Raw genomic sequence first — 49,189 nt, 5'->3', positions numbered from 1 at the left:
GAAACGTTATTCCTTCAACAGCAGCTTTAGTTCCTGGTGTTTATTTTGCAACATTACAAAATGCTGCTTGTGAAAGCGAAACGAGATTGGCCATTACAGTTACAATCAGTACGCCTTCTACTCCAACAACTTTAGATACAACTCAAGATTTCTGCCAAAGTACGAATCCAACGGTTGCTAATTTACAAGTCAACGAAGCTAATGTGGTGTTCTATACTTCAGCGACTGGAGGAACTGCTTTAGCTCCAACAACTGCCTTGACAAACGGAGTGTATTATGCTTCAATTGTTGACGGAACTTGCGAAAGCACAACACGATTAGCGATTACAGTAACAATAACAAATCTTGCAACGCCGACTACAACTGACACGACGCAAGATTTCTGTCAAGCAGAAAGCCCTACGGTTGCTGATTTGCAACTAAATGAAACCAATACCGTAATTTATAACGTAGCAACTGGAGGTACATCGCTTCCGTTGACAACGGCTTTGACTGCAGGAACTTATTATGTTGCGTTAAGCGATGGAAATTGCGAAAGCACTGTTCGTCTAGCCATTACAGTTACTTTCCTAGCTGATGATTTAGCAGAGATTACCGGTGGTGGAACCGAATCTTGTTTCTCTCAACCAGCAACTTACACTACTCTTGCAGGAATGACGGATTATATTTGGGACGTAACTGGCGGTACCATTACAGCAGGCGGTCAATTAACAGACAATACTGTGACTGTAAACTGGGATACTATTGGAACAGGAAATATCAGTGTTTCCTTCACAAATGCAACGGGTTGTTCAGATGCTAATTTTGCAACTAGAGCTATTAATGTTACGGTTTGTTCAGACATTACAATCACTAAAGTCGTAGATAATTTTACGCCAAACATTGATGATAATGTCACATTTACAATAACAGTGACCAACGGCGGTCAAAGTAACTTTACTGATATTGTTGTGGACGAAGCCTTGCCTTCTGGATATCAATATGTTAGTTCAAACGCTTCTGTTGGAAATTATTCTCCAATTCTGGGAACTTGGAATATCCCAACATTAGCAAGTGGCCAATCTGCAATTCTAAATATAACTATGAAAGTATTAATCTCTGGAGATTATATGAACATTGCAACTATTGGAACATCAAATCCACCCGATTCAGATATTCTAAACAATGTTGCCTCAGCTTGGGTTGAACCAACTTGTTTGATTGTTTACAATGAATTCAGTCCGAATGACGATGGTGATAATGACTTTTTTAGAATTGACTGTATTGAAAATTATCCGAATAACACGCTTCAAATCCACAACAGATATGGTGTTGAAGTGTACCGAGCTCGTGCCTATCAAAATAACTGGGACGGAACTGCAAACGTAAATTCTCCGATCAATCAAGATAACAAGCTTCCAATCGGAACCTATTATTACATTCTTGACATGGGCGATGGTTCTGGAACCAAAACAGGATGGGTTTACTTAATTAGATAGTTAAAAGGAATTTCAATTTAAAATTTTAAGAGTATGAAAATCAATATATATAACAACTTAGCATTCCTTTTTCTATTTATTACCATTAAAAGTAATGCCCAACAAGATCCTGGATATACCCAATATATGTATAATCCAATGACTGTTAATTCCGCGTATGCTGGTTCCACAGGAAATTTAGAAGCTGTCCTAATTCACCGTTCGCAGTGGGTTGGAATTGAGGGAGCTCCTTCTACACAAGCATTTGCAATTCATAGTCCGTTAAGAAATGACAGAATCGGACTTGGTTTTTCAGCAGTAAATGACAATTTAGGGCCGTCGAATGAAATTTATTTAGACGGAAATTTCTCTTATACATTGCCATTAAGCTATGATGTGAAATTGGCGCTTGGTGTAAAAGCTGGAGCCAGAGTCTTAAATGTAGATTGGTCAAAAGGAAGATTTTATGATGGAACCGATGTTTTACTGAACACAAATATTGACAACAAAATAACACCTTCGGTGGGAGCCGGCGCTTACTTATATTCTGAAAATTGGTATTTCGGAGCTTCTGTTCCAAGTTTTATCAAAGGTGATTATTATGACGATATACAGCAATCGGTGAATATTGAACGACTACATTATTATATAATGGGAGGATATGTTTTTGATTTTTCTGATAATTTCAAGTTTAAACCGGCATTCTTGGCAAGAGGTGTAAATGGAGCTCCAATTTCTGTGGATGTTTCTGCCAACTTCTTGATTCAAGAAAAATTCACGCTGGGTGCAGGATATCGCTGGGATGATTCCGTGAGTGCTTTGGCAGGATTGCAAATCTCCAAAGACCTGTTTATTGGTTATTCTTATGATTATACTACCACAGACTTGAACAAATACAATGACGGTTCACACGAAATTGTGTTGCGCTTTCAGCTAAACAAAAAATCAAATCAAATCAAATCCCCTCGATTCTTCTAAAACCTACGTATATGAAAAAATTATTTATATTATGTTTTAGTTTTTGCATTACCATAGGTTTTGCACAAAACAAACTAAGCAAAGCCAACAAGCTCTTCAAAGAATATTCTTTTGTTGCAGCGGCAAAAGCGTATGAAGAATATCTTGAAAAAGAAAAATCTCCATCAACGCAAGCTTTAAAAAATGCTGGCGATTCTTATTATTTTATTGATGATATGAGAAATGCTTCAAAATGGTACCAGCGTCTTTATGACGTTCAAGGAACCAGTGTTGACGAAGAACATTTTTTGAGATATATTGAATCAACAAAAGCCATCTTAGATTATGATCGTGCTGATAAAGCAACTAAAGAATATTTGACCAAGCGCGGTGACCAAAAAAGGATTGCACATTATGCAACTCAAAAGCGCCAAATGGATAGCTTGTCAAAATCAAAGTCACTTTACACGGCATTTAATCTTCCGTCGAATTCAGATAAAGCCGATTTTGGAACTGCCTTTTTTGGAAATAAAATTGTTTATTCTTCCTCAAAAGATACGACTAAATTTAATCAAAAGCTTTACAACTGGAGTCAAGAACCATTTCTGACCTTGTATGTTTCAGAAAGAAATGTCGAAAATGGATCTTTTTTCAATGAACAAGTTTTTCTTCCAAATGTTCAGTCAAAATACCACGAATCTACCGTGGCTTTTAACAAAGACTTGACCAGAGTATATTACACTACAAATATCTTAAAGAAGAAAAAATTGGTCAATGATGAAGAAGGAACAAATAATTTCAGGATTGTTCGCGGAACCATTGAAGACTTAAAATTAGTGCATTCAGAAGATATTTTCTTTAATAGTCCAAAATATTCAGTAGGGCATCCTGCGGTGAGTCAAGACGGGAAATGGCTGTTTTTTGCTTCTGATATGCCAGGTGGTTATGGCGGTGCAGATTTATATGTAAGTTCAATTGCTGATGATGGCACGATTGGTACGCCAAAAAACTTGGGTCCTGAAATCAATACTGCGGCAAATGATATGTTTCCTTCATTTACAAACGGAAAGCTTTACTTTGCTTCTGACGGGCATTTTGGTTGGGGCGGTTTAGATATTTATGAAAGTACATTTTATGGCGATTTAAAATTTACCGAACCTCGAAATCTTGGCGCGCCAATTAATAGCAACAAAGATGATTTTGGATATATCGTTGATTCTTCGGATGATTTTGGCTATTTTTCTTCCAATAGATCTGGCGGAAAAGGTGGCGATGACATTTATTATTTCACGAAAGAAAAAGCACCTTGTGACCAATTTATTTCGGGAAGAGTCACTAATTCTAAATCGAATGCACCAATTGCCGACGCAAGCATAAAAGTTTTAAATGCATTTGGTGACAAAATTACGGAAGCGACAACGAAACCAGACGGAACCTATCGCGTAACAGTACCTTGTAATTTAAAGGTAAAAGTGGTGGCTTCAAAAGTAAATCACAGCCAGGATGAGGAGGAAGTTCAAACCAACAAAGTCAATGGTGATGAGCTAAAAAACATCAATTTTGAACTGAGTGCTTATGAAGATTTGATAGTAAAACAGGGAGAAGATGAAAAAATTGATATTAATCCGATTTTCTTTAATTATGATAAATCTGAAATTACGCCACAAGCAATCATTGAGCTTGACAAAGTAGCTTTTGCTATGAATAACTTTCCAAAATTGAAAATCAAAATTGAATCACACACTGATTCTAGAGGGAAAGATGATTATAATTTAAAACTTTCTGATGAAAGAGCAAAATCCACGCAGGCTTATTTAATTTCAAAAGGAATTGATGTAGCGCGAATCAAAAGCGCTATAGGATATGGTGAAACCCGACTAACTAATAAATGTGCAAACGGCGTAAAATGTTCAGAAGGAGAACATTTTGCCAACCGTCGTTCTGACTTTATTGTTATTGAAAAATAAGTTTTTTTTTAGATTAGGGTTCAATAAGGTCACTTTTTAAAACAAGTGGCCTTATTGTTTTTTGGGCATTATATAACTTTTACTATAAATTCTATAATATAATTAAGGTTTAAAAATACGAACTTTGATTATAGAAACCTTTAAAAACAAATATGTTATGAAAAGTGTAGTACCTAAATTATTCTTTGGAGCAGCAGTTATAATGATGAGTTCAATGATCTCTTGCAAAGATAAAGATGCAAACGATCCTGATGTAGACATGGACACAACAACCATAATTGTAGATCCGATAACTCCAGCTCCTGAAACCGGAATGCCGGACGACACTACGGGAATGTCAACTGATACAACCACAGTTACACCATAGTAAATAATCTAAAAAATCATTTTTTGATATAAGAAATTATGGAAAACAATCAAAATACAGATAACCCAAATTTTAATCTTGGTTCTGGAAACCAAATTGACTTGATGAGAATTTCGATGCCAGAATGGCTCCAGGAATTATTCAAAAAACCTTCAATTTGCTCTTTTCCAGATATTGATGAAACTATTATTGAAGGATATCCCCTTGATGATGAATTTTAAAATTTCTTGTATTCCAAAAAATAGTTACGCTTAAAAAAGCTATTATTTTAGGGATTATTTATTTTAAGAATCCCTGCTTTATAAATTTTTATTGAGCAGGGATTTTTTTCAAAAAAACTTTCAAATCAATAAACTAAAAAAAATGAGTACAAAAAAAATAATCATAGGAATCGCAGCCGGAGTCGTAGCTGGGGCTATTGCAAGATTAATTTTAAAAAAAACAGGCCATTGGGATTCTGTTTGCGACAAAGCTTCTGACTTAGAAGACAAATGGCGTCATAAAGGAAATAAAAAGAGAGAAAGTGAGTCTTTAAGCAATTTGCCAAAAGGTGAATCTAAAAATGTAAAAGAGCAATATTACAATTCTTCAAAGCTTAAAAACGCTTTATAACTTTTTGTGTATTAAAACTTAAACGGCTTATTACATTTAGTTTTAGGCCGTTTTTTATTTAACCCTTTTCGTATCGTTTTTTTAAAATCAAATTCTATGGACTATATTCAAATTTTAGGATTGGTGGCCGCATTTTTAACAACGGGCGCCAATTTACCTCAAACTTATAAGGTGATAAAAACGCGATCAACCAAAAGCCTTTCGGCTCTGAGCTTTTCAATGCTTTTTTTAGGAAGCATCACTTGGGTCATCTATGGGATCTATAGGAATGATATTCCGGTAATGATTGCAAATGGTCTAGCAGGATCACTTCACGGCATCATTTTATTTATGAAACTCACCGCAAAAAATACGAAATCATAATTATGTAAACTAAACCGCTAATGGTGTAATTTTTTTACTTATTAAAATCAAGAAATTTGCAAAGAAATCTAGACTATCAGTGAGGAATCAATTGGATTCTTGATTTCAAAACAACTCTGACAAACCATAAAAACAATTGGGAGAAACTGCTATGAATCCGAAATAAATTTGCTAGAGTCCATAAAAAACTGGAGCGCTATTTTGAATAATAAGTGCTCCTTTTTTTTTGTCTGAATTTAATTAGCTGAAAATCAAACACATTTATTTTATAAACAATTAGAGTCTTTATAAACTAAAATAGTGTATAATAATATACTCTAAAAAGTTGGAAAACTCAAACATTTTTTAATAAATTTATACCTCCTTAAACTCAATAAATTTATGAAACTTTATATTAAATATGATATCAATCAAGCGTGCAGAGTAATAATTCAAGAACAGCTTGAAAAATTCAATATAAAATACCAGCTTCTTGATTTGGGAGAAATTGAGTTTAAAGATGTAATTTCTAATGAGACTTATGCAGAGCTTAGAGATGCACTTGATCGTTATGGCATTGAACTGCTTGACAATCAAAAAAGTCAATTAATTCAAAGAATCAAAGACACCATTGTGGAAATGGTTTATGAAAAAGACAAACTTCCGACTTCTACTATATCTTCTTATTTATCAGATAAGTTAAATTTAAGCTACGGCTATATTTCAAATATTTTCTCTGAAAACACCTATACTTCGATTGAGAATTATATCATTATGCAGAAAATTGAACGGGCCAAAAAATTGATTATCGAAGACGGGCTCACACTAACAGAAGTTTCGTATAAATTAAACTACAGCAGTGTGGCACACTTATCTGGCCAATTTAAAAAAACAACTGGTTTAACCCCTTCAATGTTCAAAAGAATCGTTGACAAACGCCGTGGAAACATAAAGGAATAGGAATTTTGTTTATCTTTGATTTTTTAAAATTTAAAGCCATGATTAAAGAGGATCAAAAACCGGTACACATACTTTTAGCTGATGACGATGAAGACGATCGTAACTTTTTCAATGATGCCATAAATGACTTGAAAATTGCAAATAAATTGACTTTATTCAAAAACGGCAAAGATCTTATGGACTATCTTGAAAACCCTGATTCAATCTTGCCTGACATCCTGTTTTTAGATTTAAATATGCCTTGCAAAACAGGAAACGAATGTTTAAAAGAAATTCGCTTGAATCCTCGTTTTAAAAATATTTCAATTGCCATATATTCTACTTCCTCATCTGAAAAAGATATTGAAGAAACTTTTGTGGGTGGCGCAAACATCTATATCAAAAAACCAAACGATTTTTCAAAACTGAAGAAAGTTTTAAAAGAAGTAGTGAACTTAAATTGGCAATTCCATACTTCAAAATTAAACAAAGACACTTTCTTCTTCAGCATTTAAAGCTCAAGAATTTATGAAATTGAAAGATTTTTTCACTCCAACTTTGATTTACAGAATCGCACTTGGGGTTTCTTTTATATTGGTCATTGGTGTCTCAATTGTATTTCACATTCAAATGAGTAGCCTGAACAGGTCTGTCGATTTAATCTCAGATTCCAATAAAAAGCAATTTGATCTTGAAAAAATCACGTCTGAAATTATCCAAAGAGAGAACACGCTTCGCAGTTTTATCATCACCAAAGACAGTGCTTTTCTAGAAGATGATTTAAAAGTAAAAAGAAATATCTTTCAAGCGTTAAACGCTATCAAAGAAAAACTTCCCGAAGACTCTGAAGATTATGAACATATGGAAGTTTTAACTTCTTTAATTCAAAGCCGTTTTGATAATTTTGAAGAAATTCTGCTATTGGCGACTGCAGAAGACACCAATACAAAATTATTAAACTTAAAACTGACAGAAGGTTCTGAGAAGACAAAAGTGCTTCGAAACACCATTTACAGCCTCATTGACAAGGAAGTGAACAAATTAAAAATTCACAATATCAATCATCGTTATGATATTGAAACCTCAACAATAACTGCATTTTCGCTGACTATTTTTGTTTTGGTAATATTGCTTTTTTCACTTTCAAAAGTAAACACCGATTATCAACAAGCACAAAAATTAAACAAAGAGCTAAACTTTGCCAATCAAATTGCTGATAATGCCGAAAAAGTGGCAGGAATAAGCCATTGGAAAATAAATGTAAAAACAGGAAAATATTTTTATTCTGATAACTTTTTCAGAATTATGGGACTTGAACCTTCTTCACAAATTGTCGGTCCAGAACATTTCACACCTTTCATCCACCCTGAGGATGTTGATGAAATTTTGAAAATTCACGAGGAGTCAATGGCCAATAAAACGGCATCTTCTTATATATACCGAATTATCAGGCCTAATGGCGAAATAAGATACATCAGTTCCACTGGCGACTTTACGAATAATACCAAAGGAGAATTGGTTAAAATAGGCGTGAGTATTGACATTACTGAAGAATATGTAAGCAAACTTGCATTGGAAGAAAAAAACATATCATTGGTTGCCATCAATGCTGAACTAGAATCTTTTAACCAAATTGTAAGTCACGATTTGCAAGAACCTTTGCGAAAAATTCAGATGTTTATTTCAAGAATTGATGATACAGAATCTGCTACTATTTCTAAAAAAGGGCAAGATTACTTTGAAAAAATCAGGACTTCAGCCAACAGGATGCAAAATTTGATGATTGACCTGGTCAACTATTCCCGAACAATTAAAGAAAATAAAGTTTTTGTAAAAACCAATTTAAATGACGTTTTAAGTGACGTTACGCAAGAATTGGCCTTAAATATTGAAGAAAAAAAGGCAAAAGTAAAAATTGGGAAACTCCCGAAAATAAATATTATTGAATTTCAAATTCACCAGCTTTTTGTGAACTTGATTTCAAATTCATTGAAGTACAGTAAAGAAGGTGTTACTCCAATTATAAAGATTTCTTTAGAAAAAATTGATTTTGAAGACCGTTTCAACGACTTGGTTTTCAAAGAAAAAAAATTCTACAAAATCGTGGTTTCTGATAACGGAATTGGTTTCAAACAAGAATTCTCTGAAAAAATATTTATGCTTTTCAGACGTCTTGAAACCGAAATGGATTACAACGGAACCGGTCTTGGACTTGCCATTTGCAAAAAAATCGTAGAAAACCACAATGGTTTCATTAAAGCCGACGGCATTCCCGGAACCGGTGCGGTTTTCACGATTTACTTACCTAAATAAAATTATTATTGCTCTAAAGGTTTTCCTGCTTCTGACCAAGAATCAGTACCGCCGTCAAGTTCGATGATGCTTTCGAATCCGTGGTTTTGCAAGATTTCAACAGCTTCAGCGCTTCTTCCGCCTGCTTTGCAATACACATAAACCGGTTCTTTTTTGTCTAATTTATCAATTTGAGTTCCGAAATCTTGCTCATACAAGTGTACGTTTTTAGCATTTTTCAAATGACCTTGCTTAAATTCTTTTGGCGTTCGAACATCAATTAATTGCACATTTCCAGAAGCCACTTTCGCTTGAAAAGCTTCCGGAGAAACCAATTGCGCTTTTCTATCTTGCGCTTGGCACGAAGCAAAAACAAACACCAACATTAATAAAGAATATATCTTTTTCATAATTTTAAAAATTGTATTGTAAATAAAAATGCAGTAATCAAGTTCCAAATAGAAACAATTTAGAAAGTTGATTCCTGCATTTAAAAGTCTTGTATTTATTGTACTTCAACCGGCCCGTCCCATTCAGACATACCGCCAAGCAAATTGTGCGTTGTTGCAAAACCCAGCTCATTCATTACGCTACACGCCTTTGCGCTTCGCATTCCGGCTTGGCAATACACATAATAATTTTTGGTTTTATCTAATTCTTCCACTTCATAAATAAATCCTTGGCCTTTATAAATATCAATATTTTTGGCACCTGGAATAAATCCGCGGTTAAATTCATCTTCTGTTCTAACGTCAACGATTACAGCATTTTCATCTTCCTGTAATTGCGACCACCATTGTTCTTTTGTCAAATTCATCTTAAATTTTTGTAAAAGTATTATGCTTTAATTGAACATCCAATAGCTTTTGTTTCTTTTACCGAAACTTCTTTGTTTTTCAACAACGCATCCACTGCATTCTGGACATATTTTTGCTTAACAGCCGTTTCATCGCCATAATTATCGTCAATGGCACCAATGTATTTTACTACATTTCCTTTTGGAGTTTTCTGTAAAACATATACGTGAGGTGTTTTTGTAGCACCATATTGTGGATACACTTTTTGTCCTTCGTCAAGCAAATAAGGGAAAGTAAATCCTTTTTCTTTTGCTTTCACTTTCATCAAATCAAAACTATCCTCTTTTTGTTTTTCTGGATTATTCGGATTGATTGCGATTACAGGATACCCTAATTTCTTGTATTTTTTGTCTAAAGCCACAATTCTGTCTTCATAAGCTTGCGCATACGGACAATGGTTGCAAGTAAAAATTACGATGTAGCCTTTGGCATCCTTGAAATCTTTTAAAGCTACTTTTTTGCTATCGATGTTTTTTAAGCTGAAATCCGTAGCGATGTCCCCTACTTTATAACCAGCTACAGTTGTTTTATACGTAAATGCACTTGCCAAACCAGCAAGCAAAACGAATGCGAAAATTTTAATTGTTGTTTTCATATTGATTTATTAGATATTTGGATTATTAGACTTCTTAGATTGTTAGACTTTAAGATAAAAAAAATTAAACTTAGAAAATTAGAACCTTAAAAACTTTCTTTATAAAAACTTGTTTACTTCTGCTTCTAATTCTTCATAAGTAAACGCTTTTTCATAAAATTGGCGTTTCTCTTTTTTGTAAATTACGGTAGCCGGAATCGCTCCTGACCAAGTTGGATCTACTTTATTAATCCACGAATTAGCATCGGGATCGTTTAATAAAACCACCTCTGATTTTAAATTATTATTTTTGATAAAAGGCAGTAACTTACTTTCAGCCATCTTTGGAAAATCAATGCTGACTAACAAAACTTTTACTTTTTTATCTTTATAGGTAGCATTCAGTTTTTCAAAGTGAGGCAATTCTTCTACACAAGGAACACACCAAGTTGCCCAAAAATTGACAACATAAGTGGTATCATTATCCTTTTTCAAAAAATGTTCCAAACCTGAAAAAGTATAAGAATTGACAGAAACATTTCCTTCTGTATAGGTTTTCAAAGGTCTTGGCGCTGGATTTTCTTCTTTTTTGTTACAGGAAACTAGTAAAATGATGGCAAAAAGGGATAAAAAGTTCTTCATAATAAAAATTAATTTTCTTTTAAAGTCAATAAAATTAAGCTTTCTAATCCTTTGGTAACTCAATTAACAAAACTTTAATACACACTTGTATATACAACTGATAAAATGTACTACATTTGTACATACAAATTTTGTAAATGCAATTATGAAAATAGAAGAAATTATCAAGACGACATCGCCATTGGCAATCGAGAAGAGAACAATTCTCAACATAATGTATACCCAAAACCTTATAGGAGAAAAACTCAATGAAGTGTTGAAAAGCTATGATTTATCACCAGAACAATTTAACGTTTTGAGAATATTGAAAGGCCAACACGGTAAGCCAGCGAACATGTGCGTTATTCAAGAACGGATGATTGCAAAAACCAGTAATACTACACGACTAGTGGACAAACTATTACTTAAAGAGCTGGTTACCCGAGAAATTTGTCCAGATAATCGTCGAAAAATGGAAATTGCAATTACAGAAAAAGGACTGGCTTTATTAAACGAAGTCAATCCAAAAGTCGATGCACACGAAGCCCTTTTTACCCAAAATCTGACAGTTGCAGAATTAGAACAGCTGAACAACCTACTAGAAAAATTTAGAACAATTTAATTACCGAAAAATGAGCAATTTATTAGAAAGCCTTAACTGGAGATATGCGACAAAAAAATACGACGCCTCGAAAAAAATCTCTCCAGAAGATTTAGAAACATTAAAAGAAGCGACAAAACTGAGCGTTTCCTCAATGGGATTACAACCTTTTAAAGTAATCATCATTGAAAATCCCGAATTAAGAGCGAAATTAGCTCCTTCGGGCTACAATCAATCCGGAATTACAGAAGCTTCACAACTTTTTGTTTTTGCAGTAGAGAACAATGTAGGTGCAAGACAAATTGAAGCGTACATGAAAAACATCAGCGAAACTAGAGAAATTCCCGTGGAAAGCCTGCAAGGTTTTAGTGATATGATTTTAGGTTCCATAGCCGGACTAGACCAAGAAGGAAGAAACAATTGGTCAATTAAACAAGCGTATTTGGCTTTGTCAACCTTGATCAACACGGCCGCAGTATTGAAAATTGACGCTACGCCAATGGAAGGTTTCAATGCACAGCAATTTGACGAAATCCTTGGATTAGAAAAACAAGGGCTGACAACTGCAGTTATTGCTTCGGTTGGATACCGACACGAAGAAGATGCAACACAGCATTATAAAAAAGTGAGAAAATCAAACGAAGAATTCTTTATCAATTTATAAATAAACCTCAATTAATTACAACAAAATGAAAAATTTAAAAACAATTGCAATCGCTCTTTTAGTAGCAGTATCTTTCTCAGCTAACGCTCAAGAGAAAAAAATCAACGTTCAAAAAAGTAATATCAGCTGGGTTGGCAAGAAAGTAACGGGACAGCACTCAGGAAATATTGCATTTCAAGACGGAACTTTAATCTTCAAAAAAAATGAATTAGTTGGTGGTAATTTTACTGTTGACATGAATTCGATCACAGTTACAGACCTTAAAGCAGGTGAAGGAAAAGAAAAATTAGAAGGCCATTTAAAAGCTGATGATTTCTTTGGAACAGCTAAATTTCCTACTGCCAAATTAGTTATCAAAACTATTGGAAAACAATCTAACAACATTTATGCAGTAACTGCTGACCTTACTATAAAAGGAATTACAAATTCTGTAAAATTTAAAATCACCGTTAACAAAGACACTGCAACTGCTGCATTAACAGTAGACAGAACTAAATTTGATGTAAAATATGGTTCAGGAAGCATCTTTGACGGTCTTGGAGACAAAGCGATCGATGACAATTTTGAATTGGCTATCGACTTGAAATTCTAATTTCTACATCCTTAATTTCCCTGAAAATCCCTGCTAATTTAGTTTAGCAGGGATTTTTTTTATTGCAACACGTCCTATTCAGCACCTATTTTAATGCTGGATTATCTTCTTTTTTTAGTTTTATGCATAATGTCAGAATGCCTTTTTGGTGCAAAACGCATCATTGAAAACCAAGAAAAAACTATTTTTAAATCTAAAAAAAAGTTTTTTCCAACGCGTTTTTTAAGTTAAAAATGCAGTGAAAAAACACTTCTCACAGCAGTCAAAAACACTTGTTTATCAATAGTGATTTGGACTATTTGTGCATCAAAAAACATCCCTTTTTTAATCCAGAAACAACATACTATTCAAATTAACAAAACCAAAAATCAAATCATTTGACTTCATCTGATTTGTAATAACAGGTTTATTTAGGCCTTAAACAAAGCATTAACGCAATAGTAAATACGAGATTCTAATAGATGCTATTTACAAAATTGTTAACTATTATTTGTTTCAATCTTAAGAAATACCCTATTCAAAACATCAAAAAAAGTCAATAAAAAACCATTTCCAAAAACAATAAATTTAGAATTTCAGGCAAAAAAAGAAGCACTTTTTAGCCTAAAAATAAACGCTTTTTTATGGCTTTACTATATTTTTTATACGTAGATTTAAACTTCAAATCTTCCATTTTAATCTAAAAATAAAAAATTTTCTTTCTAATTTCGTTACTTTTAAAATTTCAAAAACCTTACTTAAAGCTTTGCTTTAATACAAATCAATAGTTTAGTTAATTTTATACAATTTGTTGGATAACAAATATTTAATATATTACGATAGATTTTAACTATGCAAGATTTGAAATCTTTTTTTGTTAATTTAATGTTAAACAAAAATTAAACAATCGTTTGATTTAAACAAGTGTTTAACTTTGTGCTTTATTAAACACAATGAATTATAATGAACGAATTTAACGAAAAGCAAACTGAGATCCTTCACGTCGCTGAAGCTCTTTTTGCACAGAAGGGATTCGACGGAACTTCGATTAGAGAGATTGCAAAAAAAGCAAAAATCAATATTGCAATGGTCTCCTACTATTTTGGTTCAAAAGAAAAATTATTAGAATCATTAATACTCTTTCGTACTTCTGATTTAAAAATGCAACTGGAAAATCTTTTCACTGAAGAGTTGTCGCCAATGAAAAAAATTGACAAACTTATTGAGCTTTACATCAACCGCCTGATCAAAAATAAGTGCATGTACCAAATTCTGCATTTTGAGTTTTCTTCAAAAAAAAGGGTAATGGATTTCAAGGTTTTTACAGACATGAAAAAAGACAATTTGAGGTCATTAAAAAAAATTATTGCCGAAGGCCAAGAACAAGGCGTTTTTGCAAAAGATATTAATGTCCAGCTTTTGCCTCCCACCATCATGGGAACCTTTTTTCATTTTCAGATGAACCGATTTTATTATGAAGAAATTTTTGATTTTAAGAATGAAGAAGATTTTGACAACTACATAAAAACAGACTTGACAAATCACATTAAGAAAACAATTAAAGCCCTTTTAGTTTATGAAAACTAATTCCCTATTTTTAGGAATGCTTTTGATGCTGGGTTTCACCCAAGGCCGCGCTCAAGAAAAAAAGCAACTGACATTATCAGAAGCCATTTCACTGGCAACCACACAAAGCAATCAAGCCACATTGGCGGATACTAAAATCGCAACTTCACAATATGAGGTGCAAACTGTAAAAAACAACCGCTACCCCAGCCTGAAACTTTCTGGCCAATTCCAGCGATTGACTGGCGCAGAAATCAATTCAAAATTAGGAAGCTCCACTCCTGCTGACGGATCTGAACCTGCAACCGCTTCTCCAAAAGTGGATCAGCTGATTATAGGCCAGGCGAGCTTGTCGCTTCCTGTTTTTTCTGGATTTAAAATCAAAAACAACATCAAGGCTTCTGAAAACAGGCACCGGGCTGCAGTTTTTAATGCCAAAAGCACAAAAGAGCAATTGGCAATGAACACGATTGTTCTTTATGTGAATCTGTACAAAGCACAGCAATCGGTTGTTTTGATCCAAGATAACCTGAAAGCATCGCAACAGCGCGTGAAAGATTTTACGGCTATGGAAGAAAACGGATTGATTGCAAGGAATGATTTGCTTAAATCGCAATTGCAGTCGTCAAACATCCAACTTACTTTAGAAGAGGCCAAAAAAAATGTTTCGACAATCAATTATCAATTGGTAAATCTTTTGAAACTGAACGAAGGAACGCAAATTGTTCCAGAAGAAGGCGTTTTTCAAAATTCCTTGGCAGAAAGAGGTTCGTTTAATGCAAATGACGCTCTTGCCAGCCGAAGCGATTTAGAGTCTTTAAAATGGATGCAAAAAGCTTCAGAAACAAATATTAAGGTTGCTGAAGGAAATTATTATCCTTCTGTGAATTTATTGGGCGGTTATGCCGCTTTAAATTTAAAAAATGCGTTGGAAGTAAATAACGCGATGAATTTTGGCGTTGGCGTTTCCTACGACCTTTCTTCAATTTTCAAAAACGGAAAAGATGTGAAATTAGCACGCAGCATCGCTTCTGAAACCAAACAATCTGCCGATATCTTGACAGACCAAATCAAAATTGAAGTGCAAGAAGCGCAAGAAAATTATACGCTATCGCAAAAACAATACAAAGTTTATCAAGAAGCCGTTACGCAAGCTGGCGAAAATTATAGAATCGTAAAAGACAAATATGATAACGGACTTTCAGATACAAATGATTTATTGGAAGCTGACATTCAAGACTTGCAAGCCAAATTAAATGAAGCTTTTTCAAAAGCTGACATCGCGCAAAGCTATTATCAATTGCTACACGCATCCGGAAAATTAACTGACTCATTCAACCTTACCTCTAAAAACTAATTTCTTTCAAAATGGAAAATACAGAAAAGAAAGCAACAAATACTAAATTCAAGTACATCCTTGGAGCCCTTGTCATCATCGGCGTAATCTATGGCATTTACAAATATGTGCACTCCTTGGCGCACGAAACTACGGATGACGCGCAAATTGAAAAAAATATGAACCCGATTATTCCAAGAGTTACGGGCTATGTGACCAAAGTTTTTGTAAAAGACAACGACTTTGTTAAAAAAGGCGACACACTTTTCATGATCGAAGACAAAGATTACCAAGTAAAAGTGGAAGAGGCAAATGCTGCTTTAATCGCTGCTCAAGGAAATCTTGAAGTTTCTAAAGCAGACATCAGCGGCGCCCAGGCCAATATTTCAGTGTCAGAAGCGAATTTCTCTTCTGCTGGTGGCAACATCAAAAGTGCAAAAATTAGAGCTAACAGAGCTAATAATGACTTTGTCCGCTATCAAAATTTATACAAAAACAAATCAATTACCAAACAGCAATTTGAGCAGGCCGAAGCCACAAAGCTAGAAGCGGACAACGAAGTGAAAATTTTGCAGCAGCAGCAAAAAGCAAGCAACTACCAAAAAAGCATTGCCGCATCGCGCTCCAATGTTTCAAGCAAACAGACAGAAGTTGCCGCTGCAAATATCAAAAGAGCACAAGCCATCTTAGACGCTGCCAAATTGAATTTAGGATACACGGTGGTAACGGCTTCAATCGACGGCCAGGTTTCAAAAATCAATATCCAGCCAGGTCAATTGGTTGCTCCAGGACAATCTTTGTTTTACATCATCAATAATGCAGAAGCTTGGGTTATAGCTAATTTCAAAGAAACGCAATTGAGCAAAATGGTGATCGGTCAAAAAGTAGGAATCCACGTTGATGCTTATCCTGATTATGAATTTCAAGGTACAATCACATCTTTTTCTCCTGCAACAGGAGCCCGTTTTTCACTTCTTCCGCCTGATAACGCAACCGGAAACTTTGTAAAAACAATTCAAAGGCTTCCTGTAAAAATTAGTTTGGATAAAGAAAATGACGCCAAAAAGATGGAAAACCTTCGTCCGGGAATGAACGTTGACGTTGATGTTCATTTGAAATAATTTATAGTTGCAACCTACAGTATTTCTCAATACTCACTTCTAGCATCTCAATAGTAAAAAATTAAAAATGGAAGCAACTTCAGGAGAAGACAGTTTAGTTGAATACGGCTTCAGAAGGGTGATCATCACGATTACGGCAGTACTTTGTGCTTTGCTGGAAATCGTCGATACCACCATCGTGAACGTCGCTTTAACTGACATGCGAGGAAGTCTTGGCGCCACATTAACGGATGTCGCCTGGGTAATCACCGCTTACGCAATTGCCAATGTAATCGTGATTCCGATGACGAGCTGGCTTTCGCAGCAATTTGGCCGAAGAAATTATTTTGCCGTATCAATCGTCATATTTACCGTTTCCTCTTTTTTATGCGGAAATGCCACAAATATCTGGGAACTGGTCGCGTTCCGATTTGTGCAAGGACTCGGCGGTGGCGCATTATTAGTAACTGCGCAAACCATTATTACCGAAAGTTATCCGATTGCAAAACGTGGAATGGCGCAGGCAATTTATGGTCTGGGCGTTATCGTGGGACCAACCTTAGGACCGCCTTTGGGAGGTTATTTGGTTGAAAATTATTCTTGGCCTTATATTTTTTATATCAATATTCCTTTGGGCATTATCGCCACATTTTTGACCATTACGTATGTGAAAAGTCCGAAATACGGAGAAAAGCTAAAAGCCAATCAAGTCGATTGGTGGGGAATTCTTCTTTTGGCGGCATTCATCGGTTCCTTGCAATTCGTTTTAGAACACGGCCAGCAAGACGATTGGTTTGATAACAATTTGATTGTAACTTTAAGCATAGTCACTGTTTTTGGCTTGGTTTTATTTATTTGGAGAGAACTCACCTACAAACATCCTATCGTGAATCTAAAGGTTCTAAAAGATGGAAACCTCCGAATCGGAACCATCATGTGTTTCATCCTTGGTTTCGGATTGTATGGTTCCACTCTAATTTTGCCGATTTACACGCAGTCTGTTTTAGGATGGACCGCTTTAGATGCCGGATTATTGCTGATTCCAGGTTCAATTACAACTGCCCTGATGATGCCAATTATTGGCAACCTGTTGCAAAAAGGCGTGCCGCAAGGATACATGGTTGGATTAGGATTTTTTATCTTTTTCATATTCACTTTCTGGATGCACAACGTGATTACGCCAGATACTGGAACCGAACATATGTTTTGGCCGTTGATTTTAAGAGGAATTGGTTTGGGATTGCTTTTCGTTCCGATTACCACTTTATCGCTTTCCACCTTAAAAGGAAAACATATTGGCGAAGGCGCCGCTTTTACCGGAATGATGCGCCAATTGGGAGGTTCTTTTGGTATCGCCATTATCACCACTTTCATCACGCGATTCAGCCAAGAGCACCGCGTAAATTTGGTTTCAAATTTAAGCATGGATAAATTAGAAGTGCAAAACCGAGTACAGCAATTGCAGCAAGGATTTATGTCAAAAGGATTTTCGGCAAGCGAAGCACTCGGAAAAGCCTACCAAGTTTTAGATATATCGGTAATGAAACAAGCGACCGTTTTATCGTATATGGATATTTTCATGTACTTGGGAATAATGTTCTTATGCTGTATTCCGATTATATTTTTCATCAAACGTGGAAAAAATAAAATCAATCCCGCAGATGCGATGCACTAAAAACAGAGCTTTGCCTAAAGAACAAATCAAATTATAATGGAAAAGAAACATAACAAATACCGAATTACTTTAGAACATTTGCATTCGCCAAAAGATTTAGGCTTAAACGAAACCATTGATTTTGAATTTGAAAACCACGATGAAATTTTTTCAATTATCGAAAGAATCCAAGAAAGCAATCCGTTTGAAAAAGAAAATCAAGCTACAGAATTTGCTGTCGGTTTAAAATTGTTCAGCGAAGTACTGCTCAAAAACAGAGACAACGAATTGCTTGAAGAATTTTTACCCCAATTTGGAGCTTTTATGAAAAAATTAAAAGCCAGTTTGAAAACCTAACACAACCTGAAACTTTCATTCCGAGGAATAAGGAATCTTCGCATTGCACTCTGCATTGCAAAGATTCCTCCTTCGTCGGACTCGAGGAGATATTCGAACCTGCGAAGCAATGAGAAAATCTTTGATTATACAATTAGAACCTCTCAATTATCTTGTAAAAACCAACGAATTCCCTTTTGATAAATTAGCATCAAATTGATATCCTTCATAATCAAAGCCTTGTAAATCTTCAATTGTTTCGGCATTGGTATCGATAATGTAGCGCACCATCATTCCCCTTGCCTTCTTGGCAAAAAAGCTGATAATCTTTAGTTTTCCGTCTTTGTAATCTTTAAATTCTGGAGTGATTACCGGAACTTTTAATGCTTTTACATCTACTGCATCAAAATATTCATTGCTTGCCAAATTGATAAAAAGTTCATCTTTTGTCAATTCTGAATTTAATTCTTTGGTAATTTTTGCTTTCCAAAATTCATACAGATTTTTGTTTTTTCCAATCGGAAGCTTCGTTCCCATTTCAAGACGATACGGCTGTATCAAATCCATCGGTCTTAATAAACCATACAATCCTGATAAAATGCGAAGTTTGTCTTGCAATTCGTCTACTTTTTCAAGAGGCAAAGTATACGCATCCAAACCGGTGTAAACATCTCCATTAAAAGCATAAATCGCTTGGCGGGCATTTTCTGGTGTAAAAGGTATTGCCCATTGTTGATTTCTTTCCCAATTTAAATCGGCCAATTTCTCAGAAATCGACATTAATTCTGAAAGTTGCTTTGGCTTCAGCTTTTTCAAAACGTTGTGGACCGTGTTTGATTCTTTTAAAAATTTAGATTCTGTATATTTTTTAGAAGGAAGTGCTGTTTCGAAATCAAGCGATTTTGCAGGAGATAGTACGATTTTCATGGTATCAATTTTGAATTCAAAAATACGAAATGAAATTACAATTCAAACCACCAAATTAACAAGAAAAACTATAGAATTATAAATGAAATCTATTAACAACAAGAGTAACACGGTCACGACTAGTGTTCAAAAACTTTTAATTATATTTGTCTAAACTCAAAAAAAAACCGCGACTTTGTATTCTCAAATCAACGAAAGCATCAGCAGATATGTTTCTTTTTCTAAAGAAGAGTTAGATATTTTCAATTCATTAGTTGAATATAAAAAAGTACCCAAAAAAACCATGATGCTTCACGAAGGCGAAATGTGCAATTTCGAAGCATTTGTGATTAAAGGTTGCGTCAGAAAATATTATATTGACACGAACGGCTTCGAAGTTATTTTGCAATTTGCGATTGAAAACGCTTGGTTAAGCGACATTTCATTCAGTATTTATGAAACAAGGCCCTCGCAAGTTTACATTGAAACTTTAGAAGATTGCGAGTTTTTCACGTTTACGCCAGAATCAAAAGAAGCCCTTTTTGAAAAAGCGCCTCGCTTTGAAAGAGCCTACCGCATTTTAATGCAACGCAATTTAGCAGTAACCCAAAACCGATTGTTCCACAATATTTCGCAAACGGCTACCGAAAAATATTTAGAGTTTTTAGAATCATATCCAACGATTCCGCAAAGAGTTGCACAACACTACATCGCTTCTTATTTGGGAATTTCTGCAGAATTTTTAAGCAAAGTGAGAACCAAATTGGCAAAACAATAGTTTTTACCGCCGATTCTCAGATATTTTCCTATACCTCTACTCTTGAAGTTTTGATGCAACAGCTTCTTTCATCGCATTACTCCATACTGAAATCTGAAATCTAACTTCTACATTCATTTCTTGTCCTAGTTCAATGCCCATGTTTTATTTCTGTCCGAAATTTGTATTATCAAATAAGAACAAAAATGGAACGCAAAGATTTTATAAAAAAGGGGTTAATGGGAACCGGAATGTGTATTACTTCTGCAACCATTAGCGATGTGATGAAAAACGAAACTGACAAAATCACGCCATTAGAGCCTATCGGATACAATCATTTACCCAACCCAAATTCACTAATTATGGAAAATACAATTTTGCACAAAGCAAACACGCGCGGTCACGCCAATCATGGCTGGCTAGAATCATTTCACACTTTTAGTTTTGCCAATTATCATAATCCTGACAGAATGAATTTTGGGGTTTTGAGAGTTTTAAACGATGATAAAGTCGATGGCGGAATGGGTTTTGGAAAACATCCGCACGATAATATGGAAATTATCTCTATTCCGCTAGAAGGCGATTTAGAACATCAAGACAGTATGGGAAATACGGCGGTTATCAAAAAAGGCGACATTCAAGTGATGAGTGCCGGAACCGGAATTTTTCATAGCGAAAGCAATAAAAACAAAGACCAACTGACGAAGTTTCTTCAAATTTGGGTGTACCCAAATAAAAAGAACGTAACGCCACGATACGATCAAATTACGTTAAACGAAAGCGATCGCCACAACAACTTGCAACAAATTATTTCTCCGAATCCAGACGATGCTGGGGTTTGGATTCATCAAGATGCGTGGTTTCACATGGGAAAATTTGAAAAAGATTTTACAACTTCGTATGATTTGAAAAAACCAGGAAACGGAATTTATGCTTTCGTCTTAAAAGGAGATTTTAAAATCGGAAATGTAGATTTGAACCAAAGAGACGGTTTGGGAATTTGGAACGTAGGTAATATCCAAATTCAAGCCCTGTCTGAAAATTCAGAAATTCTTTTGATGGAAGTCCCAATGGCTTTGTAATCAAAAAGTTGTAAATTAGAAAATTATAAAAACAAACGCAAAGCGAGAAATTTCAGGAACTTTGCCTCTTAATAACTTAGAAACTTTTAAACTAAAAAATTATGGCTACAACAAAATGGGCAATTGACCCAGCGCACTCAGAAATTGGATTTAAAGTAAAACACATGATGTTTACAAACGTTTCTGGAAACTTCGAAAAATTTGATGCTTCCATTGAAACGGAAGGCGATGATTTTTCAACTGCAAAATTTGATTTCTCAGGAGAAACAAGTTCGATCACTACAGGAAATGCCGATCGTGACAATCACTTGAAAAGTGCTGATTTTTTTGACGCAGAACAATTTCCAAAGTTAACTTTCAAATCAACTTCTTTTGATAAAATCAGTGAAGGTGAGTACAAATTAACCGGAGATTTATCGCTTCACGGAGTGACAAAACAAGTAAAATTAGACGTTGAATTTGGCGGACTGGCAAAAGATCCATGGGGAAATACAAAAACCGGACTTTCTGCAACAGGAAAAATCAACCGTAAAGACTGGGGATTGAACTGGAACTCTGCTCTTGAAACAGGCGGTGTTTTAGTGGGAGAAGAAGTAAAATTGAATATCGAATTGCAGTTTATTCAAGGATAAATTTTTTTAAAAAATTTCAGAGTTCCAGAGTTTAATTTGAGACTTTGAAACTTAAAAGAAAAAAAAATGCTAAACATTCTCTACATCGGAAGACATCCAGAAATTCTTGAAACGGTCGTCAGATTGCTTAATGCAAATGAAGATTGGTTTGGAGCTGGAGCTGAAACTGACGAAACTGCTCAGGATTTATTTGAAAAAATAAATTTTAGAATCGTACTTCTGGGCTGTGGAATTGAAGAAGAAAGTGAAAAAAAACTTTGTAAATTCTTTCAAGAAACAAATCCAGATTGCAGGATCATCCAGCATTATGGTGGCGGAAGCGGTTTGCTTAAAAACGAGATCCTTCACGCTCTAGAGAATTAAGTAATTTTAAAACTCAGCATAAAAAAGCCCAGTTTTCTTAAAAACTGGGCTTTTTTCGATTACATAAAACTGCTAATTTTCGTTTAGCTCTTCATAATCTTCATCATCCGTTGAAATAGACTTATTTTGGTCTTCGTCTAAATCTAAATTGTCTTCCAAAAGATAATCGTCTTGGCTGAACGCATCAGAATTTCTGCTGTTGCCGCCATTTTCATCAAATTTATTAGAGTTGGTTCTGCCGCCTTTATCAGATTCTAAGCTGAAATCATTCTCTTTCGTGTATTGAACGCCAGGTTGCTCCATCGCCAGATATTTGTCGGTATTATCGTTTTGATAATCGTCGTTATCTTCGCCTTCCGCGGGAACTGCCTTGATGTCACCGTTGCTTTTTAAATCTTTTGCAGTAGCATTGTCAGCATTAATGTCAGGCTGTTTTTCGTTTCTTTTAGCATTTTCATTTTCCATAGCACTATATTTTAATCTTTAGAACAAAAGCATCGAGTTGATGTCATTGCTTTTAAGCAGTTCTAAATTGGTTTTTAAAAGATTTTTTAACTGGAGATTTTTGTCTTTTACTTTTTTCTTAATCGATTCTTTTTTACTGAAAAGTTCTTCAGACAACGATTTAGGAGTGCTGTACTCTTCCCCTTTTCCAGAAGTAATTTTGGTTTCCATAACTGTAGTATTTTAGGTTGATTGGTTTTTGTCTTTTTCTTATACTACAAGTTACGGAAATATGTTGAATTATGCTTAAGCTAAATATTAAATTATTGCAAAAAGAAACCCATTAAATTCTTACATTGCAAAACAAGCGTAAAATTTCACAAAACATTGCTATGTACAAATTCTTGCTTTTTTTACTTGTTGGATTTTCAATGAATGCACAGTCGGTTTACAAAACGCCTTCTGGTAAAAAATTTCACAAGCACAATTGCCGAATGGTAAAAAACGTTTCACAAAAAATAGATGAAACTGATGCTTATAATTTAGGACTGGAACCTTGCAAAATATGCAAGCCCTCCAATACAAACGCCCTTTTTTCTAATTCAAAAAAAGCAAAAGGAATTGCTTCAACAGTACAATGCAACGGAAAGACTAAAAAAGGAAACCGATGCAAACGTAGGACAAGCATTGCAAATGGCTATTGTTTTCAGCATAATCCTATTTAATTTTTTTTTTCCTGCACAAGTTCCATAAATCTTTCTGAAAACGAACATCGACAGCCTTACAGCCCCGATAGCGACTTTGTTTGAGCGAGTGCTGATGCGGTTAAGCAACAGCACAGCGAGTGCCATCCAGCAGGAATTGCGTTTAAAAAAATGCCTAAAGCTTGGCTTCAAAAAAAAGATTGTTTCGTTGCTCGCAATATCAAAAAAAAAAAAAAACTCCTTGATTTCTCAAGGAGCTGTTTGCTAATTTTCTTCTTCCTCAGTGGTGTGAGAATTAGAATAAGAACGCCATTTCAAGATACATTCTTTCATATCTTCGGGAAGTTCGGTGTCAAAACTCATAAACTCTTTGGTCGTTGGATGAACGAAACCTAACGTCTTGGCGTGAAGCGCCTGTCTTGGCAAAACTTTGAAACAATTGTCAATAAACTGTTTGTATTTTGTGAAGGTTGTTCCTTTTAAAATCAGGTTTCCGCCATAACGTTCGTCGTTAAAAAGCGTGTGTCCGATTGATTTCAAATGCACGCGAATTTGGTGTGTTCTTCCGGTTTCTAATTTGCAAGAAACCAGCGTCACGTATCCAAAACGCTCGAGAACTTTGTAATGCGTCACGGCGTGTTTTCCTTCGCCGTCAGGCACCACTGCCATTTGCATTCGGTCTTTGGCATGTCGCGCAATATCTCCTGTTATTGTTCCTTCTTCTTCGGCTACATTTCCCCAAACAAGGGCAATATATTCTCTTTCTGACGTTTTTTCTTCAAATTGTTTGGCCAAGAAAGTCATTGCAAATTCTGTTTTTGCAACCACCAAAAGTCCTGAGGTATCTTTATCGATTCGGTGGACCAATCCGGGTCTTTCACTGCTGTTTAACGGCAAATTCTCGAAGTGGAAAGCCAATGCGTTTACTAAGGTTCCGGTGTAATTTCCATGTCCTGGATGAACGACCAAACCGGCCGGCTTGTTGATTACCAAAAGCGCATCGTCCTCAAAAACAATATCCAGCGGAATGTCTTCGGCCAAAATCAAATTTTCAAACGGCGGATGCGACAACATAATGCGAACTACGTCAAAAGCTTTCACTTTGTAATTTGACTTTACGGCCACATCGTTCACGATAATATTTCCGGCTTCAGCGGCCTGTTGTATTTTATTTCGGGTAGCATTTTCTACCAAGTTCATTAAAAACTTGTCCACACGCAAGGGCATCTGCCCTTTTGTCGCTTCAAATTTAAAATGCTCATATAATTCTTCGTCTAACGTTTCGTCAGCAACTGGATTTTCTATCATTCTGCGTTTTCTGTTTCTGTTTGTGTACCATTTTCATTTTGCGTAGAATCGACTTCTTCCTCGAATGCTACTTTTCCATCTCCTAAAACCAAATCAATCACAGAAGATTTTTTCAATTTGTCGCCGGCTTTTAATTTTTTTCCGCCAGATGACATCTCAAGAACCATATCTTTTCCTAAATAAGGCTTGTATGTTTTTTTGCCAATTTCAAAACCAAGTGCTTTTAAGGTTGGTTCTGCCTGGCGCAAAGTTTTTTCGATCAAATCTGGAACGGTTACATCTCCAAATCCGTTAGAATTTACTTTGATATAAATTTTTCTACCATCTTTCACTTTCGCTCCTGGAAGCGGGTCTTGCTTTACCACTGAATATTTTGGAAAATCAGCATTATAATCAACCGTATCAAGCAAAACATACTCTAAATTAAGTTCGTCTAATTTGCTTCCGACTTGTTCTTCTGTTAATTTTCGAAGGTCTGGAACTGTGATTTCGTTTCCGTGGTCAGTCGCAAAACTCAAATATTGCAAAACTGCAAAAACGATAGCAATTACGATAACCAACGCCAACGCCAATCGCTTGAAAAAAGATTTACTTGTAAGATATTGTCCTAAAGTCATAAAAAATGTATTTGGTGCAAAGATATAAAAATCCTAAAGGTTTTTAGTTTCAATAATTAGTGATAATTTTGTTTTCAGTTGACGGTTGTTTCAAGAGCTATTTTTGGCTTTTAAAATCACCTTAAACCCTAAACCTTAAATCTTAAGCCAAAAATGAACATAGCCGTTGTTATGGGTGGATATTCTGATGAATCAGTAATTTCACTTCGAAGTGGTCAATTAATTTTGAGCAATCTCGATCAAAACAAATACAAAACGTTTGAAATCCACATTTTATTGGATGGATGGAATGCAATTGTGGACGGAACTAAATTGCCGATCGACAGATCTGATTTTACGTTCACCGAAAACGGACAAAAAATAAAATTTGACGCCATCATCAACACCATTCACGGAACGCCAGGCGAAGACGGACATTTGCAAGCGTATTGGGAACTTTTGGAAATTCCGTACACGGGCTGTAATTTCTATCAATCAGCTTTGACTTTTAACAAGAGAGATACGCTTTCAGTGCTTTCAAAGTTTAATATTCCAAAAGCTGATTCGATTTATTTATCAAAAGGAGACGTGATTTCGGGTGAGGAAATTAAAGCCCAGTTAGGCTTGCCTTTCTTTGTAAAACCAAATCAATCTGGAAGCAGTTTAGGAGTTTCAAAAGTAAATGACTTGGCTGATTTTGAAAAAGCGTTGGATTTCGCTTTCGCGGAAGACAGCGATATTTTGATTGAATCGTACTTAAAAGGAACCGAGGTTTCTGTGGGCGTTTTAAATTATAAAGGAGAAACCAAAGTGCTGGGCTTGACCGAAATTGTTTCAGAAAATGATTTCTTTGATTATGAAGCCAAATATTTAGGCAAGTCAGAAGAAATTACGCCAGCCCGATTGTCGCCAGAAACAGAGAAAGAAGTGATTGAAATGGCAAAAAAAGTATATGAAGCTTTAGGAATGACTGGTTTTTCACGAAGCGAATTCATTATTATGGACGGCGTGCCTCATTTTATTGAAATCAACACCAATCCAGGATTGTCGCCACAAAGTATTTTTCCGCAACAAGCGACTTATGCCAAATTAAATTTCTCTGATTTATTAGACAATGAAATTGAAATTGCTTTGAAAAGAAGAAGTTTGTGGAAGAAATAGCAGTATAGTTGGCAGTTTTCAGATATTAGTTGGCAGTCATTGATTACTACAACATTATTCAAATTAAATTCGTGCGAATTCGCATAATTCGTGGCAAATAACAAAATATGGAAAAAATAGCAGTATTCCCAGGTTCTTTTGACCCCATTACTTTAGGTCATTATGACATCATCAAAAGAAGCATTCCGCTTTTTGACAAGATAATTGTGGCAATTGGTGTCAATGCCGAAAAAAAATATATGTTTTCTTTAGACGAAAGAAAGCGTTTTATCGAAGAATGTTTTGAAAACGATCCCTCGGTTTCGGTTCTGACGTATGAAGGATTGACGATTGATTTGTGCAAAAAAGTAAAAGCAAAATTCATTCTCAGAGGTTTGCGCAATCCTGCTGATTTTGAATTTGAAAAAGCAATTGCCCATACGAATAGAAAACTTTCAAAAATTGAAACCGTGTTTCTTTTGACCGCCGCAAATACTTCATACATCAGTTCAAGCATCGTTCGTGATGTGTTGAGAAACGGTGGCGAATATGAATTGCTAGTTCCAGATGCTGTTCGGGTAAAATAATTTTAATTTGTAAGAAGCACTAATAAACAGTACTTTCGCCAAAAATAACAACCTATAAAATGAGTATAGAAAGAGAATTGATCAAAAGAAGCGGTGGAAAATGTGAACTTTCTGGAGCGACAGAAAATTTAAAAGTGTACACTATTCTTCCTACAAGAAAAGGCGGTATTGACGAAAGCATTTTGGCAAGCCAAACGATAATCGACCAAATTGAAAATCCAGAAACAATGGATGCCAATCTTTGGAGATGCTTAAACGACAGCATGTGGAGCGAGCATTTGCCGGTTCAGGTGGTTTCTTGGAGAATGTTAAGCCGTTTGAAAAATCAAGAATTAGTAGAGCAGATGTATCTTGATGAAGACGATTTGGCGTGGGCACAAGCAACGGGAGAAGGCGATGACGACGAAAATAAATTGGTTCACAGAGACAGCAACGGCGTGATTTTGCAAACCGGCGATTCTGTTGTTTTAATCAAAGACTTGAAAGTAAAAGGTTCAAGCATGGTGGCAAAACAAGGAACTGCCGTGAGAAACATCCGCTTGGACCACGAAAATGAAACCTATATTGAAGGAAAAGTGGATGGCCAGCAGATTGTGATTATCACTGCTTATGTGAAGAAAATATAATATTTTTTAAGAATAGAAAAAAGAAGCAAGAGAAAAGACATTCCAATCTTTCTTCTTGCTTCTTTTTTCTTAAATCTATTCCTCTTTCTTAACAACTTTCCGCGCCACTTCAATCTTAAATTTCTTGCCTTTCATTTTTTCATCCTTGATATTTTGCAGCAAGTCTTTTACTTTCCCGAATTTCACGGCTGCGAAAGAAATGAAATCTTTTACTTCAATCAAACCTAAATCGCCTTTTTCTAATTTTCCTTTTTGGGAAAAGAAGCCAACGATATCAATCTTATTCAATTTATTTTTCTTGCCGCCCGAAATATAAATCGTCTGAAATTGGGGTGGTTTCGGAAGATTTACAGCATTTTCTACGTTTAAAACTGGCATTCCATAATTGATGTAATCCATTTTTTTCTCGCTTTCGTGCGCCAAGATATACGCTGTTCCGGAAGCTAACATTCTAGCAGTTCTACCGTTTCTATGTGTAAATTCGTCTTCTTTTGACGGCAAATGGTAATGAATCACGTGCTTCATTTCTGGAATGTCCAACCCACGCGCGGCCAAATCGGTCGTAATCAAATAACTCACGCTGCCGTTTCTGAACTGGATCAAAGCGCGTTCGCGCTCGTCTTGATCCATGCCTCCGTGATAATACGTCGCGTAAATTCCTTTCTCGTTTAACGTATCGCTGATTCGTTCTGCAGCGTCACGATGATTGCAAAAAATCAAGGCCGATTCTGATTTCAAACTGCATATCAAATTGAAAAGTGTGTTGATTTTATCTTTTTCCTTCGAAACCACCATCTTCATCGAGAGATTGGTTTTCTCTTCTTCTTTCGGAATAAAATCTAAAATCGCAGGATTTACAACTCTTGTGTATTTTGGAATTTCAATATCAGAAGTTGCCGAAACCAAAACTCTTTTGTTCAATTTCGGTAATTTCCCGATGATAAAAGACATTTCTTCATGGAAACCCAATTGCAATGATTTGTCAAATTCATCTAAAACCAACGTTTGGATTTTATCCGTACGAAAGGTTTCTCTGTCAATATGGTCGGCAAGCCGCCCTGGCGTTCCGATTAAAACTGCCGGGGGATTGCTTAAATTTTTAATTTCGGTATCTAAAGAATGGCCGCCATAACAAACGTTTGCTTTGTAGCCCGTTCCCATTTTTTTCCAAACCTGCTCAATTTGCAAGCCCAATTCCCGAGACGGAACGATGATTAAACATTGAACCGAAAGAATTTCGGGTTGCAACATTTCAAAGATAGGCATCAAGAAAGCCAGCGTTTTCCCCGAACCTGTTGGAGAAAGCAACAAAACATTGCTTTCTTCTAAAATAGCTTCTTGTGCAGCAAACTGCATTTCGTTCAGGCTTTCGAAACCTAAATTCAAAAGCAGATTTGTAGAATGGTGATTATTGTTCATTTTGCAAAGGTAAATGAATTATGAGTTATGAATAATGAGTTTTGAGTTTTTCTTAGCTTGAAAAATCGACATAAAAAAAACTCCTATTTCAGGAGCTTTTCGCCTCAAACAAAAGTTTGATATTTTCAAAAGAATTTTTCAAGGCTTCTTTAATTTCGTCAGGATTCAGCCACGCTACTTTTTCAATCCCTTCCTCTTCTTGGGGCATCGGAGTACCTTCAAAATCGGTTTGCATTTCAAACCAATGCACTATTTTTAATTTGTATCTGCCATTTCGGATAAATACGTGATAGGTTTTCTGAAGTTTCTTGTTAATTTTTAATCCAGCTACGCCAGTTTCCTCTTCCACTTCGCGAATTGCCGTCTGATCAATCTCTTCTCCTTTCTCAATTCCGCCTTTTGGAAGGTCCCATTTTCCGTTTCTTAAGATGAAAAGAACTTCCCCTTTTTTATTGTAAACAAGTCCTCCACCCGCTTTATTTACAGGAATTTTTTCTTTTAGCATTTTCATAATCTCCTTCTCGTCAGGATGATACAAATAGGCTTTTTGAATTTTATTTTGGAACATTTTCACGATAAGCTGATGAATATCAACACTTTCTAACAAGAAAAGTTGAAAATCGGTTTCTTTAACTATTTCATTAGTTAAAAAAAGTGGCCTATCGTTGACAAAAACTTTATACATTTGTGGTATGATTTTTAATAAAGACACCGCACAGAAAACTGCCGAATTGCTTTTACAAATAAATGCAATTAAATTGAATCCAAAAAATCCTTTTACATGGGCTTCTGGATGGAAATCACCAATTTATTGTGATAACCGCATAACGCTCTCATTTCCACCGATAAGAAATTACATCAGGGAAGAATTTTCTAAAAATTTAGAAAAACAATTCGGAAAGCCAGATGTTATTGCTGGAGTTGCTACTGGCGCCATTGGAATCGGCATCCTTGTTGCCGAATATATGGGACTTCCATTTGTTTATGTCCGTCCGGAAGCTAAAAAGCACGGAAGACAAAATCAGATCGAAGGCTTCTTGCAAAAAGGTCAGAATGTGGTGGTGGTTGAAGATTTGATCAGCACCGGAAACAGCAGTTTGATGGCCGTTGAAGCTTTAAAAGAAGCAGGCGCGAACGTCAAAGGGATGGTAGCCATTTTCACGTATGGTTTTGATGTAGCGACAGAAAATTTCAAAAAAGCCAATATTGATTTGTGGACTTTGAGCAATTATGAAAATTTATTAGAATTGGCTGTTGCCAAAAGATATATTACCGAAGAAGAACAAGAAACATTGCAAGAATGGAGCAAAAGCCCATCCACTTGGAATGTGGAAGTATAGTTTTTAAAGATAAAAAAGAACGAGATTGCCTCGTTCCCCGCAATGACAAATTTGAGGATGAGATTGCTTCGTTCCTCGCAATGACATAAAACATGAATTTAGATAGTCCAAAAGTTAGCGTACCCAAATCGGCCCAATATTTATTTGACCAATTGATTGACGCAAAGAATTTTGAAAAATTAATGCCTGACAATATTGCCAAATTTGAAGTGACAGGTGAAGATGCTTTTATCTTTGGATTAAAAGGGATGCCTGAAATAAAGCTAAAAATGAAAGACAAAATTGTTCCGACAAAAGTCGTTTTAGGCGCTGCGAGTGATAAACTTCCGTTTACATTAACCGGAAACATTACGCCAACTTCTGAGGATGCAAGTGATGTCCAATTGCATTTTGAAGGAGAATTCAATGCCATGATGGCCATGATGGTCAAAGGGCCAATCACCAAATTTATCGAGACACTAGCAAATAACATGCATAAATTATAAAAGTAAATATAAGCTTATAAAAAAAGCCTTTTAGTTCGTTCTAAAAGGCTTTTTTTATATCAAATTCAGACATTTTACCATAAGTTTGACGTGATTTTAACATGAAATTTATTTTGCTTTATTTATATTTGTAATAACGCGCTATAAAAAGAAATGATTATGAAAAATGAGTTTACCATATTTTACACAGACGACGATCCTGAAGATTTAGAATTTTTTATGGAAGTCACGAGCGCCTTAGGAGAGCACTTGAATATAGTTACCCAAAATAACGGAAAAAAATTATTGCATGATTTAAAGAATCCACCGCCTAATCCGCATATTTTATTTTTAGATTTAAATATGCCCGGCTTCACCGGATTTGATGTTTTGGAGCAATTGAGAAGTTCAGAAGAATATAAAAATCTTCCAATCGTAATATTTTCGACTTCAAATGACGAACGAACGATTTCAAAAAGCAGGGAAATGGGTGCCAGTTATTATGTTCCAAAACCTTCTGACTTTTCACTTTTGAAAAAAACAATACTGCATACTTTGAATATAAACTGGAATACATTCAAGCCAAGCAAAGAAAATTTTGTGTATTTAAACAATTAACAAACCCACAAATGAGCGTTGAAAATTTAAAAACTGACGAAGTAGGCTCGATTACTTTTTTAAACAATTTGAAAGCTAAAACTTCAGAGCCCCATAAACAACTGGAAGCTTTGCCGATTTCAATGTCAATAATTGCTCCAACGATAACCGTGGAAGAATATGCTTTGTATTTAAGTTTAATGCACGATGTTGTCCAAAATTTAGAGAACGACATTTATCCTATTTTACAGGAAGAAATCGCTGATTTAGACGAAAGAAAAAAAGCGCAACAAATTTTAAGCGATTTAAAAGTGGCCGGAAGCGAAAAAAAACAGACAGTTTCTCCTTTTAAAAATGCTTCAGAAATGTCCGTGGCTTTTGCCATGGGAATTATGTATGTCGTAGAAGGTTCCACGCTTGGCGGAAGATTTATCTTGAAAAATGTTCAGAAAAATTTAGGCTACAATGAAGAAAAAGGAGCTTCCTATTTTTCAGGATACGGAAATAAAACAGGAAGTTTCTGGAAGAAATATCTGAATTCTTTGACGGAATTTGAATCAAAAACAAATTCTCACGAGGAAATTATTGCAGGTGCTGATTATGCATTTAGAGTTATTGGCAAACATTTATCTGAAAATTCTACGTTATAGTTTATGAAGATTAAGGACATTGTCAATCGCGACATCGTGAATTTAACCAATTGCGAGTTTGAACCCATTCACATTCCAGGAAGCATTCAGCCTCACGGTTTTTTATTAGGAATCAATTCAGAAACTTGGAAAATTGATTTCTGTAGCGGAAATATTCAAGATTACATTTTTGTAGATCACAAATCGGTCTTGAATCAAACATTTGAAGCTGTTTTTGGCCAAAACCAACAGTTTTTAGTTGAAGATTATATTTCAAAAAACTTGTTACTTTCTTCTTCTCTTTTAAAATTAGATTTAAACGGAGCCGATTTTTTGTGCACGATCCATAAAAGCAATGACAATTATATCTTAGAAGCGGAACCTTTTTCTGAAACCACAAAAAAACTGACTGATGTTTATGACCAGACTTCCCAGTTTTTATCTTACATGAACGACACGCACACTTTGAAAGAATTGTGCGACATGGTAGCAAAAGGCACTCGAGAAATCACTGGTTATGACCGTGTCATGATTTACCGATTTGATAAAGATTACAACGGAGAAGTCTTTGCAGAAAGTGTTCGTGACGATTTAGAGCCTTTTTTGGGCTTACATTATCCGCATACCGATATTCCTTTGCAAGCGCGCGAATTGTATATGCAGAACCTTTTGAGGCTGATTGTCGATGTCAATTACCGACCGGTTCCGCTCTACACGATTGATGATGGAAATGATTCCAAAAATCTTGACTTGAGCCTTTCCATTTTACGAAGCACTTCACCAATTCACGTGCAATATTTGCATAATATGGGCGTTGGGGCAACTTTGACCATTTCATTGATCCACCAAAAAAAATTATGGGGATTGATTGCCTGCCATCATTACAGTCCTAAAAATTTAACGCCTGAAATTCGCTTGGCAGCGCAATTGCAAGGCCATTTCATTACGTCACAAATTGATATCCGCCAGTCAAATGAAGAATATGAAGTGGCCAGAAAATCAAATATTGCCTTAGAAAAATTAAATTCTTTTAATCTTCCGGCAAGAGAAGAATCTTTTGAAAATATTGCGCGAAGTCCTGAGATTCTTGAAATCTGTAATGCTTCTGGCGTGGCCATTCTTTTTAATTCCACTATTTACAAAAGCGGTGTGACACCTGACGATGCCAATATTGAAAGACTTTCATTGTGGCTATCGGACCACACCAAAAAAAGAACTTTCCATACGGATAAATTAATGGCTTCGTTGCCAAATCCCGAGGATTATTGCCAAGAAGCTTCTGGAATTATTTATCATTCTTTAAATGCTGAAAGCTATGATTGTGTCATTTGGTTTCGGCCAGAATCGCTTACGGAAATAAATTGGGCGGGCGATCCGAATAAAGCAATCGTGAAAGATGAAAAAGGTTTGTATCCGAGAAATTCTTTTGAATTATATCGAGAGATTGTAAAATGCCAAAGCAAGGTGTGGTTACAGCCTGAATTAAATGCCGCAGCAAATTATGCACACACGCTTGAAAAACAACTCAACCTTTTGATTATTACGCAAGAGGAAGAAAAATATAGAAAACTAAGCGAGATTTTAAAAGAAACCAATTCAGAATTAGAAAACATCAACTGGATCAGCACGCACGATCTGCAGGAACCACTGCGAAAAATTCAGATGATTTCGTCTCGCCTTTTAGGAAAAGAAAACGAAAATTTCTCTGAAACAGTCATCAATTCGGTGCAGAGGATGAATAATTCAGCACAAAGGATGCAAACGCTTTTAATAGATATTTTAAAATATACCCGAATTCAGCATATTGACGATTCTTTTGAAATTGTAGATCCAAATGAAGTCTTTGGCGAAGTTATTTCTGATTTACAAGAATTAATCAATGAAAAAGAAGCTCTTTTAAACATCGAAAAACTTCCAAAAATAAAGGGAATGCCGTTTTTAATGAAGCAATTATTTTCAAACTTGGTACAAAATTCGCTGAAATATTCTTTTCCAGACAAAGCGCCAATTATTACTGTCAGATCAACCGCAATCCAAAAAAACGATTCTGAACAACTGTTCCAAGTTTTAGAGTTATCTGATAACGGTATTGGCTTTGAGCAAAAATTTTCTGAAAATATTTTTAATATTTTTTCAAGGCTTCATGCGCAAGATGAATACAAAGGATCAGGCGTTGGATTGGCTTTATGCAAGAAAATAATGCAAGTTCACAAAGGAATAATTACTGCCGAAGGCAAACCAAATGAAGGTGCTATATTTAGGCTTTATTTCCCTGTAAACACCGATTAATACAGCATTTTTATTTGTTTTATATTAAACTTTTTAACTGACTCATCTTCTAATTTTATCAGCAGTTTACCTTCTTGGTTCACGTTTTGAATTATACCCATAAATTTTTGTCCATGCGTATTTTCAAAAGGCATCGGTACGTTTTTTTTATATAAAACTGAGTGGTATTTTTCCCATATCGGTTCGGTATTTTTATTCATTACCAGTGAAATATTTCTGCCTAAATTCTGCAGAATTGTTGCCAAAATTTCTTGTTTGTCAAATTCTTGATTTTTCAAAATTGAAATTGAGGAAGCTTTTTGTAGATTTTCAAAGTTTTTTTGATTCACATTCAATCCTATACCTACTATTGAAAAGATTTCTCCGTCACTTTTGATACTGTTTTCGATAAGTATGCCACCAATTTTTTTTCCTTCTGCCATAATGTCGTTAGGCCATTTGATTGCTAAATCTTTAATTTGTAAAAAAGATAAAGCCTCCACAACACTTACAGCAACAGCCACGTTAAGATGAAAAATATGGCTAATCTCAAGAAGCAAATCTTTAACCAACACACTAAACGTGAGGCTCTTACCCTGTTCCACACTCCATTCAGAACCCATCTGGCCACGACCATTAGTTTGGTTTTCAGCACTTACAATCGTGAAATTCTCCACAAACTGTCGTTGCAATAGTGTTTTTAGGTAATCATTGGTTGAGTTAATGGCATCGAGTTTGATGATGTTCATAGAAAATAATTAAAGTTATGTTTTAATCTTGTGTTAAGGTTCAAAAATAAAGACAAAAAATGATAACTTTGCGAAAACATATAAAATTTAAATGGCGAAAAAGAATATAAGTAATGATGATTTGTTAGCCAACATCATTAAAGGGATTGAAGAAGTTAAAGGAAATGATATTGATATTCTAGATTTAAGAGCAATCGACAACACCGTTTGTGATTATTTTGTGATCTGCAATGGTACTTCAAACACACAAGTTAACTCTATCGTTAACTCTGTTCAAAAAATAGTTTCAAAAGAATTAAAAGACAAGCCTTGGCACGTTGAAGGTACTGAAAACGGCGAATGGGTGTTGATGGATTATGTAAACATTGTGGTTCACGTTTTCCAAAAGCATATTCGTGAGTACTACAACATCGAGAGTTTGTGGGGTGATGCCAAAATCACAACTATTCAAAACAAATATTAAAGAAATAAACAGCAATGGCTAAAGAAAATAATCCAAATTCGAATCCAAAAAAATTTAAAATGAGTCCGTGGTGGATTTATGGCGGTTTGATTGTATTCTTCTTGATTTTGAATTGGGCTTCGGGCGGTTCAAAAATTGAAGAAGGCGGTAAAATCAGTGCTTCAGAATTCCAACCTCTTTTAGAAAAAAATCAAGTTGAAAAAGTTATTATTTATAACCGAAGTGAGGCTGAAATTTTCTTAAACAAAGCTGGTTTAGCTGATGCTGCAAATAAAAAAGTTACCAAAGACATTTTTGACCGACCAAATACCGGTCCTCATTATGTAATTGAAGATGTTGGTGACACCAAGTCTTTTCAAGAAAAACTAGAAGTAGCCATGTCTCAAGGCAAACTTAAAAGTTTTGACTACAAGGCTAAAAATGACTGGAGCGGTATCTTAATCGGTCTTCTTCCAATAATTTTAATCGTTGCCATTTGGCTATTCATCATGAGAAGAATGTCTTCTGGCGGTGGAGCTGGCGGTGGCGGACAAATTTTTAATATCGGTAAATCAAAAGCTAAATTATTTGATGAAAAAACGGATGTAAAAATTACATTTAAAGATGTTGCCGGATTAGAAGGTGCGAAAGAAGAAGTTCAAGAAATCGTTGAATTCTTGAAAAATCCAGAAAAATATACCAATCTTGGAGGAAAAATTCCAAAAGGAGCTCTATTAGTCGGCCCTCCTGGAACAGGAAAAACATTGCTTGCAAAAGCGGTTGCCGGAGAAGCAAAAGTACCTTTCTTTTCTCTTTCAGGTTCTGATTTCGTAGAGATGTTTGTGGGTGTTGGAGCTTCACGTGTTCGTGATTTGTTCAAACAAGCCAAAGAAAAATCTCCTGCAATCATATTTATTGATGAAATTGACGCTGTTGGCCGTGCAAGGGGAAAAAACAATATGTCTGGTTCTAACGATGAACGTGAAAATACTTTGAACCAATTGCTTACAGAAATGGACGGTTTTGGAACAAATACAAACGTAATCGTTTTGGCTGCTACCAACAGAGCTGATGTTCTTGACAAAGCTTTGATGAGAGCGGGACGTTTTGACAGGCAAATTTATGTTGACCTTCCGGACATCAGAGAACGCAAGGAGATTTTTGAAGTGCATTTGGCTCCCTTGAAAAAAGCAGAAGGTCTAGATACTGACTTCTTGGCAAAACAAACGCCAGGATTTTCAGGAGCTGACATTGCAAATGTTTGTAACGAAGCCGCATTAATTGCAGCACGTTATGACAAAAAAGCGGTTGACAAACAAGATTTCTTAGATGCTGTCGATAGAATCATTGGCGGTTTAGAAAAGAAAAATAAAATCATTACGCCAGAAGAAAAACGCGCTATTGCAATTCACGAAGCAGGCCACGCAACCATCAGTTGGATGTTAGAACACGCTGCACCGCTTATTAAAGTAACAATTGTTCCAAGAGGGCAAAGTTTAGGAGCTGCCTGGTATCTTCCGGAAGAAAGACAGATTGTGAGAACCGATCAAATGCTGGATGAAATGTGCGCTACAATGGGCGGACGTGCTGCTGAAAAAGTTACTTTTGACAGAATTTCTACTGGAGCGCTGAGTGATCTTGAAAAAGTCACCAAACAGGCCAGAGCAATGGTAACTATCTATGGCTTGAACGAAAAGCTTGGAAACATCACCTATTATGATTCTTCAGGGCAAAGCGAATACAGCTTCGGAAAACCATATTCAGAAGATACTGCAAAGGTAATTGACAAAGAAATTTCAGATTTAATTGAAGGCCAATACCAAAGAGCAATCACAATTCTTGAAGAAAACAAAGATAAACTGAACCAGTTGGCCGATATCTTGATTGAAAAAGAAGTTATTTTTAAAGATGACTTGGAAACAATTTTTGGCAAACGTGCTTTTGGAGAAGCAGTTGAAGAAGTTTTTGAGGAATAAAAAATAAATGTTAAAAGTTTTTACAAAAATCTTAATTCAAAAGTACTTTTGAATTAAGATTTTTGTATTTTTGAATGTTTTCAAATTACAAATTAAGTTTTTGGCTATTTATGAGTCTTTTCAAGAAATTTTTTGGTACCGGAGAATCCGATGAGGAAAAAGAGGGCAACTTAAGTCCATTTAACCCCGAAATTATTATTCCGGCAGACGAACTATTTACGCTCAATTTTAAAAAGAATGGAGGGAAATTTCTGTATTGTGAAAATTTAGAAGAAGTCAAAGAACATTTTGAACATATCTTAGAAGAAAATGATTGGTTTGAATCTGAAGCACTGTGTTTTGAACCAAAATTATATAGCCTTTTAGAAGAGAACAAATTAGAATTTACAAAACCTGCTCATCCGAAATTTCTTTTTGCAAGTTGTGAAAACTTGATAGCTGACGAAGGTTCTGTTCTGTTTTCTTCCAATCAGATTAAGCAAAACAAGCCTAATGAATTACCAGTAAACATTATAATTCTTGCTACTACAAGCCAAATTTTGGCCAGTAAAAGCGATGGTCTTCGTGAAATCAAAAAGAAATACGAAACCAACTACCCTACAAATATTACCACAATAAAATATTTCGAAAAAGCCAAAGAAGAAGATTTTTTGCAGTACGGAAGTGTTGCCAAAAATTTATACCTATTGCTTTTAGAAGATCTTTAAAATGCGCGAAACCCTCACGAGATCCTTATCGGGCTTAGTCTACATATTTTTACTCATTGGGGCAACACTTTACTCTATTGAAAGCTTCTTGTTGCTTTTTGCTATCTTTCTAGTAATCTGTACTTCAGAATTTTGCAATCTTTTAAACTTAAAAAAACCTTTACCAATTGCAATTGCACTTATCGGATATGCTTTATTTGCCTTCTTCAATAATTTCAATAGCACGAATGACTTTTTGCTGACCCTAGCAACGCTTTTTATTTCATTCAAACTGATCCGTTTTCTTTTTTCTGACAGAAGGCAGCACATTGACAAACAGGCTAAATTTGTTTATTTGATCGGGTATATTATTTTACCTTTTATTATCATTGCCAAGCTTCCGTTTGAAGGAAAAACATTTGCGCCCACAATATTGATTGGAATATTCTTAATCATCTGGGCAAACGATACTTTTGCTTACATAGTCGGAAAATCTATTGGAAAAAGAAAACTTTACGAAAAAATTTCTCCAAAGAAAACCATCGAAGGATTTTTAGGAGGCTTGTTCTTCGCCATTATCTTTAGCTATTTTATTGCAACCTATCTTGTGGAACAGCCTGTTTTACATTGGATTATCATCTCATTAATTTGCGGTATCTTTGGGACTATTGGCGATTTAATTGAATCAAAATTCAAGAGAATTGCCGGAGTAAAAGACAGCGGAAAGATAATGCCAGGTCACGGAGGTATCTTAGATCGTTTAGATAGTATTATATTTGTATCACCATTTATATTTTTGTTTTATCAAATTTTAAATTATGCTTAAATTTCACAAAGAAGGCGCTAAAATTATTTTTATTACTTGCGCAGTTGTTGTTGCCATCGTTTTATTGTCAGATTCATTGATAACAAATTTTTATATTTTAAAATTCGTTCAAATTCTTTCACTAATTTTTCTTATATTAGTGCTACAATTTTTCAGAAATCCGTTACGACTTACTGACATAAATGACACCAAAATCATTGCTCCAGTTGATGGTAAAGTGGTTGTTATTGAAGAAGTTTATGAAAGTGAATATTTCAAAGAAAAAAGACTGATGGTTTCGATTTTTATGTCTCCGATCAATGTACACGTAACGCGTTATGCCATGAATGGGATCATAAAATTCAGCAAATACCATCCAGGAAAATATTTGGTTGCTTGGCATCCAAAAGCAAGTGAAGAGAACGAGCGTACAACAGTGGTTATTGAAAACCAAGTATTTGGCGAAGTTCTATACCGTCAAATCGCTGGGGCTTTAGCCCGAAGAATCGTGAATTATGCCAAAGAAGGAATGCAGGTGGTTCAAGGAGAAGATGCCGGATTTATTAAATTTGGATCTAGAGTCGATTTGTATTTGCCAATCGGAACTGAAATTAATGTAAAGCTTAATCAAAAAGCAGTGGGAGGAATAACCGTAATCGCAGCCAAATCTTAATGAGTGCCAAAGATATAGATATTGAATTTGAAGAAGCTTTTGAAAGAGCTTCAAATATGACGGAAGCTTTGCCACAAGACGTAATGCTTCGAATTTATGCCTATTACAAACAAGCAACTGTAGGAACAATGCACGCCAACAGAATGGGAAGCGTTGATTTAAGAGATGCCTTCAAAACCAACGCCTGGATGCAGATCAGCCATCTTTCATCTGATGAAGCCAAACGCTTTTATATTGAAACTATTAATTCACTTACCAAATAATATTCTTATGAAAAAGACTCAATTATTTCTTTCGAGCTTAGCATTCGCATTAGTTTTACAATCTTGCGGTAAAGACAAACAATTAGAAGAAGTTGAAGTGCCGCTTCCGACAGAAACAACTTCAGAAAAAGCCCCAATGGGAAATCCTGATGATGTTGCTGCAGATCCGGGAACATTTAAGATGATGAAACTTCCGTATGCATATGATGCTTTGGAACCACATATTGATGCAAAAACCGTGGAAATTCATTTTTCAAAACACCATGTTGGTTATGTAAACAATTTGAACAAAGCAATTGCTGGAACTGAATTGGAGAAACAAACCATCGAGGATATTCTCAAAAAATTAGATTTAGAAAATAAAACGGTTCGCAACAATGCGGGTGGTTATTACAATCATAATTTATATTGGGAAATTTTGGCTGCTAAAAAAGGTGGCGAGCCAACGGGTGCTTTAGCAGAAGCAATCAATAAAGATTTTGGTTCTTTTGAAGCGTTTAAAACACAAATTTCTGAAGCTGGAGCAAAACAATTTGGCTCAGGCTGGGCTTGGCTGGTAGTTGACAAAACCGGAAAATTGGTTGTAGGAAGTACTGCAAACCAAGACAATCCGTTGATGCCAAACCAATCCGTTTCAGGAACTCCAATTTTAGGATTAGATGTTTGGGAACACGCCTATTATTTAAAATATCAAAATAAACGTGCTGATTATATCACTGCATTTTTCAACTTAGTAAACTGGGATGTGGTTGCTAAAAAATATGATGCAGCAAAAGCTCCGGCTCCAAAAGTATAATCTCGAAAAAAATACCTATTTTTAAATCCGCTTTCCAGCGGATTTTTTTTTAACCAAAAACAACCAAAATAATATAATGAAAAAAATTATTGCTTCCATTCCTCTACTCCTTTTACTTTTGACTTCCTGCGATAAAAAAGATGAAAATGCAACCTTTCAAAATGATTTAAAAACATACAATTTAAACGGAAAGGTAAAATCTATTCAAGAAAAGTCCTATGAAATTGTGGGAGGTGACGCTAAAGGAAACCTAAAAAGAGAAAATTCAGCCACTTTTGACACCGAATTAGAATTTGATTTGAACAAGCAATTAATTTCTGAAAAAAGCTTTCTTTCTGACGGAAAATTAATCAAAACTAGAACATTTGAAAATAAAAGCAAATTGCTGTCAGAAGACGAATTCCTGCCCAATGATGTAGTTTACAAAACTAAATATACATTTGACAAAGGGAATAATACCATAATTTCTAAGAGGGACAAAGAAGGAAGACAAATATATAAAACCGTAAACACTTTTGAAAAAGGCCTTTTGACACAAAAAAGATTGTTTGACAAAAGTGATCAGCTGATGGAAAGATTTACGTACAAATATGATAAAAAAGGTAATCTTATTGAAGCGACCCTTCAAAACGATTATGAAGTTTTATACAAAGATGTTTACGAATACGACACTAAAAACAACAAAGTTTCAGAGGCACGACTTGATAGGTCAAATACTCCGGCTTATAAAATAGCAACCCAGTTTAAAGATTCGTTAATTACCGAAATAAAAAGCTATGATTCTAAAGGAAATCTAATTTCACTAGAAAAAAGAAACTATGACAGCAAAGGAAACATTGAAAGCAAGTCATTGGAAGATTTGGAAAACAAGGAGTACTCAAAAGAAGCTTTTAAATATGATAGTGCCGGAAATTTAGTTCAATGGATGCAATCTGTTCAAGATCAGAAACCGCAAATCATTAACTACCAATATGACGACCAAAAAAATCTGGTTCATTTACAACGAATTGATAATGAAGGAAACGTTCAAGAAAACAGGAAATATGCATATGAGTATGATGAACAGGGCAATTGGATAAAAAAATCAATCATTAACAACGACACGCAAACCTTTGTCATAGAAAGAAAAATACAATACTATTAATAAAAAAAGTCCCGAATTATCGGGACTTTTTAGTTTTATATCGGCTTGGTTCTTATTTCAAACTTGCCAAACTTTGTTCAATTGTCGCAATCTTCGATAATGCATCAGCTTCTTTCTTGCGTTCCATTTCCAACACTTTTTCAGGAGCATTGTTCACAAATTTCTCGTTAGATAATTTGGCCTGCACCGATTTCAAGAAACCTTGGTTGTATTTTAATTCTTCTGACAGTTTTGCAATTTCTTCTTCCACATTGATAGCGCCACTAATCGGTACAAAATATTCGTTTGATTTTGCACGGAACGTCAAGGCACCATTTACTGCTTCAGAAACATATTCTAATGAGCTGATATTTCCTAATTTGGTAATAATCGAATCAAAATGCGTTGATACGTTATCATTGTTAATCGCTTTCAATTCGATCGCATCCTTAAACGGAATATTTTTGTCTTTTCTAATCGTTCTGATTCCAGAAATTACTTCAGAAGCAAAATCAAAATCAGCAATTAATTTTGCATCAAAAGTTTTTAGTTCTGGCCAAGTTGAAATAATCAACGCTTCCTCTGGAGTTCTTTCAGCAATAATCTGCCAAATTTCTTCGGTCAAGAAAGGCATAAACGGATGCAATAATTTCAAGTTGCTTTCCAACAATACAATCGCTTTGTCAAACGTTTTTCTGTCGATTGGCGCTTGGTAAGCTGGCTTGATCATTTCAAGGAACCAAGAACAGAAATCGTCCCAAACCAATTTATAAATTCCCATTAAAGCGTCAGAAATTCTATATTTTTCAAAGTTATCTTCGATTTCAGCTAAGGTTTGTTGCAACTTCGCTTCATACCATTCGATGGCTACTTTTGAAGATTCAGGTTGCTCAATCGAGTCACTTACCTCCCAGCCTTTTATCAAACGGAAAGCATTCCAAATTTTATTCGTAAACGCTTTTCCTTGGTTGCAAAGTTCTTCGTCAAACATAATGTCGTTTCCTGCAGAAGCGCTCAAAAGCAAGCCTACACGAACGCCGTCAGCACTGAATTTCTCGATCAAGTCTAACGGATCTGGAGAATTTCCTAATTGCTTAGACATTTTTCTACCTAATTTATCCCTAACGATTCCCGTCAAATACACATTTGTAAATGGTTTTTCTCCCGCATATTCATAACCTGCAATAATCATTCTGGCTACCCAGAAAAACAAAATATCCGGACCTGTAACCAAGTCATTTGTTGGATAATAATATTTGAAATCTTGGTTTTCAGGTTCCATAATTCCTCCAAAAACCGCCATTGGCCAAAGCCAAGACGAAAACCAAGTATCTAATGCATCAGCATCTTGGTGTAAATCTTCAAATTTTAAATCTGCATTTCCTGTCACTTTTTGAGCAAGGATTACCGCTTCTTCTTTAGTTTCAGCAACTACAAAATCTTCTTTTCCATCACCGTAGAAATAAGCCGGAATTTGTTGTCCCCACCAAAGCTGGCGCGAAATATTCCAGTCGCGGATGTTTTCCAACCAATGACGGTAGGTGTTATCGAAACGTTTTGGATACAATTTAATTTCTTCCGTTTCTAAAACCGCCTTGATTGCCGGTTTTACCAATTCTTCCATTTTCAAGAACCATTGGTCTGACAAGCGCGGTTCGATTACGGCTTTTGTTCTTTCAGAAGTTCCTACTTTATTAAGGTGGATTTCCGTTTTTGCCAGGCTTCCGTTGGCCTCTAATTCTTTTGCGATTTCTTCACGAACCACAAAACGGTCTTTTCCTTGATAATGCAATCCAAAAGAATTTAAGCTTGCATCTTCGTTGAAAATATCAATTACTTCAAGATTGTGTTTGTCTCCCAAAGTCTTATCGTTCATATCGTGCGCCGGAGTTACTTTCAAGCAACCCGTTCCAAATTCGATATCAACATATTCGTCTTCAATAATAGGAATTACTCTTCCCGCAATGGGAACAATGGCTTTTTTGCCTTTCAAATGTGTGAAGCGCTCATCCTCTGGATTGATACAAATTGCGGTATCTCCAAAAATAGTTTCCGGACGCGTGGTTGCCACCGTCAAGAAATCAGAACTTCCTTCGATTTGGTATTTTAAGAAATATAATTTTCCTTGTCTTTCTTCAAAAATTACTTCTTCGTCAGACAATGTTGTTTTTGCTTCTGGATCCCAATTTACCATTCGATAACCACGGTAAATCATTCCTTTGTTGTATAAATCAACGAAAGATTTGATTACAGAAGCCGACATATCTGGATCCATTGTGAATTTTGTTCTTTCCCAATCGCAAGAAGCTCCGAGTTTTTTTAATTGGTCAAGAATTACGCCACCGTATTTATCAGTCCAATCCCAAGCGTGTTTCAAGAATTCTTCACGAGTCAAATCATTTTTGTTGATTCCTTCGGATTTTAGTTTGGCAACCACTTTTGCTTCTGTGGCAATGGATGCGTGATCTGTTCCCGGAACCCAGCAAGCGTTGAAGCCTTTTAATCGCGCACGGCGAATCAGCACGTCTTGAATCGTGTTGTTCAGCATGTGTCCCATATGCAAGACTCCGGTTACGTTTGGTGGCGGAATGGTGATTGTATAAGGTGTTCTATGATCTGGTTCTGAATGAAAATAATTGTTTTTCATCCAGTAGTCATACCATTTTTGCTCTACTGATTTGGCATCGAATTGTGCTGGAATTGTCATATTTCTTTGTGTTCGTTTTTTATTTTATGTGGCAATATAATTGCTAAACTCTAAACTTGTGAATTGAAAAAATAATTATATGTAGAAATTAAGCCTACAATAAAAATGATTATTGCAATGATTGCAATTGCAAAACATCCTCGTCCCAACGCCTTATCTTTCCATGTATCTTCAATTTCATTTTCTTTATTTTCTTCAGGTTTTTCAGAAATTATTTTGACATAATCGAAAAATGCCAAACCTTTAAGCCAATTTTCTGTACTGTCAAAATGAGTAATTCTTTCGTTTGTACTTAAAACTTCTTCTGAATTCAATGCAACATTTAATAATTCACTGGCAAATAACTGAAGCCCAGAATTATTCGCTTTAATATACGTTCCATGCTCTTCCCCATCTGTATAAGAAACTTCAAAATATGCTTGATCTTTAGAATTATTTGCTTCTAAAACTTTGATGATTTTCTGTAATTGCTCTTTTTCCAAAATATTTCTTTAAGTGCGATTGCGTCACTGGTTCTGGCGTTTACAAAAATGCGAAAAGTTTCTCAAATAGACCCGATTGTAGCGGAAATCCTTTTTCGTTTTGCACAATGCCTCTCTCCCGAAATTTCGGGAGCGCTCGAGGTGACAAACGAAAAAGATTGCAGCGGAAAGCGGGAACTTCAATGGCTGAAATTTTACTGACCTTTTGCTTCAAAACCAAAAAAATATTTGGTATGGATTTTGTAAAATACGTAGCACAAAAGTAATTAAGTAAGGGCAGTTTAAAAAATTAAGGAATAATAATTTGCACTTTAAGAGAAACTATTTAATTTTACAGATACTATTTAAAAATTTTTATGATGAAAAAACTACTGAGTGTATTGGCAATTGTGTTATTTAGCGCTTCGGGAATGGCTCAAACGGGTCCGAAAATCGAGTTCAAAAAAGAAACTATTGATTATGGCACGGTGGCAAAAGGCGAAGATAACGGGTTGAGGGTTTTTGAATTTAAGAATATCGGAGATGCGCCGTTGGTGATTTCTGATGCAAAATCGAGCTGTGGCTGTACTGTTCCAAAAAAACCCACAGAGCCGATTGCTCCTGGAAAAACTGGCCAAATCGAGGTTCAGTACAATATGAATCCAGGGCCGATCAATAAAACGATTACGGTGACTTCAAATGCGGTTAATAAAGATAGCGGTATGATTGCGTTGCGCATTACCGGAAATGTGATCGTTAAAGAAGAAGTTAATTTACTGGAAAAGAAAAAGGCGATGCCAAGTTCATAAATTTAAAAGTCCGCAAGCTGCGGACTTTTTTTTAGATTATTTTTTTGAGTTGGAATTTGAATGCGATGGAAACACCTTTTCTTTCAATGTCAATGTAAATCCATTTTCCTTCTTCAGAACGCATCATCTCATTGATTTGCTGTAGCGAATAACGCTGTATATTTTTTTTATTAATTCTTTTGATTTTATCTCCAACCAAAATTCCGGCAAGTGCCGCTGGCGAATCTTTTTGAATTGTTGCGACTTCAAAAACAGGTTTTAAAATAAACTTGTACAAAAATTTTTCAGTTCCATTAGCTAAGACATCTAAATTTTGGCTTGAATTTAATTTGGATGTTGCCAAGGGTACTTTTTCATTAAAATATTCAACGCCATTGTGCTGAATTTCTAGTCCACTCATATTATAATTAAATGGTTCAGAAAACTTTGAATTGGGATATATTAATATTCTATTTTGTTCGTAATCAAAAATAAGATGAAAACGGTACAAAATCCCTGCTCCAATCGATCCATTTCTTTCTTCAGAAAATTGAAAAAGCGGAAAGAATTTTGAGTATGGATAAGAAACTAGAGCATCCTTAAATTCAAAGTTTGCAATTTGTACACGATCTACTCTTGACTTCTTGCCGACAATCTCTCCGTTTAATCCTCTGCCTAAAACATCTTCAAAATAATTAGCATTCGATTTTATTTTGTCTTTTTCAAAAAGCCACAAACCATCGCTTAAACCGATATCAACCAAAAGATTTAGGGCAACATCTATTTCATTTATTCTAGCATCTAAATTAACATAAGGTCTCTCTTTGACAATTCGTACAGGAATTATTTCAAATGTATCAAGCCTTTTCTTTTTTAGTTTCTTACCATTTTTATGAATCAACATTTTCTTTTTTATGTAATCAATCTCTATAATTCGACCTTTAAAAAAAGAGCTATTCAAAATACCATTCACTTCAACACCTAATCTTTCAGAAATATTTATATCTTGATTTAAAACAATGAGCAATGGAAAATTTTTAGTTTTGTAACCTGATAAATCAAGCTTGTTTTGTACAGAATACAACGCCTCAATCTTTTCGGTTTCTCCAAGTCCTCTAATAAATATTTTTTTTACATCACGAAATTCAATTGAATCATTTTCGGGTAAGCTAAAAATAATGGAGCTTTCTGAGCCTGTATCCAAAATCATATTTAGTTCAACGTTGTTTATTTTTACAGGAAGAATAATCAAATTTGAAACCAGCTTAAAGTCAATAGAAATTTTTTCTTTTTTTGAAGTCCATTCAAAAGAATTTTGAGCCAAAAGTAAAATTGGAGTTAATAGGAATAAAAAAGAAAATCTTTTCGCCATCATTCTCAAAATTTATATAAATATAAAAAAAATTAACACATAATTTATGCGAATTAATCGTTTTCAATGTGCTTTTTCTATCAATTACTTAAATATATTTTGCAAATTTGCAATCAAAATTAAATAATCATGCCTAGAATTTCTACTAAAGGTCAGCAAATGCCCGAATCACCAATTAGAAAATTGGTTCCTTATTCTGAAATAGCAAAAAAGAAAGGACATAAAGTATATCATTTAAATATTGGCCAGCCCGATATTAAAACACCTGACGTGGCTTTAAATGCTGTGAAAAATGCAGATATTACCGTTTTAGAATACAGCCATTCTGCAGGTTTTGAAAGCTATAGAAATAAATTATCCCAATATTACCAAACGCACGGACTTCCTATAAATACTGCTGACATCATCATTACGACAGGTGGTTCAGAAGCCTTGCTTTTTGCAATGGGAAGCACAATGGATCAAGATAATGAAATCATAATTCCAGAGCCTTTTTATGCCAATTACAACGGATTTTCAACTTCTTCGGGAGTGAAAGTGGTTCCGGTTATTTCAACAATCGATGAAGGTTTTGCATTGCCTCCTATTTCGGCTTTTGAAAAATTAATTACGCCAAAAACAAAAGCAATCCTTATTTGCAATCCTGGAAACCCTACCGGTTATTTGTATTCAAAAGAAGAAATTCTTCAATTGGCAGAAATCGTTAAAAAGCACGATTTATTTTTAATTGCTGATGAAGTTTATCGCGAATTCATTTATGACGGCGAAGAGCATTTTTCTGTAATGAACGTTCCTGGTTTAGAAGAACACGCAATTATGATTGATTCTGTTTCAAAACGTTACAGCATGTGTGGCGCAAGAATCGGTTGCATCGTTTCAAAAAATAAAGAAGTTATGGCCACTGCAATGAAATTTGCACAAGCACGGCTTTCTCCTCCAACGTATGCTCAAATTGCCAGCGAAGCCGCATTAGAAACCCCACAAAGTTATTTTGATGACGTTATTACTGAATATAAAGACCGTCGAGATACCTTAATCACAGAACTTCAAAAAATTGAAGGTGTAAAAGTGGCTACGCCAAAAGGAGCTTTTTATTGCATTGCAAAATTACCCGTAAAAAGCGCTGACGATTTTGCACAATGGCTTTTAGAATCTTATGATTTCAATGGCGAAACGGTAATGGTTGCTCCTGCTGCTGGTTTTTACTCCACGCCAAATGTTGGTTTAGACGAAGTTCGAATCGCCTATGTATTGAAAAAAGAGGATTTGATTAAATCCGTGCAAATACTTAAAGAAGCACTAATCACTTACAACAAATAAAAAAAGAGCCTCATGAAAATGAGGCTCTTTTATGCCCAATAGTTTTATTATTTGAAGCCAAACACAAGGTTTCCTTTAAATCATTTTCCTGCTGTCTCGAAATATCTTTTGTTCTGAACCCCAGAACAAAAAGGGTATTTTCGAACATCAGGGCTAAATTCAAACAATCCGTTTCTTTTAAACTTCCTCCTCACTTTGTCGACGCTCAGACTTTAAAATAACAAGCACAAAAAAAGGCTTCCTATTTAGGAAGCCTTTTTTAATATTCAATTATAAATTATCTCTTAAGAGAAAAATGCGCTCTAAATTCTTTTGCCACTCCTTGCTCCACATATTCTACTCTAAACCAGTAG

At 35.2% G+C, this 49,189-nt stretch carries 56 protein-coding genes; 41 read left to right on the top strand and 15 right to left on the bottom strand.

Annotation, left to right across the window (positions count from 1 at the left end; genetic code table 11):
• From EG849_RS13490 to EG849_RS13450, 10 genes are all read left to right on the top strand, one after another.
• Positions 1 to 1,478 (top strand): T9SS type B sorting domain-containing protein (locus tag EG849_RS13490; RefSeq protein WP_125013631.1); only part of this gene is annotated, 1,478 nt, incomplete at its 5' end.
• Positions 1,479 to 1,511: 33 nt separating this feature from the next.
• Positions 1,512 to 2,435, top strand: coding sequence for a PorP/SprF family type IX secretion system membrane protein (locus tag EG849_RS13485; protein ID WP_125013629.1), 924 nt, complete (start codon positions 1,512 to 1,514; stop codon positions 2,433 to 2,435).
• 11 nt (positions 2,436 to 2,446) lie between these two features.
• The gene (locus tag EG849_RS13480; protein ID WP_125013627.1) at positions 2,447 to 4,381 is read left to right on the top strand and encodes an OmpA family protein; all 1,935 of its coding nucleotides are present in this window, start codon (positions 2,447 to 2,449) and stop codon (positions 4,379 to 4,381) included.
• A 205-nt stretch (positions 4,382 to 4,586) separates the two neighbouring features.
• On the top strand, positions 4,587 to 4,748 hold the full coding sequence (locus EG849_RS15645; protein ID WP_158611954.1) for a hypothetical protein: 162 nt from the start codon (positions 4,587 to 4,589) through the stop codon (positions 4,746 to 4,748).
• Positions 4,749 to 4,786: 38 nt separating this feature from the next.
• Positions 4,787 to 4,969: a hypothetical protein gene (locus EG849_RS13475; protein WP_125013624.1), complete on the top strand. Its 183-nt coding sequence runs from the start codon at positions 4,787 to 4,789 to the stop codon at positions 4,967 to 4,969.
• 142 nt (positions 4,970 to 5,111) lie between these two features.
• Complete coding sequence (locus EG849_RS13470) at positions 5,112 to 5,360, top strand: hypothetical protein (protein WP_125013622.1); 249 nt, start codon at positions 5,112 to 5,114, stop codon at positions 5,358 to 5,360.
• 96 nt (positions 5,361 to 5,456) lie between these two features.
• Positions 5,457 to 5,723, top strand: a complete 267-nt coding sequence (locus EG849_RS13465; RefSeq protein ID WP_125013620.1) for a SemiSWEET family sugar transporter — start codon at positions 5,457 to 5,459, stop codon at positions 5,721 to 5,723.
• Positions 5,724 to 6,104: 381 nt separating this feature from the next.
• On the top strand, positions 6,105 to 6,662 hold the full coding sequence (locus tag EG849_RS13460) for a helix-turn-helix domain-containing protein (RefSeq protein WP_125013618.1): 558 nt from the start codon (positions 6,105 to 6,107) through the stop codon (positions 6,660 to 6,662).
• 38 nt (positions 6,663 to 6,700) lie between these two features.
• Positions 6,701 to 7,156 (top strand): response regulator, encoded by a 456-nt coding sequence (locus tag EG849_RS13455; RefSeq protein WP_125013617.1) that lies wholly within the window; start codon positions 6,701 to 6,703, stop codon positions 7,154 to 7,156.
• A 13-nt stretch (positions 7,157 to 7,169) separates the two neighbouring features.
• Positions 7,170 to 8,954, top strand: coding sequence for a sensor histidine kinase (locus EG849_RS13450; RefSeq protein ID WP_125013616.1), 1,785 nt, complete (start codon positions 7,170 to 7,172; stop codon positions 8,952 to 8,954).
• 5 nt (positions 8,955 to 8,959) lie between these two features.
• Here EG849_RS13450 and EG849_RS13445 read toward each other — a convergent pair whose 3' ends face one another.
• From EG849_RS13445 to EG849_RS13430, 4 genes are all read right to left on the bottom strand, one after another.
• Positions 8,960 to 9,343 (bottom strand): rhodanese-like domain-containing protein, encoded by a 384-nt coding sequence (locus tag EG849_RS13445; protein WP_125013615.1) that lies wholly within the window; start codon positions 9,341 to 9,343, stop codon positions 8,960 to 8,962.
• Positions 9,344 to 9,438: 95 nt separating this feature from the next.
• The gene (locus EG849_RS13440; protein WP_125013614.1) at positions 9,439 to 9,750 is read right to left on the bottom strand and encodes a rhodanese-like domain-containing protein; all 312 of its coding nucleotides are present in this window, start codon (positions 9,748 to 9,750) and stop codon (positions 9,439 to 9,441) included.
• Positions 9,751 to 9,770: 20 nt separating this feature from the next.
• Positions 9,771 to 10,385 carry a thioredoxin family protein gene (locus tag EG849_RS13435; RefSeq protein ID WP_125013613.1) on the bottom strand — a complete coding sequence of 205 codons (615 nt, stop codon included), beginning with the start codon at positions 10,383 to 10,385 and terminating at the stop codon, positions 9,771 to 9,773.
• Positions 10,386 to 10,484: 99 nt separating this feature from the next.
• Entirely contained in the window at positions 10,485 to 11,006 is a 522-nt protein-coding gene (locus tag EG849_RS13430) for a TlpA family protein disulfide reductase (RefSeq protein ID WP_125013612.1), read from the bottom strand.
• Between the two features lie 145 nt (positions 11,007 to 11,151).
• Here EG849_RS13430 and EG849_RS13425 point away from each other — a divergent pair, with 145 nt between their 5' ends.
• From EG849_RS13425 to EG849_RS13390, 8 genes are all read left to right on the top strand, one after another.
• Entirely contained in the window at positions 11,152 to 11,607 is a 456-nt protein-coding gene (locus EG849_RS13425) for a MarR family winged helix-turn-helix transcriptional regulator (RefSeq protein ID WP_125013611.1), read from the top strand.
• A gap of 10 nt (positions 11,608 to 11,617) precedes the next feature.
• On the top strand, positions 11,618 to 12,250 hold the full coding sequence (locus EG849_RS13420; RefSeq protein ID WP_125013610.1) for an NAD(P)H-dependent oxidoreductase: 633 nt from the start codon (positions 11,618 to 11,620) through the stop codon (positions 12,248 to 12,250).
• Positions 12,251 to 12,275: 25 nt separating this feature from the next.
• Positions 12,276 to 12,842, top strand: a complete 567-nt coding sequence (locus EG849_RS13415; RefSeq protein ID WP_125013609.1) for a YceI family protein — start codon at positions 12,276 to 12,278, stop codon at positions 12,840 to 12,842.
• Between the two features lie 942 nt (positions 12,843 to 13,784).
• Complete coding sequence (locus EG849_RS13410) at positions 13,785 to 14,408, top strand: TetR/AcrR family transcriptional regulator (protein ID WP_125013608.1); 624 nt, start codon at positions 13,785 to 13,787, stop codon at positions 14,406 to 14,408.
• Positions 14,398 to 15,744 (top strand): TolC family protein, encoded by a 1,347-nt coding sequence (locus tag EG849_RS13405; protein WP_125013607.1) that lies wholly within the window; start codon positions 14,398 to 14,400, stop codon positions 15,742 to 15,744. The genes EG849_RS13410 and EG849_RS13405 overlap by 11 nt, the downstream gene beginning before the upstream one ends.
• A gap of 11 nt (positions 15,745 to 15,755) precedes the next feature.
• Entirely contained in the window at positions 15,756 to 16,844 is a 1,089-nt protein-coding gene (locus EG849_RS13400) for an HlyD family secretion protein (protein WP_125013606.1), read from the top strand.
• A 67-nt stretch (positions 16,845 to 16,911) separates the two neighbouring features.
• On the top strand, positions 16,912 to 18,498 hold the full coding sequence (locus EG849_RS13395; RefSeq protein WP_125013605.1) for a DHA2 family efflux MFS transporter permease subunit: 1,587 nt from the start codon (positions 16,912 to 16,914) through the stop codon (positions 18,496 to 18,498).
• 36 nt (positions 18,499 to 18,534) lie between these two features.
• The gene (locus EG849_RS13390; RefSeq protein WP_125013604.1) at positions 18,535 to 18,834 is read left to right on the top strand and encodes a DUF3861 domain-containing protein; all 300 of its coding nucleotides are present in this window, start codon (positions 18,535 to 18,537) and stop codon (positions 18,832 to 18,834) included.
• A gap of 147 nt (positions 18,835 to 18,981) precedes the next feature.
• On the opposite strand, the gene yaaA is transcribed toward EG849_RS13390, so the two are convergent.
• Entirely contained in the window at positions 18,982 to 19,740 is a 759-nt protein-coding gene (gene yaaA, locus EG849_RS13385) for a peroxide stress protein YaaA (protein ID WP_125013603.1), read from the bottom strand.
• Between the two features lie 175 nt (positions 19,741 to 19,915).
• Between yaaA and EG849_RS13380 the strand changes: the two genes are divergently transcribed.
• From EG849_RS13380 to EG849_RS13365, 4 genes are all read left to right on the top strand, one after another.
• Entirely contained in the window at positions 19,916 to 20,497 is a 582-nt protein-coding gene (locus EG849_RS13380; RefSeq protein ID WP_125013602.1) for a Crp/Fnr family transcriptional regulator, read from the top strand.
• 341 nt (positions 20,498 to 20,838) lie between these two features.
• Complete coding sequence (locus EG849_RS13375) at positions 20,839 to 21,558, top strand: pirin family protein (protein ID WP_199732310.1); 720 nt, start codon at positions 20,839 to 20,841, stop codon at positions 21,556 to 21,558.
• Between the two features lie 101 nt (positions 21,559 to 21,659).
• On the top strand, positions 21,660 to 22,190 hold the full coding sequence (locus EG849_RS13370; protein WP_125013600.1) for a YceI family protein: 531 nt from the start codon (positions 21,660 to 21,662) through the stop codon (positions 22,188 to 22,190).
• Between the two features lie 66 nt (positions 22,191 to 22,256).
• Entirely contained in the window at positions 22,257 to 22,553 is a 297-nt protein-coding gene (locus EG849_RS13365) for a hypothetical protein (protein ID WP_125013599.1), read from the top strand.
• 72 nt (positions 22,554 to 22,625) lie between these two features.
• Here the strand turns inward: EG849_RS13365 and EG849_RS13360 are convergent, their stop codons facing one another.
• A complete protein-coding gene (locus EG849_RS13360; RefSeq protein ID WP_125013598.1) occupies positions 22,626 to 23,018 on the bottom strand; it encodes a hypothetical protein in 393 nt (130 codons plus the stop codon).
• Between the two features lie 18 nt (positions 23,019 to 23,036).
• Positions 23,037 to 23,228: a hypothetical protein gene (locus tag EG849_RS13355; protein WP_125013597.1), complete on the bottom strand. Its 192-nt coding sequence runs from the start codon at positions 23,226 to 23,228 to the stop codon at positions 23,037 to 23,039.
• 161 nt (positions 23,229 to 23,389) lie between these two features.
• Between EG849_RS13355 and EG849_RS13350 the strand changes: the two genes are divergently transcribed.
• Complete coding sequence (locus EG849_RS13350; protein ID WP_125013596.1) at positions 23,390 to 23,722, top strand: hypothetical protein; 333 nt, start codon at positions 23,390 to 23,392, stop codon at positions 23,720 to 23,722.
• 243 nt (positions 23,723 to 23,965) lie between these two features.
• On the opposite strand, the gene EG849_RS13345 is transcribed toward EG849_RS13350, so the two are convergent.
• Both EG849_RS13345 and EG849_RS13340 read right to left on the bottom strand, forming a co-directional pair.
• Complete coding sequence (locus EG849_RS13345) at positions 23,966 to 25,009, bottom strand: RluA family pseudouridine synthase (RefSeq protein ID WP_125013595.1); 1,044 nt, start codon at positions 25,007 to 25,009, stop codon at positions 23,966 to 23,968.
• Complete coding sequence (locus EG849_RS13340) at positions 25,006 to 25,626, bottom strand: PASTA domain-containing protein (protein WP_125013594.1); 621 nt, start codon at positions 25,624 to 25,626, stop codon at positions 25,006 to 25,008. The genes EG849_RS13345 and EG849_RS13340 overlap by 4 nt, the downstream gene beginning before the upstream one ends.
• A 153-nt stretch (positions 25,627 to 25,779) precedes the next feature.
• On the opposite strand from EG849_RS13340, the gene EG849_RS13335 reads away from it, so the two are divergent.
• The 3 genes from EG849_RS13335 (at position 25,780) to EG849_RS13325 (ending at position 27,958) form a co-directional block, all read left to right on the top strand.
• Positions 25,780 to 26,766, top strand: a complete 987-nt coding sequence (locus tag EG849_RS13335; RefSeq protein ID WP_125013593.1) for a D-alanine--D-alanine ligase — start codon at positions 25,780 to 25,782, stop codon at positions 26,764 to 26,766.
• Between the two features lie 107 nt (positions 26,767 to 26,873).
• Complete coding sequence (coaD, locus tag EG849_RS13330) at positions 26,874 to 27,332, top strand: pantetheine-phosphate adenylyltransferase (protein ID WP_125013592.1); 459 nt, start codon at positions 26,874 to 26,876, stop codon at positions 27,330 to 27,332.
• A 59-nt stretch (positions 27,333 to 27,391) separates the two neighbouring features.
• On the top strand, positions 27,392 to 27,958 hold the full coding sequence (locus EG849_RS13325) for a PhnA domain-containing protein (RefSeq protein ID WP_125013591.1): 567 nt from the start codon (positions 27,392 to 27,394) through the stop codon (positions 27,956 to 27,958).
• A 75-nt stretch (positions 27,959 to 28,033) separates the two neighbouring features.
• Here the strand turns inward: EG849_RS13325 and EG849_RS13320 are convergent, their stop codons facing one another.
• Together EG849_RS13320 and EG849_RS13315 are read right to left on the bottom strand one after the other, a co-directional pair.
• On the bottom strand, positions 28,034 to 29,377 hold the full coding sequence (locus EG849_RS13320; protein ID WP_125013590.1) for a DEAD/DEAH box helicase: 1,344 nt from the start codon (positions 29,375 to 29,377) through the stop codon (positions 28,034 to 28,036).
• 88 nt (positions 29,378 to 29,465) lie between these two features.
• Entirely contained in the window at positions 29,466 to 30,062 is a 597-nt protein-coding gene (locus EG849_RS13315; protein WP_125013589.1) for an NUDIX hydrolase, read from the bottom strand.
• A gap of 7 nt (positions 30,063 to 30,069) precedes the next feature.
• Here EG849_RS13315 and pyrE point away from each other — a divergent pair, with 7 nt between their 5' ends.
• The 5 genes from pyrE to EG849_RS13290 all read left to right on the top strand — a co-directional run bounded on the left by pyrE (position 30,070) and on the right by EG849_RS13290 (position 34,696).
• A complete protein-coding gene (pyrE, locus tag EG849_RS13310; protein WP_125013588.1) occupies positions 30,070 to 30,717 on the top strand; it encodes an orotate phosphoribosyltransferase in 648 nt (215 codons plus the stop codon).
• A gap of 92 nt (positions 30,718 to 30,809) precedes the next feature.
• A complete protein-coding gene (locus tag EG849_RS13305) occupies positions 30,810 to 31,202 on the top strand; it encodes an SRPBCC family protein (protein WP_125013587.1) in 393 nt (130 codons plus the stop codon).
• A 159-nt stretch (positions 31,203 to 31,361) separates the two neighbouring features.
• On the top strand, positions 31,362 to 31,799 hold the full coding sequence (locus EG849_RS13300; protein WP_158611953.1) for a response regulator: 438 nt from the start codon (positions 31,362 to 31,364) through the stop codon (positions 31,797 to 31,799).
• Between the two features lie 11 nt (positions 31,800 to 31,810).
• Positions 31,811 to 32,428, top strand: coding sequence for a biliverdin-producing heme oxygenase (locus tag EG849_RS13295; RefSeq protein ID WP_125013585.1), 618 nt, complete (start codon positions 31,811 to 31,813; stop codon positions 32,426 to 32,428).
• 3 nt (positions 32,429 to 32,431) lie between these two features.
• Entirely contained in the window at positions 32,432 to 34,696 is a 2,265-nt protein-coding gene (locus EG849_RS13290; protein WP_125013584.1) for an ATP-binding protein, read from the top strand.
• On the opposite strand, the gene EG849_RS13285 is transcribed toward EG849_RS13290, so the two are convergent.
• Positions 34,693 to 35,424, bottom strand: a complete 732-nt coding sequence (locus EG849_RS13285; RefSeq protein WP_125013583.1) for a biotin--[acetyl-CoA-carboxylase] ligase — start codon at positions 35,422 to 35,424, stop codon at positions 34,693 to 34,695. The genes EG849_RS13290 and EG849_RS13285 overlap by 4 nt on opposite strands.
• Positions 35,425 to 35,515: 91 nt before the next feature.
• Between EG849_RS13285 and rsfS the strand changes: the two genes are divergently transcribed.
• From rsfS to EG849_RS13245, 8 genes are all read left to right on the top strand, one after another.
• Positions 35,516 to 35,887 (top strand): ribosome silencing factor, encoded by a 372-nt coding sequence (gene rsfS / locus EG849_RS13280; RefSeq protein WP_125013582.1) that lies wholly within the window; start codon positions 35,516 to 35,518, stop codon positions 35,885 to 35,887.
• A gap of 14 nt (positions 35,888 to 35,901) precedes the next feature.
• A complete protein-coding gene (ftsH, locus tag EG849_RS13275; RefSeq protein WP_125013581.1) occupies positions 35,902 to 37,842 on the top strand; it encodes an ATP-dependent zinc metalloprotease FtsH in 1,941 nt (646 codons plus the stop codon).
• A gap of 110 nt (positions 37,843 to 37,952) precedes the next feature.
• Positions 37,953 to 38,549 carry an LUD domain-containing protein gene (locus EG849_RS13270; protein ID WP_125013580.1) on the top strand — a complete coding sequence of 199 codons (597 nt, stop codon included), beginning with the start codon at positions 37,953 to 37,955 and terminating at the stop codon, positions 38,547 to 38,549.
• 1 nt (position 38,550) lies between these two features.
• On the top strand, positions 38,551 to 39,354 hold the full coding sequence (locus tag EG849_RS13265) for a phosphatidate cytidylyltransferase (protein ID WP_125013579.1): 804 nt from the start codon (positions 38,551 to 38,553) through the stop codon (positions 39,352 to 39,354).
• Positions 39,347 to 40,006 (top strand): phosphatidylserine decarboxylase family protein, encoded by a 660-nt coding sequence (locus EG849_RS13260; RefSeq protein WP_125013578.1) that lies wholly within the window; start codon positions 39,347 to 39,349, stop codon positions 40,004 to 40,006. Before EG849_RS13265 ends, EG849_RS13260 begins: the two co-directional genes overlap by 8 nt.
• Complete coding sequence (locus tag EG849_RS13255) at positions 40,006 to 40,269, top strand: acyl-CoA-binding protein (RefSeq protein ID WP_125013577.1); 264 nt, start codon at positions 40,006 to 40,008, stop codon at positions 40,267 to 40,269. The genes EG849_RS13260 and EG849_RS13255 overlap by 1 nt, the downstream gene beginning before the upstream one ends.
• A gap of 7 nt (positions 40,270 to 40,276) precedes the next feature.
• Positions 40,277 to 41,065, top strand: coding sequence for a superoxide dismutase (locus EG849_RS13250; protein ID WP_125013576.1), 789 nt, complete (start codon positions 40,277 to 40,279; stop codon positions 41,063 to 41,065).
• 76 nt (positions 41,066 to 41,141) lie between these two features.
• Entirely contained in the window at positions 41,142 to 42,209 is a 1,068-nt protein-coding gene (locus tag EG849_RS13245) for an RHS repeat domain-containing protein (protein WP_125013575.1), read from the top strand.
• A 52-nt stretch (positions 42,210 to 42,261) separates the two neighbouring features.
• Here EG849_RS13245 and EG849_RS13240 read toward each other — a convergent pair whose 3' ends face one another.
• Positions 42,262 to 44,895, bottom strand: coding sequence for a valine--tRNA ligase (locus EG849_RS13240; protein ID WP_125013574.1), 2,634 nt, complete (start codon positions 44,893 to 44,895; stop codon positions 42,262 to 42,264).
• A gap of 50 nt (positions 44,896 to 44,945) precedes the next feature.
• Positions 44,946 to 45,377, bottom strand: coding sequence for a hypothetical protein (locus EG849_RS13235; RefSeq protein WP_125013573.1), 432 nt, complete (start codon positions 45,375 to 45,377; stop codon positions 44,946 to 44,948).
• Positions 45,378 to 45,736: 359 nt separating this feature from the next.
• On the opposite strand from EG849_RS13235, the gene EG849_RS13230 reads away from it, so the two are divergent.
• The gene (locus EG849_RS13230; RefSeq protein ID WP_125013633.1) at positions 45,737 to 46,165 is read left to right on the top strand and encodes a DUF1573 domain-containing protein; all 429 of its coding nucleotides are present in this window, start codon (positions 45,737 to 45,739) and stop codon (positions 46,163 to 46,165) included.
• A 31-nt stretch (positions 46,166 to 46,196) separates the two neighbouring features.
• Here EG849_RS13230 and EG849_RS13225 read toward each other — a convergent pair whose 3' ends face one another.
• Complete coding sequence (locus tag EG849_RS13225; protein ID WP_125013572.1) at positions 46,197 to 47,519, bottom strand: PDZ domain-containing protein; 1,323 nt, start codon at positions 47,517 to 47,519, stop codon at positions 46,197 to 46,199.
• Positions 47,520 to 47,645: 126 nt separating this feature from the next.
• Between EG849_RS13225 and EG849_RS13220 the strand changes: the two genes are divergently transcribed.
• Positions 47,646 to 48,836, top strand: coding sequence for a pyridoxal phosphate-dependent aminotransferase (locus EG849_RS13220; protein WP_125013571.1), 1,191 nt, complete (start codon positions 47,646 to 47,648; stop codon positions 48,834 to 48,836).
• Positions 48,837 to 49,189 lie beyond the last annotated feature (353 nt).

The sequence above is a fragment of the Flavobacterium macacae genome (assembly GCF_003865365.1).
Classification (GTDB): Bacteria; Bacteroidota; Bacteroidia; order Flavobacteriales; family Flavobacteriaceae; genus Flavobacterium; species Flavobacterium macacae.
This window is presented reverse-complemented; position numbering and strand designations above follow the sequence as displayed.

Bases quoted from the DNA above. Each gene is read 5' to 3' on its own strand.
- rsfS (WP_125013582.1), top strand. From the start codon at position 35,516: ATGGCGAAAAAGAATATAAGTAATGATGATTTGTTAGCCAACATCATT.
- EG849_RS13270 (WP_125013580.1), top strand. From the start codon at position 37,953: ATGAGTCTTTTCAAGAAATTTTTTGGTACCGGAGAATCCGATGAGGAA.
- EG849_RS13350 (WP_125013596.1), top strand. From the start codon at position 23,390: ATGTACAAATTCTTGCTTTTTTTACTTGTTGGATTTTCAATGAATGCA.
- EG849_RS13430 (WP_125013612.1), bottom strand. From the start codon at position 11,006: ATGAAGAACTTTTTATCCCTTTTTGCCATCATTTTACTAGTTTCCTGT.
- EG849_RS13415 (WP_125013609.1), top strand. From the start codon at position 12,276: ATGAAAAATTTAAAAACAATTGCAATCGCTCTTTTAGTAGCAGTATCT.
- EG849_RS13355 (WP_125013597.1), bottom strand. From the start codon at position 23,228: ATGGAAACCAAAATTACTTCTGGAAAAGGGGAAGAGTACAGCACTCCT.
- EG849_RS13465 (WP_125013620.1), top strand. From the start codon at position 5,457: ATGGACTATATTCAAATTTTAGGATTGGTGGCCGCATTTTTAACAACG.
- EG849_RS13370 (WP_125013600.1), top strand. From the start codon at position 21,660: ATGGCTACAACAAAATGGGCAATTGACCCAGCGCACTCAGAAATTGGA.
- EG849_RS13470 (WP_125013622.1), top strand. From the start codon at position 5,112: ATGAGTACAAAAAAAATAATCATAGGAATCGCAGCCGGAGTCGTAGCT.
- EG849_RS13320 (WP_125013590.1), bottom strand. From the start codon at position 29,377: ATGAACAATAATCACCATTCTACAAATCTGCTTTTGAATTTAGGTTTC.
- EG849_RS13315 (WP_125013589.1), bottom strand. From the start codon at position 30,062: ATGTATAAAGTTTTTGTCAACGATAGGCCACTTTTTTTAACTAATGAA.
- EG849_RS13285 (WP_125013583.1), bottom strand. From the start codon at position 35,424: ATGAACATCATCAAACTCGATGCCATTAACTCAACCAATGATTACCTA.
- EG849_RS13485 (WP_125013629.1), top strand. From the start codon at position 1,512: ATGAAAATCAATATATATAACAACTTAGCATTCCTTTTTCTATTTATT.
- EG849_RS13410 (WP_125013608.1), top strand. From the start codon at position 13,785: ATGAACGAATTTAACGAAAAGCAAACTGAGATCCTTCACGTCGCTGAA.
- EG849_RS13325 (WP_125013591.1), top strand. From the start codon at position 27,392: ATGAGTATAGAAAGAGAATTGATCAAAAGAAGCGGTGGAAAATGTGAA.
- EG849_RS13460 (WP_125013618.1), top strand. From the start codon at position 6,105: ATGAAACTTTATATTAAATATGATATCAATCAAGCGTGCAGAGTAATA.
- EG849_RS13265 (WP_125013579.1), top strand. From the start codon at position 38,551: ATGCGCGAAACCCTCACGAGATCCTTATCGGGCTTAGTCTACATATTT.
- EG849_RS13225 (WP_125013572.1), bottom strand. From the start codon at position 47,519: ATGATGGCGAAAAGATTTTCTTTTTTATTCCTATTAACTCCAATTTTA.
- EG849_RS13405 (WP_125013607.1), top strand. From the start codon at position 14,398: ATGAAAACTAATTCCCTATTTTTAGGAATGCTTTTGATGCTGGGTTTC.
- EG849_RS13290 (WP_125013584.1), top strand. From the start codon at position 32,432: ATGAAGATTAAGGACATTGTCAATCGCGACATCGTGAATTTAACCAAT.
- EG849_RS13395 (WP_125013605.1), top strand. From the start codon at position 16,912: ATGGAAGCAACTTCAGGAGAAGACAGTTTAGTTGAATACGGCTTCAGA.
- EG849_RS13450 (WP_125013616.1), top strand. From the start codon at position 7,170: ATGAAATTGAAAGATTTTTTCACTCCAACTTTGATTTACAGAATCGCA.
- coaD (WP_125013592.1), top strand. From the start codon at position 26,874: ATGGAAAAAATAGCAGTATTCCCAGGTTCTTTTGACCCCATTACTTTA.
- EG849_RS13420 (WP_125013610.1), top strand. From the start codon at position 11,618: ATGAGCAATTTATTAGAAAGCCTTAACTGGAGATATGCGACAAAAAAA.
- EG849_RS13220 (WP_125013571.1), top strand. From the start codon at position 47,646: ATGCCTAGAATTTCTACTAAAGGTCAGCAAATGCCCGAATCACCAATT.
- EG849_RS13400 (WP_125013606.1), top strand. From the start codon at position 15,756: ATGGAAAATACAGAAAAGAAAGCAACAAATACTAAATTCAAGTACATC.
- EG849_RS13335 (WP_125013593.1), top strand. From the start codon at position 25,780: ATGAACATAGCCGTTGTTATGGGTGGATATTCTGATGAATCAGTAATT.
- EG849_RS13365 (WP_125013599.1), top strand. From the start codon at position 22,257: ATGCTAAACATTCTCTACATCGGAAGACATCCAGAAATTCTTGAAACG.
- ftsH (WP_125013581.1), top strand. From the start codon at position 35,902: ATGGCTAAAGAAAATAATCCAAATTCGAATCCAAAAAAATTTAAAATG.
- EG849_RS13445 (WP_125013615.1), bottom strand. From the start codon at position 9,343: ATGAAAAAGATATATTCTTTATTAATGTTGGTGTTTGTTTTTGCTTCG.
- EG849_RS13240 (WP_125013574.1), bottom strand. From the start codon at position 44,895: ATGACAATTCCAGCACAATTCGATGCCAAATCAGTAGAGCAAAAATGG.
- EG849_RS13250 (WP_125013576.1), top strand. From the start codon at position 40,277: ATGAAAAAGACTCAATTATTTCTTTCGAGCTTAGCATTCGCATTAGTT.
- EG849_RS13435 (WP_125013613.1), bottom strand. From the start codon at position 10,385: ATGAAAACAACAATTAAAATTTTCGCATTCGTTTTGCTTGCTGGTTTG.
- EG849_RS13480 (WP_125013627.1), top strand. From the start codon at position 2,447: ATGAAAAAATTATTTATATTATGTTTTAGTTTTTGCATTACCATAGGT.
- EG849_RS15645 (WP_158611954.1), top strand. From the start codon at position 4,587: ATGAGTTCAATGATCTCTTGCAAAGATAAAGATGCAAACGATCCTGAT.
- EG849_RS13255 (WP_125013577.1), top strand. From the start codon at position 40,006: ATGAGTGCCAAAGATATAGATATTGAATTTGAAGAAGCTTTTGAAAGA.
- EG849_RS13425 (WP_125013611.1), top strand. From the start codon at position 11,152: ATGAAAATAGAAGAAATTATCAAGACGACATCGCCATTGGCAATCGAG.
- EG849_RS13295 (WP_125013585.1), top strand. From the start codon at position 31,811: ATGAGCGTTGAAAATTTAAAAACTGACGAAGTAGGCTCGATTACTTTT.
- EG849_RS13260 (WP_125013578.1), top strand. From the start codon at position 39,347: ATGCTTAAATTTCACAAAGAAGGCGCTAAAATTATTTTTATTACTTGC.
- pyrE (WP_125013588.1), top strand. From the start codon at position 30,070: ATGATTTTTAATAAAGACACCGCACAGAAAACTGCCGAATTGCTTTTA.
- EG849_RS13230 (WP_125013633.1), top strand. From the start codon at position 45,737: ATGAAAAAACTACTGAGTGTATTGGCAATTGTGTTATTTAGCGCTTCG.
- EG849_RS13340 (WP_125013594.1), bottom strand. From the start codon at position 25,626: ATGACTTTAGGACAATATCTTACAAGTAAATCTTTTTTCAAGCGATTG.
- EG849_RS13390 (WP_125013604.1), top strand. From the start codon at position 18,535: ATGGAAAAGAAACATAACAAATACCGAATTACTTTAGAACATTTGCAT.
- EG849_RS13475 (WP_125013624.1), top strand. From the start codon at position 4,787: ATGGAAAACAATCAAAATACAGATAACCCAAATTTTAATCTTGGTTCT.
- EG849_RS13375 (WP_199732310.1), top strand. From the start codon at position 20,839: ATGGAAAATACAATTTTGCACAAAGCAAACACGCGCGGTCACGCCAAT.
- EG849_RS13300 (WP_158611953.1), top strand. From the start codon at position 31,362: ATGAAAAATGAGTTTACCATATTTTACACAGACGACGATCCTGAAGAT.
- yaaA (WP_125013603.1), bottom strand. From the start codon at position 19,740: ATGAAAATCGTACTATCTCCTGCAAAATCGCTTGATTTCGAAACAGCA.
- EG849_RS13245 (WP_125013575.1), top strand. From the start codon at position 41,142: ATGAAAAAAATTATTGCTTCCATTCCTCTACTCCTTTTACTTTTGACT.
- EG849_RS13440 (WP_125013614.1), bottom strand. From the start codon at position 9,750: ATGAATTTGACAAAAGAACAATGGTGGTCGCAATTACAGGAAGATGAA.
- EG849_RS13455 (WP_125013617.1), top strand. From the start codon at position 6,701: ATGATTAAAGAGGATCAAAAACCGGTACACATACTTTTAGCTGATGAC.
- EG849_RS13305 (WP_125013587.1), top strand. From the start codon at position 30,810: ATGAATTTAGATAGTCCAAAAGTTAGCGTACCCAAATCGGCCCAATAT.
- EG849_RS13345 (WP_125013595.1), bottom strand. From the start codon at position 25,009: ATGATAGAAAATCCAGTTGCTGACGAAACGTTAGACGAAGAATTATAT.
- EG849_RS13360 (WP_125013598.1), bottom strand. From the start codon at position 23,018: ATGGAAAATGAAAATGCTAAAAGAAACGAAAAACAGCCTGACATTAAT.